39 protein-coding genes and 1 pseudogene (1 of these 40 running past the window's edge) are annotated in these 57,671 nt (G+C 59.1%); 32 read left to right on the forward strand and 8 right to left on the reverse strand.

The window, feature by feature from the left end:
- Positions 1-505: 505 nt before the first annotated feature.
- The 11 genes and pseudogenes from ACMNAY_RS05740 (at position 506) to ACMNAY_RS05790 (ending at position 12,366) form a co-directional block, all read left to right on the forward strand.
- Positions 506-1,669, forward strand: coding sequence for a glycosyltransferase family 4 protein (locus tag ACMNAY_RS05740; RefSeq protein ID WP_418718776.1), 1,164 nt, complete (start codon positions 506-508; stop codon positions 1,667-1,669).
- Positions 1,666-2,868, forward strand: a complete 1,203-nt coding sequence (locus ACMNAY_RS05745; protein WP_418718734.1) for a glycosyltransferase — start codon at positions 1,666-1,668, stop codon at positions 2,866-2,868. The genes ACMNAY_RS05740 and ACMNAY_RS05745 overlap by 4 nt, the downstream gene beginning before the upstream one ends.
- A 2-nt stretch (positions 2,869-2,870) precedes the next feature.
- Complete coding sequence (locus ACMNAY_RS05750) at positions 2,871-3,851, forward strand: glycosyltransferase (RefSeq protein ID WP_418718735.1); 981 nt, start codon at positions 2,871-2,873, stop codon at positions 3,849-3,851.
- Positions 3,852-3,966: 115 nt separating this feature from the next.
- Positions 3,967-5,148, forward strand: a complete 1,182-nt coding sequence (locus tag ACMNAY_RS05755; RefSeq protein WP_418718736.1) for a radical SAM/SPASM domain-containing protein — start codon at positions 3,967-3,969, stop codon at positions 5,146-5,148.
- A 60-nt stretch (positions 5,149-5,208) separates the two neighbouring features.
- Positions 5,209-6,243 carry a glycosyltransferase family 2 protein gene (locus ACMNAY_RS05760; RefSeq protein WP_418718737.1) on the forward strand — a complete coding sequence of 345 codons (1,035 nt, stop codon included), beginning with the start codon at positions 5,209-5,211 and terminating at the stop codon, positions 6,241-6,243.
- A gap of 67 nt (positions 6,244-6,310) precedes the next feature.
- Entirely contained in the window at positions 6,311-7,594 is a 1,284-nt protein-coding gene (locus ACMNAY_RS05765) for a hypothetical protein (protein ID WP_418718738.1), read from the forward strand.
- 36 nt (positions 7,595-7,630) lie between these two features.
- Complete coding sequence (locus ACMNAY_RS05770; protein ID WP_418718739.1) at positions 7,631-8,443, forward strand: glycosyltransferase family 32 protein; 813 nt, start codon at positions 7,631-7,633, stop codon at positions 8,441-8,443.
- Between the two features lie 87 nt (positions 8,444-8,530).
- Entirely contained in the window at positions 8,531-9,598 is a 1,068-nt protein-coding gene (locus tag ACMNAY_RS05775; RefSeq protein ID WP_418718740.1) for a polysaccharide pyruvyl transferase family protein, read from the forward strand.
- Positions 9,555-11,096, forward strand: coding sequence for a lipopolysaccharide biosynthesis protein (locus ACMNAY_RS05780; RefSeq protein WP_418718741.1), 1,542 nt, complete (start codon positions 9,555-9,557; stop codon positions 11,094-11,096). The genes ACMNAY_RS05775 and ACMNAY_RS05780 overlap by 44 nt, the downstream gene beginning before the upstream one ends.
- Before the next feature lie 165 nt (positions 11,097-11,261).
- Complete coding sequence (locus ACMNAY_RS05785) at positions 11,262-11,924, forward strand: glycosyltransferase family 2 protein (RefSeq protein ID WP_418718742.1); 663 nt, start codon at positions 11,262-11,264, stop codon at positions 11,922-11,924.
- Between the two features lie 82 nt (positions 11,925-12,006).
- Positions 12,007-12,366 (forward strand): annotated as a pseudogene (locus ACMNAY_RS05790) (transposase).
- Positions 12,367-12,701: 335 nt separating this feature from the next.
- Here ACMNAY_RS05790 and ACMNAY_RS05795 read toward each other — a convergent pair.
- A complete protein-coding gene (locus ACMNAY_RS05795; protein WP_418718743.1) occupies positions 12,702-13,898 on the reverse strand; it encodes a coenzyme F420-0:L-glutamate ligase in 1,197 nt (398 codons plus the stop codon).
- 274 nt (positions 13,899-14,172) lie between these two features.
- On the opposite strand from ACMNAY_RS05795, the gene ACMNAY_RS05800 reads away from it, so the two are divergent.
- Together ACMNAY_RS05800 and ACMNAY_RS05805 are read left to right on the forward strand one after the other, a co-directional pair.
- Positions 14,173-15,513 carry an MATE family efflux transporter gene (locus ACMNAY_RS05800; RefSeq protein WP_418718744.1) on the forward strand — a complete coding sequence of 447 codons (1,341 nt, stop codon included), beginning with the start codon at positions 14,173-14,175 and terminating at the stop codon, positions 15,511-15,513.
- 128 nt (positions 15,514-15,641) lie between these two features.
- Complete coding sequence (locus ACMNAY_RS05805) at positions 15,642-19,697, forward strand: right-handed parallel beta-helix repeat-containing protein (protein WP_418718745.1); 4,056 nt, start codon at positions 15,642-15,644, stop codon at positions 19,695-19,697.
- 62 nt (positions 19,698-19,759) lie between these two features.
- Here ACMNAY_RS05805 and ACMNAY_RS05810 read toward each other — a convergent pair whose 3' ends face one another.
- Positions 19,760-20,899, reverse strand: coding sequence for a DUF4317 domain-containing protein (locus ACMNAY_RS05810; protein WP_418718746.1), 1,140 nt, complete (start codon positions 20,897-20,899; stop codon positions 19,760-19,762).
- Between the two features lie 43 nt (positions 20,900-20,942).
- Positions 20,943-21,818, reverse strand: a complete 876-nt coding sequence (locus ACMNAY_RS05815; protein ID WP_418718747.1) for a LysR family transcriptional regulator — start codon at positions 21,816-21,818, stop codon at positions 20,943-20,945.
- Between the two features lie 169 nt (positions 21,819-21,987).
- On the opposite strand from ACMNAY_RS05815, the gene ACMNAY_RS05820 reads away from it, so the two are divergent.
- The 6 genes from ACMNAY_RS05820 (at position 21,988) to ACMNAY_RS05845 (ending at position 33,132) form a co-directional block, all read left to right on the forward strand.
- Complete coding sequence (locus ACMNAY_RS05820) at positions 21,988-22,431, forward strand: MarR family winged helix-turn-helix transcriptional regulator (RefSeq protein WP_394968181.1); 444 nt, start codon at positions 21,988-21,990, stop codon at positions 22,429-22,431.
- Between the two features lie 14 nt (positions 22,432-22,445).
- The gene (locus ACMNAY_RS05825; protein WP_418718748.1) at positions 22,446-24,185 is read left to right on the forward strand and encodes an ABC transporter ATP-binding protein; all 1,740 of its coding nucleotides are present in this window, start codon (positions 22,446-22,448) and stop codon (positions 24,183-24,185) included.
- A 17-nt stretch (positions 24,186-24,202) separates the two neighbouring features.
- A complete protein-coding gene (locus ACMNAY_RS05830; RefSeq protein ID WP_418718749.1) occupies positions 24,203-26,089 on the forward strand; it encodes an ABC transporter ATP-binding protein in 1,887 nt (628 codons plus the stop codon).
- 115 nt (positions 26,090-26,204) lie between these two features.
- On the forward strand, positions 26,205-26,576 hold the full coding sequence (locus ACMNAY_RS05835) for a BlaI/MecI/CopY family transcriptional regulator (protein ID WP_394976012.1): 372 nt from the start codon (positions 26,205-26,207) through the stop codon (positions 26,574-26,576).
- A gap of 22 nt (positions 26,577-26,598) precedes the next feature.
- A complete protein-coding gene (locus ACMNAY_RS05840) occupies positions 26,599-28,353 on the forward strand; it encodes a M56 family metallopeptidase (RefSeq protein WP_418718750.1) in 1,755 nt (584 codons plus the stop codon).
- Positions 28,354-28,506: 153 nt separating this feature from the next.
- The gene (locus ACMNAY_RS05845) at positions 28,507-33,132 is read left to right on the forward strand and encodes a hypothetical protein (RefSeq protein ID WP_418718751.1); all 4,626 of its coding nucleotides are present in this window, start codon (positions 28,507-28,509) and stop codon (positions 33,130-33,132) included.
- Positions 33,133-33,210: 78 nt separating this feature from the next.
- On the opposite strand, the gene ACMNAY_RS05850 is transcribed toward ACMNAY_RS05845, so the two are convergent.
- Positions 33,211-35,781, reverse strand: a complete 2,571-nt coding sequence (locus ACMNAY_RS05850) for a YhgE/Pip family protein (protein WP_418718752.1) — start codon at positions 35,779-35,781, stop codon at positions 33,211-33,213.
- Positions 35,782-36,010: 229 nt separating this feature from the next.
- Between ACMNAY_RS05850 and ACMNAY_RS05855 the strand changes: the two genes are divergently transcribed.
- Positions 36,011-36,601, forward strand: coding sequence for a TetR-like C-terminal domain-containing protein (locus ACMNAY_RS05855; RefSeq protein WP_418718753.1), 591 nt, complete (start codon positions 36,011-36,013; stop codon positions 36,599-36,601).
- A gap of 79 nt (positions 36,602-36,680) precedes the next feature.
- On the opposite strand, the gene ACMNAY_RS05860 is transcribed toward ACMNAY_RS05855, so the two are convergent.
- From ACMNAY_RS05860 to hypB, 4 genes are read right to left on the reverse strand one after another with little or no spacing between them, the layout of a single operon-like run.
- Positions 36,681-37,718, reverse strand: coding sequence for a DUF5692 family protein (locus ACMNAY_RS05860; RefSeq protein ID WP_418718754.1), 1,038 nt, complete (start codon positions 37,716-37,718; stop codon positions 36,681-36,683).
- 13 nt (positions 37,719-37,731) lie between these two features.
- Positions 37,732-38,103, reverse strand: a complete 372-nt coding sequence (locus ACMNAY_RS05865) for a hydrogenase maturation nickel metallochaperone HypA (RefSeq protein ID WP_418718755.1) — start codon at positions 38,101-38,103, stop codon at positions 37,732-37,734.
- A 5-nt stretch (positions 38,104-38,108) separates the two neighbouring features.
- Positions 38,109-40,865 carry an FAD-dependent oxidoreductase gene (locus tag ACMNAY_RS05870; RefSeq protein WP_418718756.1) on the reverse strand — a complete coding sequence of 919 codons (2,757 nt, stop codon included), beginning with the start codon at positions 40,863-40,865 and terminating at the stop codon, positions 38,109-38,111.
- The gene (gene hypB, locus ACMNAY_RS05875; protein WP_418718777.1) at positions 40,858-41,556 is read right to left on the reverse strand and encodes a hydrogenase nickel incorporation protein HypB; all 699 of its coding nucleotides are present in this window, start codon (positions 41,554-41,556) and stop codon (positions 40,858-40,860) included. Before hypB ends, ACMNAY_RS05870 begins: the two co-directional genes overlap by 8 nt.
- 213 nt (positions 41,557-41,769) lie before the next feature.
- Between hypB and ACMNAY_RS05880 the strand changes: the two genes are divergently transcribed.
- From ACMNAY_RS05880 to ACMNAY_RS05935, 12 genes are all read left to right on the forward strand, one after another.
- On the forward strand, positions 41,770-42,477 hold the full coding sequence (locus ACMNAY_RS05880; RefSeq protein ID WP_418718757.1) for a FadR/GntR family transcriptional regulator: 708 nt from the start codon (positions 41,770-41,772) through the stop codon (positions 42,475-42,477).
- Positions 42,478-42,505: 28 nt separating this feature from the next.
- On the forward strand, positions 42,506-43,027 hold the full coding sequence (locus ACMNAY_RS05885) for a nitroreductase (protein ID WP_418718758.1): 522 nt from the start codon (positions 42,506-42,508) through the stop codon (positions 43,025-43,027).
- A gap of 105 nt (positions 43,028-43,132) precedes the next feature.
- Positions 43,133-43,288, forward strand: coding sequence for a rubredoxin (rd, locus tag ACMNAY_RS05890; protein ID WP_330057992.1), 156 nt, complete (start codon positions 43,133-43,135; stop codon positions 43,286-43,288).
- A gap of 157 nt (positions 43,289-43,445) precedes the next feature.
- Positions 43,446-44,306, forward strand: a complete 861-nt coding sequence (locus ACMNAY_RS05895) for a helix-turn-helix transcriptional regulator (protein WP_394968157.1) — start codon at positions 43,446-43,448, stop codon at positions 44,304-44,306.
- A gap of 91 nt (positions 44,307-44,397) precedes the next feature.
- Entirely contained in the window at positions 44,398-45,357 is a 960-nt protein-coding gene (locus ACMNAY_RS05900) for a hypothetical protein (RefSeq protein ID WP_418718759.1), read from the forward strand.
- Positions 45,354-47,285, forward strand: coding sequence for a hypothetical protein (locus tag ACMNAY_RS05905; protein ID WP_418718760.1), 1,932 nt, complete (start codon positions 45,354-45,356; stop codon positions 47,283-47,285). The genes ACMNAY_RS05900 and ACMNAY_RS05905 overlap by 4 nt, the downstream gene beginning before the upstream one ends.
- Entirely contained in the window at positions 47,272-49,470 is a 2,199-nt protein-coding gene (locus ACMNAY_RS05910) for a glycoside hydrolase family 3 N-terminal domain-containing protein (protein ID WP_418718761.1), read from the forward strand. Before ACMNAY_RS05905 ends, ACMNAY_RS05910 begins: the two co-directional genes overlap by 14 nt.
- A 4-nt stretch (positions 49,471-49,474) precedes the next feature.
- Positions 49,475-51,769, forward strand: a complete 2,295-nt coding sequence (locus ACMNAY_RS05915) for a glycoside hydrolase family 3 C-terminal domain-containing protein (RefSeq protein WP_418718762.1) — start codon at positions 49,475-49,477, stop codon at positions 51,767-51,769.
- Positions 51,770-51,792: 23 nt separating this feature from the next.
- On the forward strand, positions 51,793-54,456 hold the full coding sequence (locus tag ACMNAY_RS05920) for an extracellular solute-binding protein (RefSeq protein WP_418718763.1): 2,664 nt from the start codon (positions 51,793-51,795) through the stop codon (positions 54,454-54,456).
- A gap of 14 nt (positions 54,457-54,470) precedes the next feature.
- Positions 54,471-55,397, forward strand: coding sequence for a carbohydrate ABC transporter permease (locus tag ACMNAY_RS05925; protein WP_418718764.1), 927 nt, complete (start codon positions 54,471-54,473; stop codon positions 55,395-55,397).
- Positions 55,398-55,410: 13 nt separating this feature from the next.
- Complete coding sequence (locus tag ACMNAY_RS05930) at positions 55,411-56,283, forward strand: carbohydrate ABC transporter permease (protein ID WP_394976697.1); 873 nt, start codon at positions 55,411-55,413, stop codon at positions 56,281-56,283.
- Positions 56,284-56,288: 5 nt separating this feature from the next.
- Positions 56,289-57,671 carry the 5' portion of a YIP1 family protein gene (locus tag ACMNAY_RS05935; protein WP_418718765.1) on the forward strand. 678 nt of this gene lie beyond the right edge of the window, so 1,383 of the gene's 2,061 nt are visible here — the first part of the coding sequence; its start codon is at positions 56,289-56,291; its stop codon lies off the right edge, out of view.

The following is a 57,671-nucleotide window of genomic DNA, read 5'->3' on the forward strand; positions in this document are numbered from 1 at the left end:
AGAGCATATAAAATAGTTTGCGGAATGAAGATAGAATGGTTGACAAACTCAGACATGGGTTTGGAAATGTAGCAAATGATCTGATGTAGAAATATTGAATTTAAAAATGCTTGGTTGTTTTTGTGCTTTCTGCCTTTCCATTGATAAAAAGAGGGGAAGAGTATTTTTTCTATTGTGTAGACGACGAGTTGAACGACAATTCTGAAGCAGTCTTTATTATATAATCGCGCACGAAGTCAATGAAAAATACAAGAATAATATGCAGCATGGTATTCCAATAAAAATTGGATTGCCAGCTCCTCAGGCTGGTAGAGACCTGTATCATTGAGCGCCGAATGGATGTTGTTTCGATATGAATACTAACGTGAGATGCTGTTGGTGAATATGTTTCGCCAAAGGAATGAAACAGTAAGGGAGATTAACGATTTTTGGTTGAACTGCCACATCTTATGAAATAGCTAGGGCATATTTGTGCAAACTGAAGCTAATTGTCGGTAGCAAAATGATGCTGGAAAGGACGGAAACGGCGTTGAAGACACAAAAGAGTTTGCGGATAGCATTGCTGGGCCATAAGAGAATACCTTCCCGTGAGGGAGGAGTGGAAATTGTTGTGGAAGAATTGTCTACCCGTATGGTGGCACAAGGCCATGCAGTGACTTGCTTCAACCGGGCTGGACACCATGTGAGTGGGAAAGCGTTTGATGGCGAAAAAATAAAGGATTATAAAGGGGTCAATTTGGTCACGGTTCCCACATTGGATAAGAAAGGGATGGCGGCCTTGACCTCCAGTTTTTTTGCGGCGTTATTTGCTGCCTTTGGAAAGTATGATGTAATCCATTTTCATGCTGAAGGCCCCTGTGCTATGCTATGGCTGCCGAAGCTGTTTGGAAAACGGTGTGTTGCAACCATTCATGGATTGGATTGGGAGCGGGAAAAATGGAAGAATGGATTTGGCTCTAAGTACATTCGGTTTGGTGAAAAAATTGCAGTTAAGTTTGCAGATGAAATCATCGTGTTGAGCAGAGGAGTTCAAGAGTATTTCAGACAGAGTTATGGACGGGAAACTCGGTTTATCCCCAATGGCGTGAGTCGCCCAGAAACCCGCAAAGCTGACTTGATTAAGAATAAATTTGGAATAGACAAAGATGAGTACATTTTATTCCTGGGACGGATTGTGCCTGAAAAGGGGCTTCGGTATTTAATCCAGGCATACCGAGAACTCCAGACAGATAAAAAGTTGGTTATTGCAGGAGGTTCCTCGGACACTGATGATTTCATGAAGGAAATTCAGGAATTGGCCAATGATGAAAGAGTAATCTTTACTGGTTTTGTGAGTGGACAGATGCTGGAAGAACTATACAGCAATGCGTATCTCTATGTACTGCCTTCTGATTTGGAGGGCATGCCCTTGAGTTTGCTGGAAGCTATGAGTTACGGAAACTGCTGTGTAGTATCAAACATTGCAGAATGTACCGAGGTGGTGGAGAACAAGGCAGTAATCTTTCAGAAAGGCAGTGTGTCAGACCTGAAGGAAAAGCTAAAGATGCTTTGTGATAATCCATCACTGGTTCAGAAATACGCAGTCGGTGCGGCAGATTTTGTCTGCAATAAGTACAACTGGGATGATATCGTCCAAGAAACACTTGCGTTATACGAGGAATACCGATGAACGTTTTAATAATCAATAAGTTCCTTTACCCAAATGGCGGCTCGGAAACATACATTTTCAAACTAGGACAAGCTTTACGGGAACATGGCCATGAAGTTCAATACTTTGGAATGGAGCATGAAGGACGTTGTGTTGGAAATCGTGTCAATGCGTATACTTCCAACATGGACTTCCATGGGGGAAGCAAGCGAAGCAAACTGACCTATCTCATCAAAACAATTTATAGTCGAGAAGCCCGGATCCAGCTTCGAAAAGTCTTGGATGACTTCAAGCCGGATGTATGCCATCTGAACAACTTCAATTATCAGTTGACGCCTTCCATTATTTTGGAGATTGTAAAATGGCGCCGGGATACCGGTAGGAAGTGTAAGATCGTTTTTACGGCACATGACTACCAGCTGGTTTGCCCCAACCATATGCTGAACAATCCCAATACCCGGGAAAATTGCGAAAAATGTCTGGGCGGTCATTTTCTTCACTGCATTAAAGGGAAATGCATTCATGGTTCTACCGCCAAGAGTATTGTGGGTGCTGCGGAGGCAATGTTTTGGAACTGGATGGGGACCTACAAATACATTGATGTGATTGTTTGTTGCTCGGAATTTATGAAACAAAAAATGGATACCAATTCGACGTTTGCAGCAAAGACGGTGGCAATGCATAACTTCATCGATACGGTGGAGTGGAAAGAAACGCCCAAGAAGGACTATGTGCTGTATTTCGGACGTTTCTCTGAGGAGAAGGGTATCCGTACGCTGATCCAGGTGTGCAAGGAACTGCCGGACGTACCTTTTGTTTTCGCTGGAACCGGACCGTTGGAAGATCTGATCCAGGGAGTAACAAATATCACCAATGTCGGATTTCAGAAGGGAGAAGCACTGGAGAAGCTTATCCGAGAGGCTAGATTCTCTGTCTGCCCATCTCGGTGCTATGAGAATTGCCCGTTTTCTGTGATGGAGTCTCAGATGTACGGCACTCCGGTCTTGGGGGCGGAAATCGGAGGGATTCCAGAGCTGATTCAGGAAGGAAAGACAGGGGAATTGTTTGAAAGCGGAAATGCAGATGAACTGCAGAAGAGAATCAGAAAACTGTGGGAAAACCCACAACTGACAGATTCCTACAAAGAAAACTGCCGATGGGTGGGATTTGATACCATCGAAGACTATTTCCAAAAACTGTACTTGCTGTACCAGGTTTGATTATGATTTATGTATTGTACGATAAACCCAAATCCATGGAGGACATGTCGTTTCTGACAGCTAAATTTGAAAGTCCCCATGAGGAAATATATCCCCCCTGTCGCTGCTTATCTATCAAACAAATGATTGCTGTTTGCTGGGATGTGGTGAATCGGACCGGCGAGGGTGACATGATCGTTTGTTGGTATGATTTCATGGGCGTGCTGTGTTGGTGGCTGGCAAAACTGAAGAACAAAAAGGGAAAAATTCTGGCTATCAATCTTCTTCTCAAGGACAAACGCACCCTGAAAAACCGGATTGCGAAATTTTTGTACCGAAGCCCCCTTCAATCCAGCTCCTTTGCGACAACTGTGACCGCAAGAGAGTACGGCCAATATATCAACGAAATCTTAAAAATTCAGGGGTCTTATTACCTGTTACCAGATGTGTATCATGCACAGTACAGACTGGATGAAAAAGTAGAGACGGAGGAGCAGTCCGTTTTTTGTGGGGGAAGAAACGGCAGGGACTGGGACATGCTGTTTCGGATTGCCCGGATGCTTCCGGAGGTGACTTTTCACTGTGTCATGCCGGGTTCGCTCCAGAAACAGTACGGCAGCGCATTGGAATCTAATATTTCCATATACACTGATCTCCCGGAAAAGGAGTTCCTGCGGCAACTTTGCAGGGCAAAGTTACTGGTAATGCCTTTGAACACCCAGGCACCTGCGGGATTGACTGTTTATTTTCAGGCGGCAGCGAACAATAAGATGGTTATAACTTCCTCCACAGTAACAACAAGAGAATATTTTGCCCAGGGACGAGGTGTGCTGTGCACTCAGGATCCTAACGAATGGAAAGAAAAAATTCAACACTATCTCTCTCATCCGCAGCAAGCAGACGCATATGCAACCGAATTCAAAGGATATCTTGAAAATGTGTGTTCAGAAGAGGCCTACGCCCAAACGCTTTGGGACATTGTAAAGGCAGAGGGCGCTATATAATATCAGGTGATTTGCCGCTGAAATACGGAACCAATATAGGAAATTTGGGCTCCTTTCGAACAGGAGAAATTGCCGCCATTGCGTAAACCAAATTCAATTTACAGGAGTTTTGATCATGACCAATACCAAAAAGCTGAATGGAACCGTCATTGTCACCTATCGGTGCAATGCTCGGTGTTCCATGTGCAACCGGTACAAAGCTCCCTCCAGGCCGGAGGAGGAACTTTCCTTGGCAACCATTCGGAAGCTGCCGCCCATGTATTTTACCAATATTACCGGTGGGGAACCTTTCATCCGTACTGATTTGAAAGAGATTGTCCGGGAATTGTATAAAAAGTCTGACCGTATTGTGATCTCCACTAACGGCTTTTTTACGGACCGGATTGTGGATCTGTGCAAGGAGTTTCCGCAAATCGGCATTCGCATTTCCATTGAAGGCTTGGAGCAGACCAACAATGAAATCCGGGGGCTGGAAAATGGTTACCAGCGCGGGTATGGAACCCTGAAAAAACTGCGGGAAATGGGAATGAAGGATGTGGGCTTTGGAATGACGGTTCAGGACAAAAATGCGCCTGATCTAGTCCCGCTTTACCAGATTTCGGATGAGATGGGCATGGAGTTTGCTACCGCTTCTCTCCACAATAGCTTTTATTTTGTTGAGGCCAAAAATATTATTCATGACCGTCCTATGGTGGCTAAAAATTTCGAGGAACTCGTAAATCAGCTGTTGCGAAGCAACAGCCCTAAAAAGTGGTTTCGGGCCTACTTCAATCACGGTCTTATCAATTATATTTACGGACAGAAGCGGCTTTTGCCTTGCGATATGAGTTTTGATACCTTTTTCATTGACCCGTACGGGGATGTTATGCCTTGCAATGGTACCAAGGACAAGGAAGTCATGGGCAATCTGAATTGCCAGACTTGGGATGAGCTGTGGAACAGCCCGGAGGCAGAGCAGGTGCGCAAGAAGGTTCGCTGTTGTGACCGGGATTGTTGGATGATTGGCTCGGTATCGCCTGCAATGCATAAGTATATCTGGAAACCGGCTGTATGGGTGGTTTGGCACAAATTCAAGGCACTATTCACCAAGCATCCATACAGTATGTACGAGCTGAAAGTCTGTCGGGACTACCGTGACGGCAAAGTGACCAAGGAAGAACTGGACCAGTGCAGTACTTGTGATATGGACTGTGTCATTAGCAATGGGCTTAGTAGAGCCAGCCAGGAACAGCTGAAACATAAGACTGGTGAGGATATTGTGGATGCGGATATTGCAAACCAGATGAAACAGGAATAAAGGGACCCATGTCCACTGACAAACGGGGCGATAAAAGGCTCTTTTGAAGGTGTTAAAATGATGAGAAAAGGTGTAGTCACCGTAGTTTTACCTGTTTATGGGGTTGAGAAATATTTGGACCGCTGCATTGAAAGCGTTGTAAACCAGACCCATAAACACTTGGAGATTATTCTGGTGGATGACTGCTCTCAGGATCGTTCTCCCCAAATTTGCGATGAGTGGGCAGAAAAAGATGAACGAATTAAGGTAATCCATAAACCTAAGAATGAAGGCTTGGGGTTTGCCAGAAACACCGGCATTGAAAATGCAACTGGGGAATATATCTGCTTTTTGGACAGTGATGATTATGTGGCGTTGGATTTGATAGAAAAGAGTTACCAGTGCGCATCCAAAAATCAGGCAGACCTGGTGCTGTATGGATTTTACAATGTGGATGTAGAGGGGAAGATTCAAAGAAAAACGATACCACATGTCCCAAAGCCCTTGTTTACAGACCAAGAAATCCTAAAGGATGTATTGCCCAATTTGGTTGCTCCCAGGACAGATGACATTGAGTGGTCCGGGTTATGGATGAGTGCCTGTGGGTGCCTGTTCTCGCTGGAGTTGATTGAACGTGCAAAGTGGAGGTTCGTCTCTGAGCGACAGATAATCTCAGAGGACGTGTATTCTCTTTTGCGCCTTTACAAAGATGTAAAAAGGGTAGCTGTGCTATCAGAAGCGTTTTACTTTTATTGCCAAAATCAGTTGTCACTTACGCATATCTATCGAACGGATCGCTATGAAAAGATAAAAGCGTTCTATGATGACTGTATTCGGATATGCGATGAATATGTGTATCCTGCTGAAATAAAAGAGAGGCTGGCAGGTCCATATCTTTCCTTCACTATAGCTACTCTGAAAATGATTGTGAGAGCCAATTCCACCGCAACAAAAAAGAAACAGTTGTTCCGCGACATCATCCAGGATCCCCATCTACAGCAAGTGGCATATATCTCTGCAGGAGTGTATGGATCCAAAGCACGGAAGGCGCTGCTGTGGGCCATAAAAGCCAAGTGGTGGAGACTGTGTTGGATACTAGTAAATGTGAAAGCATGAGGCTGATCGAAGGTCATCGTCTGCAGAGCAAAAAGATTCATCGGAAAAAGGAGTAAGAATATCGCAAATGAAAGTGGAACATTACTGCCGAGGAGCTCTGTATGCAATCGTTGGCATCAGCGTCTTTCAAGCGCTGATTGGAGAATATTTAGGGTTCCATCAGTGCAATTATCTTTGTGATGTGCTGTTGATTTTGCTGCTGATTGTGCGCATGTGGGAGTCTAAGGGAGCATTCATATATACCTTAAAACGCGTAGAGTATCTGCCCATAGCCGCTTTTGGGGTTGTGATCTTGCTCGGGTGGTTCATGAATGGAGTCCCAGTTCTCCACGCCTTGTGGGGAATGCGGAACTATGGAAGGTTTTTCCTTTTCTTTATTCTGGTGGTGGATTTTCTGGGCCCTCAGGATGCTATCAACCTGGAGGAGTTTTTTCTGAAATTGTTCCCGATACATATCACTCTAGTTGTGTTCCAGTATTTTGTGGGAGGGCACAAACAGGATGCCCTTAGTGGTTTGTTTGGAACAATAACGGGTGGCAATGGAGGGATGGCCATCTACTTCTGTATTCTGCTTTGTATTATGCTTTCCCGAATGGAATATGGAAAAATGCGATATCCGCAGTTCCTTTCATACCTAGCATTGATGGCAGTGAATACAGCGGCATCTGAACTGAAATTTTTCTTTGTAATAGCGGTCTGCATTGCCGGTTGGTATGTGGTGGTATCACAAAAGAAGAAACGGGCTGTGACATTGGCAGTAATAGTTTGCATAGCAATGTTTTTAGGGATGCAGCTAATGTATCAGATTTTTCCGTTTTGGACTGGCTACCTTGATCCGACTAATATTCCTGAAGTGATAACTTCTCAGACGGTTTATTCGACATCTACGGATATTGGACGAACGGCAGTGTTTTCCAAATTGACCCCAATGATTACCGAGTGGTCTGGAAAAGGCGCACTAGCCTGGGGAATCGGGCTGGGAAATGCAGATTACTCCGACAGCTTTTCTTTCCTGAACAGTGAGTTTTATACGGTCCACCAGGCCAGTCATTATACCTGGTTGTCTCTGGGGTATCTTTTCAGCGAGACTGGCTACCTGGGAACAATTTCCTATTTGGCCTTCTTTGGCGTTTTGGAATTGAGAGCGCTATGGAGATATTATCGGGAGCGAACCCGGCTTCAAATGTTGGGAACCTTTTTCCCTTTTGTGGCATTGGCTTTGATTGTGTACAATTCTACCATGCGTTCTAATTTTGCCTATATGATGTTTGTGATGCTTGCTTTTTCTATGCTGGAAAAGGACCCGCAAAGAAATACCACGTTTTGGGGAGAAAAGCACCTAGAGGAATAACGGAATTTCTGAGTAGTATATAAGGAGAAAATATACATGATCCCAAAAATCATTCACTATTGCTGGTTTGGAGGCACAGAAATTCCGGAGGCCGACCAAAAGTGTATGGCCAGCTGGCGCAAATACTGCCCGGACTACACCATTATGCGATGGGATGAATCCAATTACGATTACACAAAGAATCAATATATGAGGGAAGCGTATGAGGCAAAAAAATGGGGTTTTGTGCCGGATTTTGCCCGCTTGGACATCGTGTATACCTACGGTGGAATTTATCTTGATACCGATGTTGAAATTATCCGGAATATTGATGATTTGCTGGAGAATAGTGCCTATATGGGCTTTGAATCAGGTGGCGCTGCGGTCAATCCCGGCCTAGGCTTTGGTGCGGAGAAAGGATTCCCTCTGCTAAAAAGGATGATGGACGAGATTTACGGAAACCGAAGATTCAAATTGGGAGAAGGCGACTATGATACAACACCCAGCCCAATGTTGAATGTGGCGTTCTTGGAAAAGCATGGATTGCTCAAGAACAACCAGCAGCAGCTGATCGAGGGGATGACAGTTTATTCCTCGGACTGGCTTTGCCCCATCGATTATATAGACGCAGCATTCAAACCTACCGAAAATACTCACACGATTCACCATTTCCATGCCTCTTGGCTGACTCCGGAAGAAAAAAAAGCCTTGTTGCTGAGGCGAGACCTCGTGAAAAAATACGGTCAGACAAAAGGAGAAGCTATTGCCGACGTTTTTGAGAAAATCTATCGGATTAAAATGCATTTACGGACAAAAGGGCTTGTGGGTACGTTTTCGTTTGCGTTGCGAAAATTTACAAAAACCAGATGAACCGATTGCTTAACGCGAGATTATCGAAGCACTATTTAGATTCGAAAAAGGCGTCTCTGCAGCTTTTGGGAAAGAGGAACGGAGCAGATGAAAAGGAAATCCTTAAAAAATGCGATAAATAAACTGCTTTTTTGCGGTGAGATATTATTCTGCCCGGTGATGCCGTTGGATGAAAAAGCGCCGATCGTGGTTTTTGATACGTCTATCGGAACTGGAAATCTGGGCGATTTTATTATAAATGACTATTGCACTCGGATTTTTGAAGAGTTGGGAATAGAACCAGCAAGCCGGATTACAACACATGAAAAGCAGACTGAAGAAGAACTGAAAAAGTTGGAAGAGAATGGTTTGAAAATTGTGACAGGGACCAATATTCTGTCTTCTCGGCTGTTCAATCAATGGGTACGCCCCCTACATCTCGCGCAGCAGAACAACATTCTGTTGATGGGGGTCGGATGGTCTGACTATAATGATAAGGTGACCCCTATAACCGCAAGATATTACAGAAAAGTTCTGTCGCAAACGTACAAGCACTGCGTAAGAGACCGGTTCACCAAGTCGGCGCTAAGAAAAGCAGGAATAACGAATGTGCTGTACACCGGGTGTCCAACCATGTGGAATTTAACGCCCGCCTTGTGTAGTGAAATTCCTCAAAGCAAAGGGAAGAACGTGGTGTGTACAATAACGGACTATGACAGGGATCAGCAAGCGGACTTCGCAATGTTGGACATCTTGCTGCAACAATACGAAAAGGTGTTCTTTTGGCCTCAAGGCCGCCAGGATCTCGCTTATATTTCCGTTTATCCACGAGCGAGTGAGCTGTGTTTTTTGGAAAGGACACTGACGGCATTTGACAATTTGCTGCGCGATCAACGCTCTTTGGATTATGTGGGAACCCGCTTGCATGGAGGAATACGAGCACTGAACCACAAGGTTCGATCCATCGTGATTGCAATTGATAACAGGGCAATTGAGATTGCGCGCGACACAGGACTGAAGACGATCAAACGCGGCGCAGTAAACACGGAACTGAGCGATCTAATCCAGTCGGAGTTCCAAACAAAGCTGGAGTTGCCGTTTGACGCGATAAAAGAATGGAAGGATCAATTCAATGGAAAACTCCCAAAGCAGCAGAACAATCAGCTCCATTCGTAATGCTGCCTATGGACTGCTGAACCAGCTTGTGATTCTGGTCTTGGGATTTGTTTCACGAACTGTTTTTTTGCATTTTCTCAACGAAACCTATCTTGGCATAAACAGCCTGTTCTCTGAGATTCTCTCCATGTTATCGCTGGCGGACTTGGGTTTGGCAACGGTGATGGCCTATACCTTCTACAAACCACTAGCGGAGAATGACGGGGATAAAATAAATGCACTGCTCGCTTTTTACAAGAATGTCTATCGCTTGATAGCCGCTGTTGTTAGCGTTGTGGGGCTTTTACTGTTGCCTTTTTTGGGGCTGATTGTAAATACCGCCCAGCCAGTGGAAGGATTGCGTATCTACTATCTCTTGTTCCTTTCCAAAACGGTAATTTCCTACCTTTTTGTTTACAAGACAACCATTCTTACGGCCGATCAAAAGGGGTATCTTGTTTCCAACGTTTCCACCATCACTAAAATTGCAACGGTGGCATGTCAGATTACAGCCATAATCATTACTAAAAATTTTGTGGTGTATCTGCTTGTGGAAATTTTTTTCACTTGGTTTAATAACTACCTGTGTGCCAAAAGAGCAGATCGGCTGTATCACCCAAGTGTGCCTGCCATGGCGCTCGACGCCCGAGAGAAGAAGGAGATTTTCTTCAATATCAAAGCAGGATTTATATACAAGCTTTCATCCGTGCTGCTGAACAGCACAGACAACACACTGATTTCCGTGCTGCTAAGTACAGAACTGGTAGGGCTTTATTCCAACTATGGCATGGTATTTAGCCGATTGTCGATGTTTGTGAATATTTTCTTCAGTTCTTTAGCTGCAAGTGTCGGAAATCTGATTGTTCTGTCTGATAAAAAGAATACTTACAGGGTGTTCTCGACGATTCAGATAATAGGGTTTTCCATCAGCACTATAACAAGCGTTTGTTGCTTTGTTTTGATGAGTGACTTCGTGAAATTGTGGATTGGGGAAAAATATGTTTTTGGAATGGATGTCCTAATTGCTTGTGTGCTGAACTATTATTTTAGCATTGCGCTCCAGCCATTGTGGATCTACAGAGATGCCACGGGCCTTTACAAAAAAACGAAATACGTAATGCTCTGTACAGCGGCGGTAAATTTGGTCCTTTCCATAGCTCTGGGGCGAGTTACTGGTTTAGCAGGAATCATTTTCGCGTCGGTGATTGCACGGCTGGCGACGTATTTTTGGTATGAACCCTGTATTTTATTTAAATCGAGTTTTGATAAAAAGGCATATCACTTTTTTTTGCAGCATGCGTATAATTTTGGTGTTACTGCTGTGTTGTGCTTCGCTGGAACTGCCTTTTTCTCAAAGGCTGTAATCGTGGAGAATTTCTTGGATTTTATCGTCAAAGCGATGGCTGTGGTCGCCTTTTCTTTGCTGGGAGTCTTAGCTGCCAACGTGTGGCGCAAAGACTTTAGACAGGCGATGCGCTTTCTTGGAAGTAGATGTAAAATGGTTCTGCATAAGGGATAAAAGAGACTTGCCCGAACTTGAATACAGCTGCATTTAAAAGTAAGAAGTAGTTGAAAAAAGGGAGGGAAAATAGTTGGTTCTGATTGCTCGCCGTTAAAGAGTAAAAATAAATGCCTCTTAGAAAACGGGTGGCTTTTATTCGCTGAGGTCGAAAAGGAGATTAAAATGAAGGTTAGTATTCTTATGTTGACGCATAACGCGCCGCAATACGTTAAAGAATCCATTGAAACTGTCCGAAGTAAAACGGAAGGCATTTCATATGAGCTGATTGTTGTAGATAATGCATCTGGTTTAAGGACTAGAAATCTCCTCAAAAAGTTTTACAGAGAAGGAGCCATTGATAAGTTGCTGATGAGCAAACAAAATTTGTTGTTTGCAAAGGGAAACAATGTGGCGAGTGGTCTTTGCTCGGCGGATAGTGACTATATTCTCCTGCTCAACAGTGATGTCCGAATCAACAACCCGTATTGGCTGAGAAATCTTTTGTCGGTACATCCGAAAGAAGGCGGTATATCGGCGTATGGCCTCGTAACAAACGAGCCGATCAGAGCGGATGGGTTTTGCTTGCTGATTGACCGAAGCATCTATGATCGATACAAACTGGATGACAGCTATGCATGGTTTTGGGGGGTTACTAAGCTGGAAAGCATCGTTTTGCGACAAGGAATGAAAGTGATCTCCGTTAAGGATTATGAAAATATGCTGCACCACTATGGGGGAAAATCAGGTCGCGCATTTCGTCATGCCGCCGGCATGAATACAGATATCGAACAGATTAGGAATTGGTTTGGAGAGAATACAATTGATATTATCGACTCAATCAAATAGAAGTTGATTGGTTTGAAGATGCGTAAAGGGAACGAGTCCTAAGCTAAGGCACAATAAGTTTCGCAAATTGAAAAGTAGATAAATGGAGACATGGTTTGCAGACCTCGCATCCCGGAGCGAACGCAAAGAGAGGCGCCAGGGCTACCGCAGCGGTCACTATAGCCGTAACATCATCACCACTTCTGGTAATGTAACCCTCAAGGTGCCCAAGCCCCAAAGGAATCTCTTTTGAGACCGCCATCATTGAGCGATCTCCCGCCGGGAAATCAACGTGGAAGCGGCGCTTATTGAGATGTGCCTGGCGGACGTATGCGTCCGGTGTGGGGAGGAGATTACGGAGGCTCGGTGGGACAGCAAAGTTTCCTCCTTCGCCATCAGTAAGCCGAGCAAGAAGGTGTATGTCCACATTGAGGATTGGTGGAACCGTCCTCTGGAAGGTTGAAGGTATCCGTGCGCATACGTGAATGGGAGTCATCTGCACCTCGACTGGGGTGAGAAGCTTGACAATGTGTCTATTTTGGTGATTGCGCTACTCCTGTGCTGGTCAGTGCTCGGTTTCGCCACGTAGCCGGCACCCGGAGATGGTTCCTGAGGTCTCCTCGATTGCAGGCTAACTTCGTTTGTGCCGGTTCAAGTAAACTAATTTGCGCAAAACTGTTGGCACTGCCGTCAACTACCAATGCTGTGTGGGCGCTGCTGAAAAAGCGCAGTGGCGACTGAAACGATAAAAAAGAGAGGCGCGGCATTAGCCGCGCCTCTCTTTTTTGAAAAATCAGTTTACTTCGTCTCTTTCGCGAAGTTGTCGAAGTACCCCTGGATGAAGATGATGGGGGTGCCCTTGTCGCCGGAGCCGCTGGTCAAATCGCACAGGCTGCCGATCAGGTCGGTCAGGCGGCGGGGGGTGGTGCCCTGACTGGCCATCTGGCCCTTCAGGTCGGCGTCCTTGTGGGTGATGCTGTCCTTGATGGCGGCGGTGAGGGCCTCGCCGGACAGGTCGGCGAAGTCGTTGTCCGCCAGGTACTTCAGCTTCAGCTCGTTGGGCTGGCCCTCCAGGCCGGAGGTGTAGGCGGGGCTGACCACAGGGTCTGCCAGCTCCCAGATCTTGCCCACGGGATCCTTGAAGGCGCCGTCGCCGTAGACCATGGCCTCGATCTGCTTGCCGGTAGCCTTGCGCAGGCTGTCGGCCAGTTTGTCCACAAAAGCCTGGCAGTCGCGGGGGAACAGCTTCACGCTCTCCTCGGTGGCCTTGTTGGAGCCCAGCAGGCCGAACTGCTCGTTGCAGCCGCTGCCGTCCACCGGGGCGGTCATGATGTCGCTGAGCAGCAGCACCTTCTCGGCGCCCGCGGCCTCCAGACGGCGCTTGGAGCGGAAGCGGCTGTGAATGTCGCAGCACAGCACGTTCTTGGTGTAGGGCAGGATGGCCCGCACGTCGTTGGCAAAGACGAACTCCACCTCGCAGCCCTGGCTGCGGAACAGCTCGCCGTAGTACTCCACGTAGTCCACGCCGGTGAAGGGGTGCTTCACATAGCCGAACAGCTCGCGGTATTTCTCCTCGGTCAGCACGTCGCTCCAGGGATTGACACCCTTCTCGTCCAGCAGATCCTCATCGAACAGATGGTTGCCCACCTCATCGGAGGGGTAGCTCATCAGGATGTAGGCCTTCTTGAAGGCGCGGGCGATGCCCTTCAGGCAGATGGCGATGCGGTTGCGGCTGAGGATGGGGAAGGTCAGGCCGATGGTGTCGGTGCCGAACTTGGCGGCACAGTCTTTGGCGATGGCGTCCACGCTGGCGTAGTTGCCCTGACTGCGGGCCACCACGGCTTCGGTCACCGCCACGATGTCCTTATCCTGGAATTCGATGTTCTGCTCTTCGCCGCAGGCGAGGATGGCGTCGGTGACGATCTTTACAAGGTCGTCACCCTCACGGATGACGGGGCAGCGCACGCCGCGCGATGTTGTGCCGACAGTTCTCATGGCTGATTGCTCCTTTTTTTCTTCCCGGTTGACCGGTTGTAACAGTCGAATCGGCCCCCAAAAACAGGCCATTACTTATTATAATGGATTTATCGGGGGAAGTAAAGCATCCATCGACAAAGAGCGAAAAGGCGCGCCTTGGGTAAAATCTGTGTAAAATGCCACCCTTGCGAAGGGGGCGTTTTGTGCTATGATTAAAATGAAAAAGTATGACCGACAGATCGAAAGAGAGCCGGCCGGGAAAGAAGGAGAATCCTTGGCGAGACAATACGAAATGAATATGACAAGCGGGCCGCTGTTTGGCAAGATCGCGGCCTTTGCCTTTCCGCTGATGTGTTCCAGCGTTTTGCAGCTTTTGTTCAACGCGGCGGACATCATCGTGGTGGGACGCTACGCCGGCAACACGGCACTGGCGGCGGTGGGTTCCACTTCAGCGCTTATCAACCTGATCGTCAACCTGTTCGTGGGGCTGTCGGTGGGGGCCAACGTGCTCATCGCCCGCAGTTACGGCGCGGGGGACCTGAAGGCGGTGCACAAGGGCGTACACACTGCCATGCTTACCGCACTGGTGGGCGGCATCGGCCTGATTTTTGTGGGTGTGGCGCTGTCCCGTCCGATGCTGGCGTGGATGGGCACGCCGGAGGACGTGATCGATCAGGCCACGGTGTATCTGCGCATCTACTTTGTGGGCGCACCCAGCCTTTTGATCTACAACTTCGGCGCGGCCATCCTGCGGGCTGTGGGCGACACCCGGCGGCCTCTTTATTTTCTGACTTTGGCGGGCGTCATCAACGTGGTGCTGAACCTGATCTTCGTCATCGTGTTTTCTCTGGGCGTGGCGGGCGTTGCGCTGGCCACCATTATCTCCCAGACGGTGTCGGCGTATCTGATTGTGGTCTGTCTGATGCACAACGCTGGGGCTTTCCGGCTTGTGCTGAAGGAACTTCGCATTGACCGGGAGCAGTTCGCCGAGATCCTGCGCATCGGCGTGCCCGCGGGTGTGCAGGGCATGGTGTTCAGCTTCTCCAACGTGCTCATCCAGTCCTCGGTGAACAGCTTCGGCTCCGCGGTAATGGCGGGCAACACTGCCGCCTCCAACATTGAGGGCTTTGTGTATTCCTGCATGAGCGCGGTGTCCCAGACCTCCATGAGCTTTGTGAGCCAGAACATGGGCGCGGGCCAGTACGACCGCATTGACCGGGTGGTGTTCCAGTGCATGCTGTTTACCGCCGCGGTGGGCATTACCATGGGCGGAAGCGCCTATCTGTTCGGCAGCCAGCTGCTGCACATTTATACGCCCGACCCGCAGGTGGTCACCTACGGGCTGTACCGCATGAGCGTGGTCTGCACCAGCTACTTCCTGTGCGGCTGGATGGACTGCCTTGCCTGTAGCGTCCGGGGCCTGGGAGCATCGATCCTGCCCATGGTGGTATCCATCATAGGCGCCTGCCTGCTGCGGATCGTTTGGGTGATGACCATCTTCCAGTGGGAGCGCACCCAGCTGTGCCTGTATCTGTCTTATCCGGTGTCCTGGGCGCTCACGGCGTCGGTGCATCTGATCTGCTTTTTGGTGATGCGCAAAAAACTCCGCAGCCGCCGGCCTGCGGCAGCATGATCGCTTGACACGCTGTGGGGGATATGTGAAAATGTAAAGTAAGCAGGTGTTTGAGAGAAAAGACGGCATTTTGGCCGCGATGCTCGAAACAGGGAGGACCTGCCCGGAATGTTAAAGGAGGATTCGCAGTGAAAAAGTGGAACGTACTTGGCTGGCTGGCAGCGGCGGTAATGGTGCTGACGCTGCTTCCCATGACCGCGCTGGCAGAGGAACCGGCGGCAAATGAGATGGACTTCGGCGAGTTCCTCGCAGCCGTTGAAGCGAGCGGCTACAATTACGACGGCCAGGGCGTGACCGTGCGCTGGAGCCCCAGCTCTGCCTGCACCAACAACGTGCAGGGGCATACTTGCCTGTTTGGCGATCCTGCTGCCGCCCCGAAGGCGGACGGCAACAACGCCCAGCGCATCCAGAAGCCCAACGCCCAGTATCAGATCTTTGCCGGGCAGGGGAATGTGAGCATTTCCAACGTGAACTTCGTGTTCGAGCCGGCGGATTTCACCCTGTGCATGAACAGCACATGGGGCGGCATCGCCACGGCGGCCGAAGTACCCAACGCCGAACTGCAGCTGCTGAACACCGGCGATGTGACCTTCACCGGCTGCACCTTCGACCGGGTGATCGTGAGCCCCTTCAGCAGCGCGACCACCACTTCCGTCAGAGGCTGTTCTTTCGCCAACGTTTATGACGCGTATGCGCTGAAGGACATCCACAGCGCCAACGCGACGGTCACCGGCTGCACCTTTACCAACTGCGGCGGCGGCGTGTACTTTGAGGGCGATGCGGCCAGAGGCACCATCACCATCACCGGCAACACCTTCACCAACGTGGACGAGAACGCGGCGGAGAACAAAAAGTTTACCCGCGGCCTGATCCAGTTCTCAAATAAGGGCGATTATTCCAATGCGGCCATTGAGATCAGCGGCAACAGCTCCACCAACAGCGGCGAGCAGAAAGCCGCGGCCGTGCGGCAGCTGAACCCCACCATCACCGAAAAAGTCCTGCCGCTGGACGCCCTCGAGGCGAACAACACCTTTGCCGGCGGGACGTTCACCGACTCGTCCTTCGGCACCAACACCGTGTATTACAACGGCCAGTACTACGCCACGCTGATGGACGCGCTGACCGCGGTGTATATGAGCAGCCCGACCGAGACCGCCAAGGTGTACTGCAAGGCGGGCGCGGATGTGGGCCCGATGACCCACGGCCATGTGGCGGATGACCTTGTGATCTACGGCAACGGCGCGAGAGTGAGCGGCGGCGAGAAAGACCTGGAGATCGACACCAATAAATTCGACCGCACCACCGGCAAGCAGAGTGAGAGCGGCACCTTCCTGGACAAGGACATCACCGTCAGTGTCTATGACCTGGACGGCATCGCGGCCTGGGGCGAGCGGCACACCGCCTACACCGTGAACCTGAACTTCACCAACTGCAGCAACATGCAGCGGGTGTACTTCACCAACAACGCCAACCAGGAAGGCAAGCTGAACATCACGCTGGAGAACTGCTCCTTTACTGCGGCGGGCGGCAGCAATGTGAACACCGCCGTTTACACCAACGCACCCGGCGAGATCGCCATCCGCAAAACTACCTTCACCGAAATCGCGGTGGGCCTGAACATCAACCACAAGTCCGCCGGCGTGCAGAATATCCTGCTGGAGGACTGCACCTTCAACGACTGCGCGCTGAGCGACGGCCCGCAAGCAGAAAACACCAAGACCTACGGCGCGCCGGTGCGCATCGTGGCCAAGGAAGGCGCCACCACCAATCTGACCGTGCGCAACGTTACCTTTAATTACAGCGACGGCAAGACCAACTGCGGCAACGGGGACATCCTGCTGTGCGACGGCCGTGCTGACGCTCCCGCCAAGCAGGGCGTCGTGACCCTTGCCATGACCGGCACTGCGGCCCAGGTGATGGTGCAGCAGCCCGGCTATTATGCCGCTGACGGTACCGTGGCCGACGCGGCCAAGGCGAAGGTCACCCCGGTGACCGCCAGCGATGAGCTGATCGCGGACGCCGACAGCCACTTCATTCTGAAGCAGGAGCCCGTTGTGACTCCCGAACCCAAGCCGGAAGAGCCCTGGACTCCCGGCCCCACCGCCACCCCGGCCCCTGTGCTGGACTCCACTCCCAAGACCGGCGACGTGGAGACCGTGGTGTATCTCAATGTCAATGAAGGCGACGACGTCAACGACGGCATGAGCGCCGACACGGCGGTGAAGACCTTTGCCAAGGCCATGGAACTGGTGCCGGAGGGCGGCGTGATCGAGCTGACCGGCGACCCCGTCCATTCCATCCGCAACATCACCAAATCGGTGACCATCCGCGGCGCGGGCAGCGAGCCGGTGCAGGTGTCCGGCGGGATCGTGCTGCCCCAGAACGTGGCCTCGCTGAAGCTGGAAAACCTCCGCTTCACCGGCACCAGCGTGATCGGCACCTACGGCGACGGCGAGGAATATGCCGGGCTGTCGCTTACCATTGACAAGTGTGTGTTTGAAAACGCCTCCGGCAACTGCGTGTACATCAGCCCCAAGATCAGTTCTCTGACGGTGACCGGCTGCACCTTCAACGCGCCGGATACCGACCAGTATCAGAAGGCGTATATGATCTGGCCCTACAAGGCCAAGAACATCGTCATCACCGGCAACACCTTCAACGGCCGGGGCATCACCCGTGCGCCCATCCATCTGGGCGACGGCCATCCGGAAGGCACCACCGCCCTGGTGGAAGGCAACACCATCAGCGGCTTTGAGCGGGGCGTGCAGCTGGCCATGATCAACGAAGGCGCCGCCAACCAGGTGACCGTGCGCGGCAATACCTTCGAGAACATCGCCCTGTCGGGCGTGACCATCTCCGCTCCCGGCGAGGTGGGCACTGTCTACATCCACGAGACCCAGAAAAACAACACGACGGTGAGCTACACCGGCAACACCTTCTCCGGCTCCACCCAGCGCGCGATCTGCTCGGAGAACACCGGCGTGGCAACGGCGGACCTGGTGAAGGAGTTCAGCGGCAACACCCTGAACGGCACGGATCTGGGCACGCTGGAGCAGAACAGCTTCACCACCTTCACGGTGCAGATCGGCAACGTGGGTTACACCACGCTGGACGAGGCAATGGAAGCCGCCAAGACCATGAGCGGCGACGTGACGGTGACCATCCTGCAGGACCTGCAGGTCAAGGACAGCACCTATGACCTGTCCGGCACGGCGCTGACTTCCCTCACCCTGCAGGGCAAGACCGGCGCGGAAAAACTCATCAGCGGCGTGGACGGCAACGGCATCGACGGCCCCACCTACTGCCCGGTGATCCGCGTCAAGCTGCCCCAGAACGCGGGTCTTACGGTGACCGGCCTGGTCTTCCCCAACGACCTGCTCTTTGACTCGGCGGGCGGCAGCGTGCTGGTGAAGGGCTGCACCTTCAACGGCGCCCAGTCCGGTTATCCCCAGGCGGCGGCCATCCGCTACGAGGGGAACCTGTTCGAGTTCAAGGGCACTGCGGCCAACTTCTTTTCCAGCAATGCCTACCCCGTCTGGTACAAGGTGGACAAGTCCCTGGATTTTGACTTTGTGGGCAACACCGTCATCGGTTATCGCGGCGTGCACATCGAGACCCGTGGCGATGACACAGTCGTGGCCGATATCCAGGTGGACCGCAACACCTTCCGCCTGAGCGACGCGGCCAATCATCTGAAGCCCATTGCCCTGCAGCTGGTGAACAACATCCGCGGCAACGTTTCCTTTGTGGACAACAATGTGAGCGGTTACATGGGCGTGTGCTTCTTCAACGGCGTGAAGATCGGCGAGAATGCCAAGATCACCATCGACAACAACTACCTGGCGGAGGGCACCAAGCTCTACGGCGTTTCGGAGTGGAACGTCCCCGACGTGGCAGCGGCCGAGGAAGCGCTGAAGGCAAGCCTCGAGGGCAAATCCACCATCGACGCCACCCACACCCACACTTACCAGAACGGCGTGTGCACGGTGTGCGGCGCCCAGGAGCCCAAGCCCGAACCCAAGCCGGAAGAGCCCTGGACCCCCAGCCCCACGGCTACGCCTGCGCCCGCGGCGGTGCTGGACTCCACCCCCAAGACCGGGGACGTGAGCCTGCTGCTGCCTGCGGCGGGTGTGGCGCTGACCGTTCTCGGCGCTTTTGCCGGGAGCCGGAAGGACCCGGAATAAGCATCAACTGAAAAATCCCCCGGAGCGGCTGCTCCGGGGGATTTTTTTCGTTCAAGGGGGAATTACTCGTCGATGCGCACGTCTACGCCGTTCACCTGCACGCCTTCCTCGGCGCGGATGAGGATGTAGCGCACCCCGTCGATGATGCGGGTGGCCACCAGGTCGCCCCGCTCGGGGTTCACCTGAATGGTCACGTCGGGGCAGCGCAGTTCCAGGTGCTTGGTGTCCACCAGATTCTTGGGGGGCAGGGCCGCCTCGGGGCCGAAGTCCTCCTCAAAGCGCTGCTCGAAGGCTTCCACCCGGGCGTCGTCCACGCCGCACTCCTCCAGCACCCGGGCGGCGGCGTGCTTGTCCAGCAGCAGGGGCTGGGGCTCACCGCTCTCCTTGTGCTCGGCGATCATGCTGCACAGCTGCTCCTGCACCGACTGCACCACCTGGCAGCTGCACTCTTCGCCCAGCGCCTCGGTGAGGATGGTGTCGAAGGTCTCCTTCTGGGCCTCGGCGGGCATGGGCAGCGGGGCGGCAAAGATGCGGTCGGTAAAGGCGGTGTGGCTGTGGGAGGTGTCCTTGGTATAATAAAGCGCGCCGTAGAGGTTGGTGGAGCGGTCGTCGAAAGCGGGGAAGAGGAAGCCCATCTCCGGGGCGCTCACCAGCCAGTCGATGTCCCGGCTGCGGAACAGGTTCTCATAGACAAAATAGCTCAGCGCGGGCTTAGTCATCTTCACCGGGCAGACGCTGCACAGAATGCCGGTGTACATCTCCTCGCTGCCGTCCTCGGTGCGCTGGCCGTCCTTGGAAAAGCCGGGCACGTCGTAGGCGTCGCAGGTGAGCAGGATGAGGTAGTTGCCCTCCAGGTCGATGGTCTCGATGGCCCGGGCAAAGAACTCCTCCCGGGCGGCTTCGTCCTGCAGGCGGGAGTCCCGCAGGGCCATCAGCAGGGCGTGCTCGTCGCCCGCATTGCCCGCCACCTGGGCGGTGGTGAAGGTGATGTCCAGCAGATTGCGGCCCAGCGTGCCCGAGAGGGTGCGGCGCAGGATGGCCAGAAACTTGTCCGCTTCCTCCTGGCCGGAGAGGGTGAGAGACTGGTCGAACCGGGCCACGATCTGGCGCTCCTCGTTCACATAGCAGCCAACCACATGGGAGATGTTCGACTTGCCCTGGCGGTAGCGGCGGCGAATTTCGGCAATTTCTTTTTCATTCATGAGGGTGTGTTCCTTTCTTTGGATAGGGGCGCGGAGCCCGAAGTCAACGGGGAGATTCCAGCAGCGTCAGCAGCCGCTTGAGAGGCGGTGTGAGGGCGCCGGTGCGGTAGAGCGCCCCGAAGGAGAGGGGCTGGAACTGGGGCATTGGAATGTAGCGAAGGCCCGGCAGGCGCGTCCCCGGCAGGTCCGGCAGCAGGGTGAAGGCATAGCCCGACTCCACCAGGGTGCAGGCAATCTCCAGGCTGTCGCAGAAGAGGATGCGGTCCGGCCCGCGGCCGGCCATCGCGTAGCTGAACACCTCCAGAAAGGGCGGGGAATACAAGGGCGGCGGGCAGCTGGCGATGCGCCCGCCCACGGCGTTCAGCTGCTCCACGGTCAGCTGCTCATACCCCGCCAGCGGGTGGTCGGGCGCACAGACGCAGACCACGGGGCAGTCCGCCAGATGGCGGCGGCTGATTTTGGGGCCGGCATCCCGCTGCATGGTGAAGATGGCCTGCACGTCCTCCTCTTCCAGAAGGTTGTCCAGCGAGGCGGAGGGCACCTGCCGCAGCACCGGCAAAAGCTGGGGCGTTTCCTGCCGCAGCACCGTCAGCGCCGGCTGCAGCGCCCGCAGCACCAGAAAGTTGCGGCACCCCAGGCCCAGTCGTTGGGGCAGCTCCTCCCGCCACTGACGCATCCGTGCCCGGGAGATGCCCGTCAGCTTCAGTATCTCGCGGGCATACTGGCCGAACTGGTGACCCGCCTGGGTCAGCCGCACGTTCTTGCTGGTGCGATGAAACAGCTTGACCTCCAGCTCCGCCTCCAGGGTGTTGATCTGGTGGCTCACCGCCGGTTGGGTGATGTGCAGCTCCTGCGCCGCCCGGGAAAAGTTCAGATGATTGGCCACCGCAAGGAAACATTCCAGCTGCGTCGTATTCAACAAAAACCCCTCCCCGGTTTTGCGGATTTTTTATTGTATGCGTAAACACAATAAAAGTTCTTTATAGATAATAACACATTTGAATTTCCCTTGCAAGAACGGCTGTGCTATAAAATGATAAGGCAGTGAACAGTTTTCACCCTAACGATTTGAAAAAGAGGCGAGGAGCATGGAAGTGGACCGCAGGGCTCTGGCGCTGCAGAACCGCCAGATCAGCATCCGCATGGAGCAGCTCACCGACCGGATGGTGGAGCGCACGGGGCTGTCCACCGCGCAGGCGCACCTTTTGATGCGCATTCTGCGCTACGGGCCGGAGGGCACCACCCTCACCCAGCTGCACCGGCAGTGCGGTTACTCCATGGCGGCGCTGAGCAACATCCTCAAGCGGCTGCGCAAGGGCGGCTATGTTCGGGCCGAGACCACCGAGGCCGACAACCGCTGCAAGCGGCTGTATGCCACCGAACAGGCCGAGCAGGCCCGCGCGGCGCTGGACCGGGCGCTGCAAAGCAGCTGCGAAACGGCGTTCCGGGGATTCACCGAGGGGGAACTGTGCCAGCTTGAGGCGATGCAAACGCGCCTTTTGCAAAACCTGGCAGACCCAGGCAATGTTTGAAAGGAGTGGATACGATGAAGCAAGTGCTCAGTCAATTGAAGCAATACAAAAAACCCACCTTCCAGTGCATCCTGATGGCGGCGCTGGAAGTGATCATGGAGATCCTGCTGCCGTTCGTTACCGCCCGCATCGTGGACGAGGGGCTGGAAGCCGCCAACATCAGTGCGGTCTACCGCTACGGCGCCATCATGGTGGTGCTGGCCTTTTTGGGCCTGGCCTTTGGCGCGGCGGCGGGCAAATTTGCCTCCACGGCGGCGGCCGGCCTGTCGGCCAACCTGCGCCAGGGCCTGTATGACAACATCCAGACGTTCTCTTTCTCCAACATCGACAAGTTCAGCGTGCCCGGCCTTGTGACCCGCATGACCACCGATGTGACCAACATCCAGAACGCCTTCATGATGATCATCCGCATTGCGGTGCGCGCTCCGCTGATGTTTATTTTCAGCTTTGCCATGTGCATCTACATCAGCCCCAAACTTTCCGCCACCTTCCTCATCGCGGTGGTGTTCCTGGTGGTGGTGCTGGGCAGCATCATGGTGGTCACCCTGCGCATCTTCGACAAGGTGTTCCACAAGTACGATGAACTGAACGCCAGCGTACAGGAGAACGTCTCCGCTATCCGGGTGGTCAAGGCCTTCGTGCGGGAGGACTACGAGAACGAGAAGTTCGCCCGCGCTTCCGAGAACATCCGCAAAATGTTCGTCAAGGCCGAGGGCCTGCTGGCCTTCAACAACCCTGCCATGATGACCGCCGTCTACTTCTGCATCATCATGGTGAGCTGGCTGGGCGCGCAGTTCATCGTGGCGGGCGATCTGTCCACCGGCGATCTGACCAGCCTGTTCAGCTACATCATGAGCCTGCTGATGAGCCTGATGATGCTCTCCATGGTGGTGGTGATGATCTCCATCTCTTTGGCCAGCATCCACCGTGTGGGCGAAGTGCTGCGGGAGACCCCCGACCTGGCCGAGCCCAAGGACCCCGTTACCGTTATCCCCGACGGCAGCATCGACTTTGACCATGTGAACTTCTCCTACAAGCACGGCAGCGGCAAGAACGCCCTGTCCGACATCGACCTGCACATCCGTTCCGGCGAGACCATCGGCGTCATCGGCGGCACCGGCAGCGGCAAGAGCAGCCTGGTGAACCTCATCTGCCGGCTGTACGACGTGGACGAGGGCTGCGTCAAGGTGGGCGGCCTGGACGTGCGCCGCTACGACATGGAAGCCCTGCGTGACCAGGTGGCCGTGGTGCTGCAGAAGAACACCCTGTTTTCCGGCACCATTCTGGAGAACCTGCGCTGGGGCGACCCGAATGCCACCGAGGCCGAGTGCGTGGAGGCCTGCAAGGCCGCCTGCGCCGACGAGTTCATCGACCGCATGCCCGACGGCTACAACACCCGCATCGAGCGGGGCGGCAACAACGTCTCCGGCGGCCAGAAACAGCGCCTTTGCATCGCCCGCGCGCTGCTGAAAAAGCCCAAAGTGCTGATCCTGGACGACTCCACCAGCGCGGTGGACACCGCCACCGACGCGAAGATCCGCGCCGCCTTTGAAAAGAAGATCCCCGGCACCACCAAGATCATCATTGCCCAGCGTATCTCCAGCGTGGAGCACGCCGACCGCATCCTGGTGCTGGACAACGGCCGCATCAACGGCTTCGACACCCACGAAAATCTGCTGAAGTCCAACGCCATCTACCAGGAAATTTATGAGTCCCAGGTCAAGGGCGGCGGCGACTTCGACCAGCCCGCGTGAAAGGAGGGGAAGAGAGTATGAATCCGAAAATGTCGCGTCCCGCGGACCCCACCGCGGTACTGAAGCGGGTCATCCGCTATATGCTGCACTACTACAAGTTGCCCTTCGCGCTGGTGGTGCTGTGCATCCTCATCAACGCCGGCGCCAGCGTGCTGGCGGCCACCTTCCCCCAGACCCTGGTGGACGACTACATCATGCCCATGATCGCCAGCGGCTCCACCGACTTCAGCGGCCTGGCCGCCCAGATCCTGCGCTTGGTGGTCATCATGGCTCTGGGCGTGGTAGCGGCTTTTGCGTATAACCGCATCATGGTCAGCATCAGCCAGGGGACCATGTGCCGGCTGCGCAACGAGCTGTTCCATAACATGGAAGCTCTGCCCATCAAATACTTCGACACCCACGCCCACGGCGACATCATGTCCGTTTACACAAACGACATCGATACCCTGCGCCAGATGCTGGGTCAGTCCACGCCCCAGATCATCAACTCGGTCATCACCATGGCGGCCACGCTGGTGACGATGATCTTTATCAATCCGGTGCTCACCGTGATCTCTGTCCTCACCGCCGTGGTCATGTTCACCGTGACCAAAAACTTCTCCCGCGTTTCCGGCAAATACTATATGCGCCAGCAGCGGGACCTGGGCGCGGTGGACGGCTTCATCGAAGAGATGCTGGACGGCCAGAAGGTGGTCAAGGTGTTCTGCCACGAAGAGGCTGCCAAGGCGGACTTTGCCAAGGTGAACGAAGCCCTGCGGGAAAGCGCGGACCTGGCCAACCGCTACGCCAACCTGCTGATGCCCATCAACAACAACATCGGCTGGCTGAGCTATGCGCTGGTGGCCATCGTTGGCTCCGTCCTCGGCTTCAACGGCCTGGCGGGCGTTACTCTGGGCACTGTTATCACCTTTGTGGGCCTGAACAAAAGCTTCACCCAGCCCATCACTCAGGTGAGCCAGCAGGTGAACTTCGTGGTCACCGCCGCCGCCGGCGCCCAGCGTGTGTTCGACCTGATGGACCAGAAGCACGAGACCGACGAGGGCTATGTGGAACTGGTGAACGCGAAAGAAAACGCCGACGGCCAGCTGGAAGAGGTGGCCGAGCGCACCAACGTCTGGGCCTGGAAGCATCCCCATCACGATGGCACCACCACCTACACCCGCCTGGAGGGCAGCGTGGTGTTTGAGGATGTGGACTTTGGCTACGACGAGAACAAGCTGGTGCTCCACGACGTGAGCCTGTGGGCAAAACCCGGCCAGAAGATCGCCTTCGTGGGCGCCACCGGCGCGGGCAAGACCACCATCACCAACCTCATCAACCGCTTCTACGACATTGCCGACGGCAAAATTCGTTATGACGGCATCAACATCGGCAAGATCAAAAAGCCGGACCTGCGCCGTTCCTTGGGCATCGTGCTGCAGGACACCCACCTCTTCACCGGCACCGTGATGGACAACATCCGCTACGGCCGGCTGGACGCCAGCGATGAGGAGTGCATGGCCGCCGCCAAACTGGCCAACGCCGACGGCTTCATCAACCGCCTGCCGGACGGCTACAACACCATGCTCACCGGCGACGGCGCGAACCTTTCTCAGGGCCAGCGCCAGCTGCTGGCCATCGCCCGGGCGGCGGTGGCGGACCCGCCGGTGCTGATCCTGGATGAGGCCACCTCCTCCATCGACACCCGCACCGAGGCGCTGGTGCAGAGCGGCATGGATGCGCTGATGTACGGGCGCACCACCTTCGTCATCGCCCACCGGCTGTCTACTGTGCGCAACGCCGACTGCATCATGGTTCTGGAACAGGGCCGCATCATCGAGCGGGGCACCCACGACGAACTGATCGAAAAGAAGGGCAAGTACTACCAGCTCTACACCGGCAACTTTGCCGAAGAGCCGGCCTAATGCCTGAGACCGCGCCTTTGCCGAAAGCCCTTCGGCTGGGGCGCGGTCTTGACATTCGGGACCGGTGCGGTTAAACTGGATATAAATTTACAATGATAAAACGGGAGGGAAAAAGATGGGCGAGATCAAGATCTTCGATTCGGAACTGCTGGTGATGGAATACCTGTGGGAGCACGGGCCCTGCATCGCCGCGGATCTGGCCGAGGAATTTTTGAAGAAGTACAACTGGAAAAAAAGCACCACCTACATCGTCCTCAAGCGCCTGGAAGGCAAAGGCGCCGTCTCCCGGGAATACCCCAAGTATCTGGTCACGGCCATCGTTTCCCGCCAGCAGGTGCAGAGCGCCGAGACCAACACTCTGGTGGACCGGATGTTCGGCGGCAGCTTTGCCAGCCTGTTCGCCAATTTCCTGAACTCGGATCAGCTCTCGGAAAATACTCTGGATGAGCTGCAGGCCATGATCGACGAAAAACGAAACAAAGACTGAAAGGCGGAGCGTCAGAACAGCCATGGACCTTTTCGTTTCCATCCTGAATATGAGCATCGCCTCGAGCTTTCTGCTTTTGCTCGTGCTGCTTGGGCGCAGGCTTCTGCGCGGCCTTGGCAGCGCGAGTTTTTTGTATCTGCTCTGGCTGCCGCTCCTGTTCCGCATGCTGGTGCCTTACTCGCTGCCCAGCCCCGCCAGCCTGTTCAACCTCTTCGACGAAAACCTTGCCACCCCCGGCGGGATGCTGGTCTCGGTGGAATATTTCGACCCCTATCAGCCGGTGCTGCAAAGCGTGGCCGGCGGTGAGCAGATGCTCACAAAGCAGCTGCTGTCGGTGCTGGCGGCGGTGTGGGGCGCGGGCGTGCTGGCCCAGGCGATCTGGGTGCTGGCACGCTATTTTGTGCTGCGCAAAAAACTGGCCCGGGGCCGCAGCGCCGACCTGACCGCTTTTGAAACGGTGTTCCGCCAAGCGGCGGGCGGCAGGCGGGTGCCGGTGATCTATACTTCCGCTGTGGCTTCGCCGCTGGTGTTCGGTTTTTTCCATCCGAAGGTGGCTCTGCCCTCCGGGATGCTGGAGCGGCAGGAGGGGACCGAGTATATCCTGCTCCACGAATTGACCCACGTGCGCCGCAAAGACCACATGGTGCTGCAGCTGTTCACCGCAGCGGCGGTGCTCCACTGGTTCAACCCGCTGGCCTGGCTGGCGCGGCGGCTGATGATCCAGGACATGGAGGCCGCCTGCGATGAGCGGGTGCTGGAACTGCTGGAGCCTGGCCGCCGGGTGGAGTATGCCCAGACGCTGCTGAACTGGGCGGACGCCCGCCGCCACTCGCTGCAATACGCAAGTTTTGGCCAGAGCGACACGAAACGGCGCATCCTGCGGGCGCTGAACTGGAAGCAGCTGCCCCGCTGGGTCCAGACGGTGCTGGCCATCGGCGTATGCACGGTGTTTGCCTGCACCCTCACCAACCCCGTTCTGGCGGAAGGGCACTACATGCCGGTTTCGTCGCCCTTTGTGGGGGACGAGCAGCGGGAGCGGTTCCGCGCCGCCGCCGCCGAACTGGTGGGAGCGCTGGAGGCCAGTGACCCGGCGCAGCTGGCACAGCTGGCCAGCATGGACCCGAACTACTATGAACCGGTGTACGCCCCCTTCGGCCGGGTGCGGCTGGAGGTGAAGGACGCCCAGCTCTACTGCAACAGCAACCGCACGGCGGAAGTGTATCTGACGGTGGAAGTGCTGGAGGGCGGCGGCGTTTACAGCGAGGGCGCCGGCACGCTGGTGGCGCGCCTTTCCCAGACCGGCTATCGGGACGAGCCGTTTGTCTCCTGTCTGATGCCCCAGAAAAAGTACGAGGACATCCGTTTGCTGGAAGGGGAGAACGAGGCGGTGCGGCTGGCAGTGCGCCTGGCCCGCAACCTCAGCGACAACACGGCGGGCTTTGAAGTCGGCGACCTCTCGCCCGTCACCGTGGCGAAGGTGTGCATGGAGAGCGCAGTGGAGGACAAGAAGGAAACGCCGCCCTTCACCGAAGAGCGCATGGCGCAGCTGGCGGAGGAATATTTCGGCATTCAGGGCTTTTCCTGCAGTGACCCGGCGGTCTACGACGCGGCCGGCAGCGTCTATGTGTACGCCGCGCCGCAGGAGGGGGAGTATTATCCTGTATCCTTCACCGAGACCGCCGACGGGCACACCACCGTCCTGGTGGAAAGCTACCGGGACCCCATGAGCGCCTTCCCGGAAAAGCGGCTGGAATGCCGCCTTACCCGGGTCGCCTGACCTTCTGCGCGCGGAACAAAAAAACCTGTTGATTTTTTCTTCAAAACGATGTATCCTTTTAGAGACGGATAATTTATTGCGATAAAATATTTTATCCGGAGCGACCAACGGGGCCCGATCGTCATCGGGCGATCGGGGAAAGGAAGGAACATGATGAAAGAGAAAAAGCAGAGCATCGTCCGTCGGCTTGTGGCTGCGGGGCTGTGCCTCGCGCTGGCGGTGAGCACCTTCTCGCCGTTGGTGTTCGCCCAGGGCGGCGTAACGGTGGAGACCGTGCCCGCCGCCAGCCAGGAGCAGCCGGCGGAAAGCACCGTCGCCCCTGCGGCTGAAATGGCCGCTGTACAGGCAGAAAAGGGGACCCTGTGCGTAAAGGTGGGCGATGAGTATGTGGGAGATGGCGCAACGCTGCCGGAAAGACAGACGGTGTTTGCGCTGTATGTGGACAATGGAGAAAAGGTGCCCGTGGACGACCAGTTCTCCGTAACGACCAGATGCCTCACCATGGAGGGCGAAGAGATCCCCCGCGAGGTACTGAGCGTTTCCGTCATGAACATGGATTTCGACGGCGAATCTATCCCGGCGCTCATTTTCATTTATATGGATGGCGAACAGGCAGAAAATTTCTGGAACAGTCAGAAAGACGACATGAGGTTCCAGGTGGAGATCAGCAGCACTGAGGCGAGCGGGACCATCACCGTGACCAAAAATGTGTATCAGTCTAAAGGCGTGCTGGAAGACTCCATCCCCGGAGAAGACGCCCCTGCAATGATCACTGCCGGCGAATATGGCCTTTATAATTTCACTGCCCCGGCCTGGGATGCCCCGGAGCTTGCGCTTGTTCCGGAAAAAAGTGTTTTGCCCTTGGCGGAGGATGTTCGCCTTGAGGGGGACATTACCCAGTATTTCTCTCTGGTGGGAGGGGATTGGAAAAATCCTGCCGGGCAGTGTGTGGAACTGGTCGATAACTCAAAGGTGTATGAGCTGGAGGATGGCCAGACGGTGACCGGCACCGTAGTCTTTACCGATGCTTTCACCGGGATCGAGCACACCGCCCACATCGCTTTCACCTATAAGGAAACGCGGCCGGTGGCTGCCTGGTATCTGGTGGACGGGGACAAGCTGGTGGAGGCGGATTCCGCCACCGTGCGTGTCAATACCTCCGGCAAACTCTATCTGCGACTGGCCGCGCCCGGCCAGGGAGAGCTGTCTGCCGATGCCGAGACTTATGACGTCTTCAATGGCGATGTTTCCTACGGTGTTTATTGGCTGACGAACAACGTGTTGTCCGACAACAAGACGGTCGAGGTAAGCTATAACACCAAGAACATTACGGCGGGGCAATCGCAGCAGATCCGGTTTATCGGAACCCGCTATGCCTTTGAAAAGGACAACCCCGACAAAGCCTTCACCGTGAATATCGGCGAAAACAACGACTACAAACTGGCCATCCACAGCACTGTGGACGGCACTCCTGCCTTCGCGGGTTGCTATCAGGTGATCCCCCGTATCCCCGGCGGCGGATATGCTGCCAGCGAGCAGCAGTTGAAGGAAAGCGGTATCACCGTTACCTATGACGAGGCGGACATGTTCAGCATCGTCGCGCCGGTGAAATGTTTTGAGGGCGGCCAGACGCTGGATGTCTGGGCCTATGTGATGTTCCCCCTGCGGGACAGTGACTCCGACGGCGCGGACCCCATCACCTTTGACGTGCTGCGTAACGGCGAGCTGCTGGACGAGATCGCCGTTGACGCGACCACCAGCTGGGCCGGCTATAATGACATGATCCAGAAGGGCCGCATCATCGACCGCGCTGTGGAGCAGCAGGTGGATTTTGAAGAAGTGCGTAGCTTTGAGCTGGTGGGCGAAGACAGGGATAACCCCTGGATCGACCCCACTGCCCCGGTGGTCGCCGGCGAGCCGGTGGTGACCGGCGCCGCGAAAGATAACTTCAAGATCCTTTGGGCCGAGGGCAAGTCCACCTTCGGTATCGTGTATCTGGCCGAGCAGGTGGAGGGCCAGGCAGTGGTCACCATTCCCACCCGCCTGAAAGATGGCGGCGGCGAGTCCTCGGTGAAGCTGATCATCAATTTCGCCAAGTATGCCGGCGCCGACCGTTACGAGTCTCTTATGGAGAAGCGGAGCGTAGACTTTAAGCTGGTGGAATCGCTGGAAGTGGCGCTTGAAAACGGCAACCTCAACTTCGAGCAGGTCAGCGTTGCCCGTGACCGCATGGTAGAGAATGGCCCCTTTGAGCTGTTCTTCTACGGCCTGCGGGAGGACGGAGCATGCACCTTCGGCAGCGATCTCATCGAAGAGATCACCTTTGCAAGCTCCGACGAAAACGTTCTGAAGATCACCGCCAACCTTGACAAGGCGGATGTGAGCGATACGATCAACCATTCCGACGAAGCTTATGGCATCCAGCTCACCCCGGTGGGCACCGGCACCTGCGACGTGACTGCCACCATTAAGCTGAACCGGGATCCGTATTGCAATACCGACAAGACCCCGGAGACCGTGACCATCGGCTACACCTTCCGGGTGCACAGCAACGAGAGCCTTCCCACCGAGAGCGCCCAAAACGCCCAGGAGCTGCAGGCGATCCTGGACCGGCTGGAGACCACCGCCGTGCCCACCATCATTGAGCTGGAGGGCGGCGAGTACGCCATGGACCTGGAGGTGGAGGGCCTGAACGTCATCCTGCGCAGTAAAGACCCCTCTGACCCGGCCATCTTTACCGGCGACCCGAGCTATGAACCCTCCGACTCTGAGGAGCTGGAGGGCCCGTATCTCCCCTGGCAGGCGTTCATCGTGCGGGTGAACCCGGCCAACGCGGGCCTCTCGCTGGAGAGCATCGTCATTGACGGCGGCAACGAGCGTGGCGGTGTGCTCCACACCTTTACCTCCATTACCGCGGGTCAGCTTCCCACGCCCTTCACCCTGCGCAACTGCACCATCAAAAACTGCATCACCGGCGTGATGGGCGCTAACAGCAACGCGAACAGCATCGTCCTGCGGGGCTGCACCGTAGAAAAGTGCCAGACTGGCGTGATGACCGCCACCAGCTTCAACACGCTTTTCAGCGCCAACACCGTGGCCTATCATAACCCGGGCGTGCCGCGCTTCTGCGACTTTATCGACAACCAGTACGATGTCATGGGCATTGACGATGAGCGGGGCGGCGTGTACATCGAGAAGTCGATGCCGCAGAACTATTGGGGCACCGATGATTCCGGCAAGGTGAAGACCGGCCCCGTCGTGGGCGTTGTGGCCAACGACGGAGAGGAGAACAACATCATCGAGGGACGGACCGCCGAGGTCTTCTCCTCCCCCTACTATCTGGACCAGACCCACAGCAAATTGAACGTGGACCTGGCCACCACCCAGGTGGAGGACGGCACCGCCGTTCTGCCTCTGCAGCAGCCGGAAAGCGGCGAGAGCGACTCTCTGGTGCTCACCGCCGACGCCTTTGCCGCCCTGAAAGAAGAGGGCCTTGCGGTCAGCGCTCCCATCAAGAACAGCGAGGGCAAGGACTTTGCGTCCTGGGCCTTCGGTGAGATCACCAACGACACCATCGAGACCAACCTGAACATCTCCGATAAGCTGTCCGGCCAGGCCCAGGGCACTGTGGACAAGCTGCCCGAGACCGATCAGGCCAAGATCCTGCAGGAAGTGAACCTCAGCCACAACGGCACCCTGCCCGGCCGGGCCACCATCCGCATCAAGGCCAGCGAAGTGCCCGACGGCGACGTGAGCAAGCTGTTCCTCTACTGGGTCAAGGAAGACGGCACCATCGTGCCCGCCGAAGTGGTGGATGTGCAGTACGATGCCGAGACCAATGAGTTCATCATCACGGTGGATCACTGCTCGGAGTACGTCATCACCAGCGGTGAGCTGACGGACGTGCCCGCACCCACTCCTACCACGGACCCGAAGCCCACCCCGACCACGGACCCGAAACCCACCCCGACGGCTGATCCGCAGCCCACCGCTGCGCCCGGCGCAACGGCCACTCCTGCGCCCACCGGCACTCCCGTGCCCGGCGGCCAGCCCCGGCCCACCGCGACCCCGGACCAGCCCACCAGCGGCAACACCCAGGAGAAGCTGTTCAGCGCCCAGCAGGTGATGGACGCCTTCGACGCCCAGCCGGGGGATGTGACCCTGCGGCTGAACGACCAGCCCATCGTCAGCCAGATGGCCTTTGTGCTGCTGATGGAGCGCAATGAAGGCGTGCTGCGTCTGGAGGGCAACGGCTATGCCTGGTCCTTTGACCGCGCGGATCTGACCAGCACCGAGCTGCCCGGCGGTGTGTTCGACACCTCCGTGAACCTGCAGCCGGATGAGTCCATTCTGGAGCGCATCCGCAGCTACACCGGCGACGCGGCCATGACCGCGCTGGACACCGCCTTCTCCGGCGCGCTGCCCGGCAAGGCCGTTCTGGAGCTCACGGTGGACCCCGCCGTCTTCGGCAACACCCGCTGCGGCCTGTTCTACCTGCCCGATGCGGGCGACCCGGAGCGTGTGGCCACCGTTGAGGTGGACGAAAACGGTCTGGTAAAGCTGCCTCTGGAGCACTGCTCCGTCTACTATCTGGTGGTGGAGGAAACTCTGCCCGAAGCGCCCGACAGCCAGCCGGCCGAGTCCGTGCCTGAGCAGCCGGATGAGACCGCACCCGCCCAGGGCGGCGTTTCCCCGGCCATTCCCGTTGCGGTGGCCGCTGCGGTGATCCTTGTGGTCGCCGTTGTGGTGTACATCATCGCCCGCCGCCGCGAGGAGTAAGCGCTTCAAAGAAAAACAACAAGCCCCGCCTCTGCCCGGCGCAATGCCGGGCGGGGGCGGGGCTTTTCTATGTTTGCGTTACGCCAGCCGATGGCGTTCCAGCCAGGGGGTGAGGGTGGGTCTGCCGGCACGGATGTGCTTTGCCCGCACCGTGAACACCACCAGGGTGAGCAGGGTGAACACCAGGGCCCACACCGCCAGATACACGGCGCAGCCGCTCACGTCCTGCCCTGCGCAGATGGCGCTGCGGAAGGCCTTGACGGTGTAGGTGAAGGGCACCCAGTCATGGAGATACTTCACAAAGGAACCGGAAATTTCCAGCGGGTAGGTGCCCACCGAACCGGCCAGCTGCACCACCATGAACACCAGCATCAAGAAGCTGCCGATGCGGCCCAGCAGGCTGGTGAAGAAGTACATCACCGACATGAAGGTCACCGACGCAAGGCAGGCGATGAGCAGAGTCTGGCCCATCCGCGCGGGGGCAAAACCGTCCAGCGCGTGGAGCGCGCCCACCATCACCACCGCCTGCAGCAGCGCCACAGGGTAGAGCACAGAGGCTTTGCTCAGCCACCAGGCCGCGCCGCTCTTCATCTCGCCATGATACTCGGTGAGGGGGTACATCAGGCTGAAGGCGATGCACCCTACCCACAGCGCCACCGACATCATGTAGGGGGCCATGGCGTGGCCGTTGTCCGGCACTTCGGTGAGTTTGGCCTCCTCGGCATTCACCGGGGCGGCGATCATATCGGCCACCTCTTTGCCGGTGTTGGTCTCGGCAATTTGCTGCGCGCCGTCCGCAAGGGAAGCGCCCAGCGTGGCGGAGCCGTCTTTCATCTTGTCAAGACCGTCGGTCAGTTCGCCGCTGCCCTCATAGAGCTTGGAAGCGCCGTCGCCGATCTGGCTCGCGCCGCTGGCCAGAGCCGCCGCGCCGCTGTTCAGCGCCGCGCTGTTCTTTTGCAGCTCGCCGGTGCCGTCCGCCAGCTGGCCGGCGCCCTTTTCCAGTTCGCCCACGCCGGTCTGCAGCCGGGTGAGCCCGTCGGTGAGGGCGGGCAGCTTGGCGGAAAGGTCGCCCAGCCCGGTCTGCAGCGCCGCGCTGCCTCCGGCCAGTTGGGCAAGGCCGCCGCTCAAATCCTGCGCGCCCTGGCGCACCACGCTGGTGCCCTCCTGCTGCAATTTCTGGCCGCCCTGCGCCGCCAGGTCGATGCCCTGCACCAGCTGGGGAGCCTGCTGGGCGAGGGTGGCGGTGCCCTGCTGAAGCGTGGTGAGGCCGCCGGTGAGCTCAGCGGACTTGCCCGCCATCTGGCTAAGGCCGTCCGCAAGGGCGGGCAGGCCGGTGCTCGCGTCGTTCAGCGCCGCGGCTCCGGCGGCTGCCGTGTCCACCCCGGCGGTGTAAGCGCTGAGGTTCTGTTGAAGACCGGCCGCTCCCTGCTGCAGTTGGGTCAGAGCTGCGGCCAGCTCCGGGGGAAGGGGCTGGGCGGCCAGCGCGTCGATGCCCTGTGCCAGCGCCGCGGCCCCTTCGTTGAGGGCAGCGGAATTGCCCGACAGCGTTTGCAGCCCGCCGTTCAGCTGAGCCGCGCCCTCCCGGGCGGCAGCAGCTCCGGCAGAGGCGCTCTCCAGCCCGGTTTGCAGAGCCGCCGCGCCCGACTGGGCCAGCTGGGCGCCCGCGTCCAGCGCCGCAGCGCTGTCCGGCAGTGCGGCGGTCTGGGATTGCAGCTGGGCAAGGCCATTGTTCAGCTCGGTGAGTTTGTCGTCCACCTGGGCGGCCCCGGCGGCAAGGGTGTCGCCGCCGGTCTTGGCGCTGTCCACGCCCGCCGCCAGATCCTTGGCACCCTGGCCCAGCTTGCCCGCGCCGTCCACCAGCGCGGGGGCCGCGTCGCCTAACTGGCCCACGCCCTGCGCCAACTGCCCGGCGCCCTCTTTCAGTTTGGCCGCGCCCTGGGCCGCCGCGTCCACGCCGGCGGTGTACTTGGCAAGGCCCTCGGTGAGCTGGGTGCTGCCATTGCGGAAGGTGAGGGTGCTGTCCGCCAGGAGCTTGAGGTTATCCCGGATGGTCCGGCCGCCCTCGGCCAGATCGGCCGCGCCTTGTTCCAGTTCCGCCGCGCCGTCGGCCCCTTCCTGCAGCCCGTCGCCGATGTCCGCCAGCTGTTCCAGCATGGTCTCGGCGTAGGTCTGGGTCACGCTCTCACGCACCTCGGCCTCAATTTTGGCCATGGCGCTCTCGCCCAGCTTGGAGGCGATGTAGTTGGTGCCGGGGTTCGTCTCGTAGCCCAGCTCCATGGCCTTGGGCGACGGTTCGGTGACGGTGGCCGCGTTGGCGGAAAAGTCCTTGGGGATGGTGATGACCATGTAATAGGTGCCGTCCGCAAGGCCCTTTTGGGCGTCGTCCGCGTCCACAAAATGAAAATCGAGGGAGCCGTCCTCCCGCAGGTTGTCGGCCAGCTCGCTGCCGATGGACAGCGTCTCGCCGTTGTATTCCACCGGCTGGTCCTCGTTCACCACAGCCACCGGCAGACGGTCCACGCTGCCGTAGGGGTCCCACATGGACCCGAGAAACAGCGTGGTGTAGATGGTGGGAATGGCCACAACGGCCACCATCACCACCAGCATGATCCAGTTGCTCCGCAGAGCTTTCCATTCGTTTTTCAGCATGACCTGAAATTTCGCACCCTTTCCTCCTGTGCAATCTTGCGAAAAGCAACACAGTGTTGATTTTTCGTCGCGGTATTGCTTTTTCCGTGAGGAGAATTATACTGAAAGGGAGAAAAACACTCAACCGTTGATTTTTCACCGAAATGATGTTTAATCGACACGATGATGAGGAACTGTTGAACATTCAAAAAAGATTTACAATTTGCCCTGCAGGCAAAAAGGAGAGGCCATGGACGAAACGAAGGACCGGCGCATCCGGCGCACCCGCCGGCAGATACGGCGGGCGCTGGCGCAGCTGATGCAGCAAAAGAGCGCCAGCGAGATAACGGTGAAGGAGCTGGTGGACCTGGCGGACATCAACCGCTCCACCTTCTATCTGCACTACAGCGATATCTTCGATCTGCTGGCGGCGGTGGAACAGGAGCTGTTCGACGAGATATACGCGGCGGTGCACACCCACCCGATGAGCTCCTTTGAGCAGGAGGGCCTTGCCTTCATTGAAGAAGTGTTTTCCATCCTCTACGACAACCGGGAGATCTGTGCCGCCCTGGTGGGTCCCAACGGGGACATGGCCTTTCTGCACCGCATCGAGCGGATGATGGAGGAGAACGTGCTGCAAAAGCTGCGGGAGGACTTTCCCGAGCGGCGCAGCAGCATCGATTATGGCTTTGCCTTCTGCACCACCGGCGCGGTGGGTCTCATCAAGCACTGGCTTGCGGGCGGCTGCGCCGAGCCGCCCCGGGAGATGGCGCGGCTGACCCACCGGATGATACGCAACATGATGACCCACGGCCTTGCCCAGCCTGTGCCGGAGGAATGAACCCGAACAAGGAAAACGCCCCGCGAAGCCGCCAAAGACGGCCCCGTGGGGCGTTTTCCCTTAATGGGGGAGAAGAATATCACTCCGCGCGCGCCATTGCCTGGCGGAAATCGCGGGTGTCGGAGAAGATCTCGTTTTTGTAGGGGTTCTTTTTCTGCTGCACGGCGCGCTTGATGATGATGGCCAGCACGATGACGTTAGCGGCCAGCGCCAGAATGGCGATCACGCCCTGCATGGTGGGGTCGGCGGCGGTGGGCCGCACGGTGGGATCCATCACGCCGTCGGCGTAGAGCACCGGCAGGGTGCTGAACACGCTGGCGTCCTGGAACAGGGGGAACACCTGGGCGAACATGCACCACAGGGCCAGAGTGTTGGCACGGTTCTGGATCCAGCCGCCCTTGTTCCACAGCGCGTTGGCGAAGGTGGGGGCCAGCAGCAGGGCCAGGCCGCAGTACCAGGCGTGGGTGGGCAGGTTGTTGTAGGTGTACTCAAAGTTCCACAAATCGTAGGCGATGATGTAGAGGATGGTCATGTCCGGCCAGAGCATGTCCTCGCCCTTTTTGGAGGTGTAGATGCCCCACCAGCCGGTCATGCACAGGATGTTCAGGATGCCGGCGATGCCGTTCACCCAGTTCCACCAGCCGCCGTAGAGCCAGACGTTCTCGCTGGACAGCCACCAACGCTCGCCGGTGGCGGCCAGGGCCATGGCGCCCCGGATGCCGGACTCAAAGTCGCTGCCCACGGCGATGAGGATGTTGATGGCCACGATGACAAAGGGGAAGGCCTTGAACCAGTGGGCCTTGCCCACGCCCCACTTGTATTTCAGCATCATGAAGCCGATGCATCCGGCGGTGGCGGCGTAGAGCTTGGCGTAGTGGAACCAGCTGTTCATGTGGGTGTAGGTGGGATTGTTCAGCGCCCACTCGGCCCCCATGGCCGCGCCCACATAGATGGAGATGAAATAGGCGGTCAGCCCGGCGGGCAGAATGAGAAAGCAGAAGATGCCGCCCTGGGGCGTGCGGCGGGCCACCTCATTGGCCAGCACCAGCCCCGCGAACACCAGCAGCCAGCCCAGCAGCTGCCAGCCGGCGTTTTCGCCGTAGATTTGAAACAACATGATGAATCCTCCTCTATTTTGATGCAGTGTTTTGCGGCTCGTCCGGGACCGCAATGTCCCGGATGAGCATTTCGTTGCCTTGAATAAGATGGGTGCGGCCGCTGCCGCAGGCGGGGCAGGTGCGCCCGTGGGCCAGTGTTTCATACACTTCGCCGCAGGCTTCGCACAGGGTGCGGGCGGGAATGGTTTCCACCCGCAGTTCTGCCCCGTCCAGCATCTCCGAGCGGGCGGCGGCCCACTTCCAGCAGTCCTGGAGGTAGTCGCCCATCACGCCGGACACTTCGCCCAGCTCCAGCGTCACGGCCTTCACCCGCTTGATGCCGTTTTCCCGCCCGGCGGTCTCCACCGTTTTGATGATGTGGAATACGATGCCCAGTTCGTGCATGGCGCTCAGCCTTTCTTGCCGAATTTCAGCCGCAGGCCCCGCTTGACCATGTAGGGCAGGATGGCCTTGAACTTGTCCTCGGTGCGCACCATGGTGCTGCACTCGGGCAGATCGCGGGAAAGATGGATGGCGTCAAACTCGCACTTGGTGGTGCAGATGCCGCAGCCGATGCACTTGTTCGGGTCCACCACCGACGCGCCGCAGCCAAGGCAGCGGGCGGTCTCGGTCTTGACCTGTTCCTCGGTGAGGGTGCCGTGGGTGTCCCGGAAGGAGAGGCCCGGCGCGGGGGCCGCGGCCTCCTGGCGGGCGGCGCTGTCGTAACCGGTGAGGAAGAGGTTGTCTTTATCCAGCTGGATGAAGTCCCGCCGGTTGCGGCCGATGGTGAGGCTGGTGTCCGGCTGGACGAAGCGATGGATGGACACCGCGCCCTCCTTGCCGGCGGCAATGGCCTCGATGGCAAAGCCGGGACCGGTGTACACGTCGCCGCCCACGAACACGTCGGGCTGGGCGGTCTGGTAGGTGAGGGCGTCCGCCGCGGCGCGCCCGCCGCCGGCCAGCTCCACCTTGCTGCCCTCCAGCAAATTGCCCCAGAGGATGCTCTGGCCGATGCTCAGGATGACCTGCTCGCAGGCCACGGTCATGGTGTCGGCATCGTTGTAAACGGGGGCGAAGCGGCCCTCGGCGTTCAGCACCGAAACGCACCGCTTGAACACCACGCCGGTGACCTTGCCGTTCTCGGTGAGAATTTCCTTGGGGCCCCAGCCGCAGTGCAGCTGCACCTGCTCGGCCTGGGCCTCCGCCACTTCCTCTGGGTCGGCGGGCATGGCGTCTTTGGCCTCCAGGCAGAACATGGAAACTTCCTCCGCGCCGCAGCGGCGGGCGCTGCGGGCCGCGTCGATGGCCACGTTGCCGCCGCCGATGACCACGGTGCGCTTGGCCGCCGGGGTGTGCTCGTTCTCTGCCACCGCGTGAAGGAAATCCACCGCGGTGAACACGCCCTCGGCGTCCTCGCCGGGCACGCCGGCCTTGCGGCCGCCCTGGCAGCCGATGGCGATGTAGAAGGCCTTGTAGCCTTCGGCACGCAGCTGGTCCAGGGTCGCGTCTTTGCCCACTTCCACGCCGCAGCGGATGTCCACGCCCATGGCGCGGATGACGTCGATCTCGGCGTCCACCACGTCTTTTTCCAGCTTGTAGGAGGGGATGCCGTACACCAGCATGCCGCCGGGCCGGGCGTTCTTCTCGAACACGGTGGGCTTGTAGCCCTTTTCCGCCAGGTAGAAGGCACAGGAAAGGCCCGCGGGGCCCGCGCCGATGATGGCGATTTTCTCGCTGAAGCCCTCGCCGGTGCTGGCGGGCACGATGGGCGGGATGTAGCGGGTGGCGGCGTCCAGGTCCTTCTGGGCGATGAACTTTTTCACCGCGTCGATGGCCACCGCGGAGTCCACGTTGCCGCGGGTGCAGGCGTCCTCACAGCGGCGGTTGCACACCCGGCCGCAGACGGCGGGGAAGGGGTTCTCCTTCTTGATGAGGGCCAGCGCCTCGGTGTAGCGCCCCTGGGCCGCCATCTTCAGATAGCCCTGCACCGCGATGTGGGCGGGGCAGGCGGTCTTGCAGGGGGCGGTGCCGGTGTCGTGGCAGTTGACCCGGTTCTTGTCCCGGTAGTCCACCGTCCACTTCTCCGGGCCCCAGGGGGTCACGGCAGGGTCCTCCATCCGGGGGTACTCCACCGGGCCGTCCTTGGTGCACAGCTTCTGGCCCAGCTTCACCGCGCCCGCGGGGCAGAACTCCACGCAGCGGCCGCAGGCCACGCAGTTCTCGGTGGTCACATGGGCCACATAGGCCGAGCGGCCCAGGTTGGGGGTGTTGAACATCTGGCTCAGCCGCAAAGCGTTGCAGACGTTCACGTTGCAGTTGCAGATGGCGAAAATTTTGTTCTCGCCGTCGATGTTGGTGATCTGGTGCACAAAGCCGTTGTCCTCGGCCCGCTTCAGAATGCGCAGCACCTCGTCGTAGTCCACATAGTGGCCCTTGTGGGTCTCCACCAGGTAGTCCGCCATGTCGCCCACGCCGATGCACCAGTCCTCCGGGTCGTCGCCGCAGCCCTCGCCCAGCTTTGCCCGGCTCATGCGGCAGCTGCAGGGGCTGGCGGCGTACTTGCCGTCGTACTTTTTCAGCCAGTGGCTGATGTGCTCGATGTCCACCGACTGGTTCTCGGTCTCGATGGCCTTCTCCACCGGGATGACGTGCATGCCGATGCCCGCGCCTCCCGGCGGCACCATGGCGGGGATGTGCTCCAGGGGCAGGAAGGTCATCCGCTCAAAGAAGGCGGTCACCTCCGGGTGCTCATCAATTTGATGCTTCTGCATGTTGAAGAACTCGGCGCTTCCCGGCACGAACATGGGCAGAACGTACTGCTTTTCGTGCCGCTCGTTCTCCCAGTTGTATTCCAAAAGGCCGATGTAGCTCATCTGATAGAGCAGCGGCTCCAGTTCCTCGGCGCTCTTGCCGGTGGCCTTCACCAGCTGGGGCAGGGTCATGGGCTTGCGGACCTCCATCTTGAGGGCCACGTCGGCCATCTCGTCGGTCACAAGGCCCGCCAGGCCCCAGTATTCCGGGTCGTCGCCGGTCACGCCCTTCAATTTGGCGGGGATGCGGTCGGTGATTTTCCGCCCAAGTTTCAGTATCTTCTCCCGGGGCTGCTCATCCCGGGGAATTTCAAAGGACAGCTTGCTTTCGTCCAGGGGAAAATGGGTCTCACTCATGGCCGTTCTCCTTTTCCGTTTCTTCGCCCCGCCAGGCGCGCACTTCCCGGCGCAGCCAGTCGTACCAGGCGTCCATCCCTTCGCCGGTGGCGGCGCAGATGGGGATGACCTGCGCCTTGGGATTGCGCATCTTCACATACTCGGTGCATTTTTCCAGGTCAAAATTGAAGTAGGGCAGAACGTCCATCTTGTTCACCAGCACCACGTCGCACACCTGGAACATCAGCGGGTATTTGAGGGGCTTGTCGTGTCCTTCGGGCACGGACAAAATCATGGCGTTCTTCACAGCGCCGGTGTCGAACTCGGCAGGGCAGACCAGATTGCCCACATTCTCCAGAATGGCCAGTTCCACGTCCCCGGTGCCCAGACCCTCCAGGCCCTGGCGGGTCATGCCCGCGTCCAGATGGCACATGCCGCCGGTGTGCAGCTGGATGGCCTTTGCCCCCGCCGCCGAGATGGTGCGGGCGTCCACGTCCGAGTCGATGTCCGCCTCCATCACGCCGATTTTCATCTCGTCTTTCAGCGCCTCGATGGTGCGGGTCAGGGTGGTGGTTTTGCCCGAGCCGGGGCTGGACATCAGGTTCAGAAGGAACACGCCCTTCTCCTTCAGTTCCGCCCGCAGTTTCGCCGCCTCTTCGTCGTTGGAGGCAAACACGCTCTGGCGAATCTCAAGAATTTTAAAGGATTCCAATTCTCTCACACTCCATGGTCGTATCAGTGGTCGGGCCAGAAATAAATATCGGCCCCAGCCGAACGTTAAAAGAATAACATTACCCTGCGGAAAAGGTCAATAGATGCCGATTTTTTCGGAATACTGTGCAAAAAAGGCTCTTGGCGTTCAGCCATTTGCATGGTAAAATAAGGGCGTGGTATGTGGTATGACCAATACGAGGAGGAAGGCGCTGTGGAATTTGAGAAACTGTCGGCCCCCAGTCTGAAAGATTTGTTCGTCAAGCAGATACAGGGAATGATCCTTTCGGGGGAACTGCCCGAGGGCACGGCGCTGCCGCCGGAGCGGGAACTTGCGCAACAAATGCAGGTAAGCCGGGCGGTGGTGAACGGCGGTCTGGCGGAACTGGCGGCCCAGGGATTTGTGGAGGTGCGCCCGCGGCAGGGCACCTTTGTGGCGGACTACCGGCGCAACGGAAACCTGAGCACCCTCATCGCCATCATGGAGTACAACGGCGGCACCCTGGGCCGGGAGGAGATACGCTCCATTCTGGAGGTGCGCCGGGCGCTGGAGCATATGGCGGTGGGATTGATTTTGCGCAACGCCACCGACGAAGACATCGACCGCCTGGGCGACCTTGTGGCCCGCATCGCGGGAGCGCAGACACCCCTGCAGGCGGCGGAGCGGGCCTTCGAGTTTCAGCATGAGCTGGCCCTCATCACCGGCAACAGCATTCTGCCCTTGTTCTATTACTCCTTCCGCGCGCCGGTCATCGTGCTGTGGGTGCGCTTTTGCCGCCGCTACGGCATCGAGGCTCTCTGCCGCAACACGGAACTGCTCTATACTCACCTGAAAAACCGGGACGAGCAGCAGCTGCGCCGCTGGATCGACACCTATCTGGGGGAGGCCATCGAGGGCGGCCAGCAGATTTACAATGAGTGATATAATAAAAAGAAAAGGGGGAGATACGATGAACGAAGTTCTCAATGCCATTCTGACCCGCCGCAGTGTGCGCAGCTACAAACCGGACCCCGTGCCCCAGGACGCGCTGGAGCGCATCCTCACCGCCGGGCAGTACGCCGCCACCGGCATGAACCGCCAGAGCCCCATCATCCTGGCCATCACCAACAAGGCCATGCGGGATAAGCTCTCGGCCATGAACGCCGAGATCATGGGCTCCTCCGGCGACCCCTTCTACGGCGCGCCGGTGGTGCTGGTGGTGCTGGCGAACAAAGCCGCCCCCACCTACGTCTACGACGGCAGCCTGGTGATGGGCAACCTGATGCTGGCCGCTCACGCCGAGGGTCTTGCCAGCTGCTGGATCCACCGGGCCAAGGAGGAGTTCGAGAGCGAAGAGGGCAAGGCCATCCTGAAGGAACTGGGCATCGAAGGCGACTGGGAGGGCATCGGCCACTGCATCCTGGGCTATGCCGATGGGGAACCGAAGCCCGCCGCGCCCCGCAAGCCGGATTATGTGCACTACATCCGCTGATTTTCAAAATGTTGCCCCGGCAACGGAAGAATGACGCTTCTTTACATACAATAAGGGCATGAGCCCGCCCGGCGGGCCGTGAAACCCAAAAAGGAGCGATGCGCTATGAAGTATGTTTGCACTGTCTGCGGCTTTATCTACGACGAGGCGGCCGGCGACCCGGACAACGGCGTGGCACCCGGCACCGCCTGGGCCGATGTGCCCGAGGACTATGTCTGCCCCCTGTGCGGTGTGGGCAAGGACATGTTCGAGCAGCAGTAAAATATTTTCACAGACCGCAAAGGCGGACGCAGCCCCATAAAAAGGGGGCGCGTCCGCCTTTTTCCTGCTTTTGTGCGCCGGGGCGGCGGTTGCATGCGCCGGGCGCGGGTGATAAAATATTCACAGAGAAATCAAAAAGAGAGGGGGAGAATGCATCGTGAGCACCGCTTTTTTGCTCAACCAGACCGAAAAGACCATTCCCTATGTCCTGTTTTACGACCGGGAGGGCGCATTGGTCCCCAACCACTGGCACAAGGAGACGGAACTGGTCTTTGTGCGCACCGGCAGCGTGAAGATGGTCATCAACGATGTGCTCTATACCCTCGGCCCGGGGGACATGGCGGTCATCCTCGGGGGCGACACCCACTCCTACTTCCAGACCTACGATCACGAGCGGGTGGTGGTGATGTTCGCCCCGGAACTGTTTGAGGACGGCGAAGAGCTGCGCCTCATCCAGAAAAAGATGAAGGGCATCAGCCGGGTGAGCACCCAGTGGAACGAGCGCCATCAGCAGGAGGTGCAGAGCATCTTTCTGCGGCTCATCGAACTCAACGACACCACCCAGCTGGGGCGAAACCTCAGCGTGCGTGCGCGGCTGTACGATCTGGTGGTGCTGCTGGCGAACGGCTTTGAGCAGGACGCCCAGCAGCGGGACACCCAGGAAAAAAGCGCCCAGGCGGCCATGCTGGCCAATCTGGAAAAGGCCTTTTTGTATGTGGAGCGCAATTTCTCCCAGCACATCGACCTGCAGGACGCCGCCGACGAGCTGGGCTTCACCACCAGCTACTTCGCCCGCTTTTTCAAGCGGTTCACCGGTACCACCTTTATGGAGTACCTCACCGCCTACCGTGTGGGACGGGTGCAGCGGCTTCTGGCTGAGCGGCGGATGAACGTGACCCAGATCGCCGAGGCCACCGGTTTTTCCAGTGTGAAGACCTTCAACCGGGTGTTCAAGGCCCACACGGGCATGTCGCCGCGGGAATATCAAAAGTCAATATTTGAGGACAAGCAAGCATAAATCGGGATAGATTGGAAATGTGAATGTCACTATAATTGACTTTGGAACAAAGGCAATTATAGCAAAAACGCCGGAATACGGAGGCGCTGACATGAACTGCAAATCCCCGAGAAACCCCTGTGAGATGAAACTCGGCGCGACCCTCGCGCTGGACGAGAATGCCTCGAAGCAGGCCGATCTGTGCGGCCTGCTGGAGCAGATGAAGCGGGACGGCTTCAACACCGTGAATTTTTACGGGCTGGAGCATGTGCGCGCGAGCTGGGAAATCCTGTTCGCCACGCTGGACCGCTTGCAGATGCAGGCAGTCGTCCGGATCGAGGACTACGGCGCCGGGTTTTCTTTTTCTGCCCAGGAGGACGTGCCCGATGTGCTGAGCCGTTATCAGGCCCTGCTGGACTGGGTCTGTACGCCGGACCACCGCTCCCGTGTGGCCTATTTCGCCTTGAATATGCCGGTGGATGACGGCCGGGTCACCGAACCGCTGGGTGGGGTCAATTCTCCGGACTGCCGCCACCGCCAGGTGGAATACGCCGCGTCGCTGGTGAGCGCCATGCGCATGGAGACCCACCGCCGGGGTTTTTCCACCGCAAAGCTCTATTTGAGCGTGTTCTACGGCTGGGACAACACCTACGACGTGCCCAGCTACGCCGCTGCCGGCGCGGACGGCTACTTCCTCAACAACTACAGCTACCCCGCCCAGCACCTCCACGCGCCCACGCTGCCCTGCACCGATGAGGAGCTTATCAACCGCCGGCGGCTTTCGGTGGCGGTGGAAAAATACCGCAGCCAGTATCCGGGCATGCCGCTGATCGTGGAGTTCGGCTTCCACACACTGGAATACAACCACGGCCAGTGGCCCGGCCAGACGGCGGGCCTTGTGGGCGACCGGCCCTCGAAGGAGCAGGCCATCCGCGCCACGCTGGATTTTTACGAGACCGTGCCGGAGTTCCGGGGTTACCTGTACTTCGGATATAACCTTTATAAAGAGGAGGGCGAGCCGCCGGCAGTCATGGACTGGGCGCTGCGCTATCCCGAGGAGGATGCCGTATGAAACGAAAGATCATCTCCCTGGCATTGACCCTGCTCATGGCGGCCGGCGCGGCCACCGGCGTGATGGCGGCGGACGAAGGGGCCACCGGCGTGATGACCCCCTACGCCGAGAGTGCCGACCCCGAGACCTTCTGGAACGGCGCCACCTTTGAGCTGCAGCGCACCGAGAACACAAACGAGTGGATCACCCGTGAGCTGGAGCGGATGAGCGAGCGTTACCACATCAACACCGTGACCATCTACGGTTTGGAAAACTTCGATGACGCGGGCAGCGACGAGTACAAGACCCACCTGTTCAACGAACTCAAGCGGCTGGATATGCGCGCGGTGGTGCGTATCGAGTCCTACGACGCGGAGAACTTCGCCTTCACCAAAGAGGACGCGGCCAAGGTGATGGAGAGCCACCGGGCGCTGGTGCAGTTCGTCAGCAAGCCGGAAAACCGGGATCAGGTGGCCTACTTCGCTTTGAACATGCCGGTGGACGACGGCACGGTGCAGGCGAACCTGGGCGGGGTCAATTCCGAGACCTCCAAGAAAAACCAGGTCACCTACGCCGAGGAGATCGTGCGGCTGATGCGCGAGGAGACGGCGGCCTGCGGCTTTGAGGACGCCAAGATGTTCCTGAGCGTGTTCTACGGCTGGGACAACACCTACGACATCCCCAGCTACGCCTCCGCCGGCGCGGACGGCTACTTCATCAACAATTACAGCTATCCGGAAGGGAAGATCCCCACCGCGGAGGATGACGACGCCACCCTCATCAACGCGGACCGGCTGCGCATCTCCATGGAGACCTACCGCAGCCAGTACGGCGACGCGCCGGTGGTCATCGAGTGCGGCTTCCACACCATGGAGTACAACGGCGGCGAGGCCACCAACCAGACCGCGGGCCTTGTGGCCGACGTGGCCGCCAAGCGCAAGGCCATGCGGGCCATGGTGGAGTTCTATCAGCAGAACTACCCCGAGGTGCGGGGCATCCTGTACTTCGGCTACAACCTCTTTAAAGAGGAAGGCAATCCCCCCACGGTGATGGACTGGTCGCTGGAGTATCCCACCCGCGACACCATGCCCGCCGCCGAGGGCCTGCCGGAAAACGGAGCGAAATCGGTGGAGGACGCCTCTTCCCTGAACGGCTGGGTGGTGGAGCTGCCCGCCGCGGAAGACGGCCTCACCTTCACCGAGTGCCCGCCGGTGCAGCAGCTGGTCATCCGTTACCGCGCCGACAAGGACGCTGAGCTGGGCCTCTACTCCGGCGGCCAGCTGAAAAAGACTGTTACCCTGCCCGCCAGCAGCGACTACACCGAGCTGGGCGTGCTGCTGACGGTGGTGGAAGACTACGACCTCACCCTGCAGGCGGAGAACGCGGCAGGCCTGCGCATCGACCAGGTGCTGCTCTTGGAGGACATGCAGGCGGAATACGCCCGCCTCACCGGTACCGCCCAGGCGCAGGAGGATGAAGACGCCTCCCGGGGCGCTTGCGTCACCGGCCTTTCCGGCGGCGAAGTGGCCTACGATTCCAGCCGCGGCGGCGAGGTGATCTCCATCACCTACCGCTGCGATGAGGACAGTGTGCTCACCCTGCGCAGCGGCAGCCAGCAGTTCGCGCTGGACCTTGCCGCCAGCAAGGACTACACCACCCTGGAAGCCCAGATCGGCCTGGCCCCCGGCGCCAGCTTCTCGCTGAGCAGCGATCAGGAGAGCTTTGTGCTGGACGGCGTACAGCTCACCGGCGCGCCCGCCCCCGGCGGCGTGGGCGCGGAAAGCGAGGATGCCGAGGAACCCCAGCCCGAGACCCAGCCGGAGACGGCGGACGCCTCTGTGCTGCCCTATGTGGCCGTGGGCGTTGCGGCGTTGGCGCTGGTAGCGGCCATCGTGGCCTTTGCGCTGACCGGCCGCAAGAGAAAGGAGCAGCCCGATGGAGAAGAATAAACCCTGCCGCACCGCGCGGCGTCCCGGCCAGACCATCCCCGAAGCGGTGGAGGAACTGCTGGCAAAAATGACCACTGCCGAGAAGTTCGGCCAGATGTACCAGTCCATCGGGGCGGACATCACCACCGTGGGCACCACCCAGGTCAAAGAGCCAGTGGAGGAGTTGCTGCGGGCGGGCCAGATCGGCTCGATGATGCAGGTGGGCGAACCCCACGACCTGGCAAAGCGCATCCGCCATTTCCAGGACATCGCCGTGAACGAGAGCCGCCTGGGCATCCCGCTGCTCTTCTGCCTGGACGTCATCCACGGCTTCGAAACGATTTTCCCCATTCCGCTGGCCTGGTCCTGCTGCTTTGACGAGGAACTCATCCGTCAGGCGGCGGCCACCAGCGCCCGCGAGGCCGCCTGCTGCGGCATTGACTACATCTTCTCCCCCATGGTGGACATCCCCCATGACCCCCGCTGGGGCCGGGTGGCCGAGACCGCCGGCGAGGACCCCTGGTGGGGCAGCCGGGTGTCGGCGGCGCTGGTCAAGGGCATGCAGGAGGACGGCGGCGTGATGGCCTGCCTCAAGCACTACCTGGGCTACGCCGCGGCAGAAGCCGGGCGTGACTACAACACCGTGGAATTCAGCGACTCCGCGCTGCACAACACCTACCTGCCGCCCTTTGCGGCGGGCGTCAAAGCCGGCGTCAAGTCGGTGATGACCGCCTTCAACGTGGTCAACGGCGTGCCCGCCGTGGCCAACCGCCCGCTGGTGGAGGGCGTGCTACGGGGCGAGCTGGGCTTCGACGGAGTGGTGGTCTCCGACTACGCCGCCGTTATGGAGCTGATGGAGCACGGCGTGGCCGAGGACGAGGCGGACGCCGCCGAAAAGGCGCTGGCCGCCACCCTGGACATCGAGATGACCACCAACTACTTCCGCCGCCACGGCGAAGCGCTGCTCAAAGCGGGCCGCATCACCATGGAGCAGGTGGACGCCGCGGTGCGGCGCATCCTCACCGCCAAGTACGAGCTGGGCGTGATGGACGATCCCTACCGCTTCCTGCGGGAGGAGGAGATCGACTCCACCGTCTACACTCCGGAGCATCTGGCCCAGAGCCGCACCCTGGCGGCCCGTTCGGCGGTGCTTTTGAAAAACGACGGCGTGCTGCCGCTGGCAAAAGACAAGAAACTGGCCCTCATCGGCCCCTTTGCCGACAGCAGCGACCTCTTCGGCTGCTGGTGCTGTTCCACCCGCAAAGCGGAGGTGGCCACTCTGGCCACCGGCCTGCGGGAAAAGGGCTTTGATTTCACCGTGGAAGAGGGCAGCGGCGTGCAGCAGCCCATCGAGGGCGGCATTGAGCGGGCCGTGGCCGCGGCAAAGGCCGCCGACGTGGCGGTGCTTGCCCTGGGCGAGGACGACCAGATGAGCGGCGAGGCCTGCAGCCGGCTGAACATCACCATCCCGGATTGCCAGAAGGCGCTGGCCGAGGCGGTGGCCGCCACCGGCAAGCCCACCGTTCTGGTGCTCACCAACGGCCGGCCGCTGCTGCTGAACTGGTACGACGAGCATATGAACGCCATTCTGGAGGGCTGGGCCCCCGGCAGCGAGGGCGGCCGCGCACTGGCCGACCTGCTGGCAGGCGATGAAGTGCCCGGCGGCAAGCTGACCATGAGCTTCCCCTGGCACACCGGCCAGATCCCCGTCTACTACAACGAACTGCCCACCGGCCGCCCCTTTGTGGAAGGTTCGGACGAGCACTTCCAGTCCAAATATCTGGACGGCCCCAACGCCCCGCTCTATCCCTTCGGCTACGGCCTGACCTACGGCCGCTGCGTCTGCGGCCCGGTGAAGATGAGCGGAGAAAACCTGGCCCCCGGCGAGACCCTCACCGCCACGGTGACGGTGCGCAACGAGGGCAGCCTCCCCGCCCGGGAGACGGTGCAGCTTTACTTGCGGGACCGCTGTGCATCCCTCTCCCGCCCGGTGCAGGAGCTGCGGGGCGTCAAACAGGTGTGGCTGGAGCCCGGACAGCAGGCGGAGGTATCCTTTGCCATCGACGAACCCATGCTGCGTTTTTACACCGCCCGGGGCGTGTGGGCCTCGGAGGCGGGCGGCTTCGATGTGATGATCGGGCTGGACAGCCGCAGCGCAAAACAGAACAAGGCCGGCTTTACGCTCACCGCCGGCGTGCAGGAGTGAGAGGATGAACGAATACAGTGAAAAAGCGCAGCAGCTGGTGGCTCAGCTCACGCTGGACGAAAAGCTGTCGCTGCTGACCGGCAAAAACTTCTGGGTCACCCAGCCCTTCCCCCGCCTGGGGGTCAGCTCCATGGAGGTGGCGGACGGCCCCTACGGCCTGCGCAAGCAGGTGGGCATCTCCGACCACATGGGCTGGAACAAGAGCCAGCCCGCCGTGGCCTATGTGTCCGGCCCGGGCATGGCCTCTTCCTGGGATAAGGACCTCATCCGCGAGGCGGGCCGCCACCTGGGCGTGGAAGCCAAAGCCGCCGGGGTGGACATCCTGCTGGGGCCGGCCATCAACATCGTGCGCACCCCGCTGTGCGGGCGCAACTTCGAGTATTATTCCGAGGACCCCCGCCTGACCGGCGAGATGGCGGCGGCTTACATAAAGGGCGTGCAGAGCACCGGCGTGGGCACCTGCATCAAGCACTTCGCCGCCAACAACCAGGAAAAGGACCGGGAGTACATCGACGCGGTGATGGACGAGCGCACCCTGCGTGAAATCTACCTCGCCGCCTTCGAGCGCCCCATCAAGGAGGCAAAACCCTGGTCGGTGATGACCGCCCTGAACAAGGTCAACGGCGACTACTGCTCCGAAAACAGCACCCTTCTGCAGGACATTCTGCGGGACGAGTGGGGCTACGAGGGCTTCGTGATGTCCGACTGGAACGGCGTCAACGACCGGGCCAAGGCTCTGGCCGCGGGCCTGGATTTGGAGATGCCCTGCAGCCACGGCGTGGGCGAGGAGCGCATCCGTCAGGGCCTTGCCGACGGCACCGTCACCGAGGAAGAGGTGGACGAGTCCTGCCGCCGCATCCTCTGCGCCGTGCTGCAAAGCGAGGCCAACCGTGACCCGAACGCCACCTGGAACGAGCCGGCCCACCACGACTTTGTGCGGCAGCTGGCCGAGCAGTGCGTCATCCTTCTGAAGAACGAGGGCAATATTCTGCCCCTTTCCGCCGGCACAAAAATCGCTGTGCTGGGCGAGTTTGCCACCGAGCCCCGCTTCCAGATGGACGGCAGCGCTCTGGTGAACCCCACCCGCCACGATGTGCCGCTGGAGAAGATCCAGGAAAAGGCCGAGGGCCAGGTGCTCTACGGCAAGGGCTGCAGCCGCGACCCCGAAGAGCAGGCGGCCCTGCTGGCCGAAGCCGAGCGGCTGGCTGCCGAGGCGGACGTGGCGCTGGTGTTTGCCGGCCTGCCCGCCGGCGTGGAGGCCGAGGGCAAGGACCGCAAGGACATGAAGATCCCCGCCTACCACGACGAACTCATCCGGCGGGTGCTGGCGGCCCAGAAGAACACCGTGGTGGTGCTGTGCAACGGCTCCCCGGTGGAGATGCCCTGGGAGAAGGACGCCGCCGCCATCGTGGAGTGTTTCCTGGGCGGTCAGGCCCTGGGCGGCGCGCTGGCGAACATCCTCTACGGCGAGGTCAACCCCAGCGGCAAGCTGCCGGTGACCTTCCCGAAGGCCCTGGAGAACAATCCCTCCTACTTGAATTACCCCGGCCAGGGCGGCCGCGTGGAGTATCAGGAGGGCGTGTTCGTGGGCTACCGCTACTACGACGTCAAACACATCGACCCGCTGTTCTGCTTCGGCCACGGCCTGTCCTACACCACCTTTGGGTATGGTGAAATGACCCTGAGCGCCGAACACATGGGCGATGACGACACCCTCACCGCCCGCGTTACCGTGACCAACACCGGCAGCCGTGCCGGCGCCGAGGTGGTGCAGCTCTATGTGGCCGCCCCGAAGGGCGCGGTGCTGCGCCCGGAAAAGGAACTGCGGGGCTTTGAAAAAGTCTTTTTGCAGCCGGGCGAAAGCAAAACGGTGGAGTTCACCCTCACCCGGCGGGATTTTGCCTACTACGACATGGAGCTGGGCGAGTGGTACGCGCCGGAAGGCGAGTACAAGGTGCTGGCCGCTTCTTCCAGCCGGGACGTGCGGTGCGAAGCTCCGGTGCAGTATCATCCGGCGCGCATCAAGCGGCGGGAGATCACCGGCTGGTCCACCATCGGCGAGCTGCGGGCCTGCCAGGCCGGCCAGGAGATGTACGGCGAGATCCGCAGCATCCTCAAGGCCAGCGGCAACCCCCGTGTGCTGGAACTGCCCCTCTTCGACGAGAGCGAGCAGGCGAAAGAGCGGGTGAACGACCTGCCCCTGCGGATGGTCACCCTTCTCAGTGACAACATCCTCAACAACGACATCATGGACCGCCTCATCGCGGAGTGCAACCAGAAAGCGCTGCAGACCGTTTGAGGCTTTTCAAAGGGAGGACCGGTATGAAGATCTGTGGCAGAAAGGCGCTGCTGGCCGCGGCGCTGGCGCTGGCGATGAGCCTGTGCCCCCTGGCGGCCCACGCCGAGGAACCGGCGCAGACGGCGCTGCCGGTGCAGTGGACGGAATACGGCTCGAGCCAGACCTTCACGCTGACGGCGCCCAAAGCGGGCAGCTACGCGCTGGTGATGGAATACCGGGCCTTTGAATCCCGCAGCGATTTCATCGAGTTGGACGTGCAGGTGCAAAACGGCCAGAACGCCCTTTCTCTGGAGGGCGCCACTCTGGAGCGTCCCCTGGAAGTGCTGCCCATCCGGCAGGACTCGGAGGGCAACGACCTGCGGGGCGGCACCGAACTGGCGGACGTCACGGTGCGCCGGGCGCTGAGCGCCCCCGCCTCGCCGGATCAGCCCTGGCAGATGGAGCTGGCGGAAGGCGAAGTCACCGTGACCGTCACCGCCAAGCGCGCCGACTTCGAGCTGCTGGACCTGGCGCTGGAACCGGTGAGCGAGAGCGAAGCCTACGCCGGCCCCGCCGAAGGATATGCCCCGGCGGGCGAGGCCGTGGTGGTGCAGGCCGAGGCGGTGAGCACCGTTTCCACCAGCACTCTGGGCGCCCAGTATGACCGGGGCGGCCCCTCGGTGCAGCCCTCCGACCCGGGGCGCCTTGTGCTGAACATCGCCGGCGGCGAAAACTGGAACCAGGCAGGGCAGTGGATGGAATGGCAGGTGGAAGTGCCCGAAACGGGGCTCTACGCTGTGCGCTTCAAGGCCCGCCAGAACATCAAGAGCGGCCTTGCCTCCAACCGGCGGCTGCTGGTGGACGGCGCGGTGCCCTGCGCCGAGGCCGAGGATATCGTCTTTCCCTATTCTGCCGACTGGCAGATGGTGACCCTTTCCACTGCGGAAGGGGAGGAGGTGCTGCTGCCTCTGGAGGCCGGCACCCACACCCTGCGGCTGGAAGTCGTCTCCGGCCCCACCGCCTCCGCGGTGACCGGCCTGCGCACGGCCCTGAACGATCTGAACGGCGTCTACCGCCAGATCGTGATGGTCACCGGCGTCAACCCGGACAAAAACCGTGACTACTCTCTGGGCAAACTCATCCCCACCCTGGCCGACGACCTGGCGGCGGGCAAGGCGGCGCTGGAGGAACAGATGGCCGCCCTGGAAGCCCTGGCCGGCCAGGAGCAGGGCGACGAGATGACCACCCTGAACACCCTCATCGTGCAGCTGGGCTCCTTCGTGGAGGACACCGAGAGCATTCCGCTGCGCCTTGCGAACTTCAAGTCCAATCTGGACAATCTGGCCACCTGGCTGAACACCCTGTCCCAGCAGCCGCTGGAACTGGACTATCTGGTGCTGGATGTGCCGGGCAGCGGCCGGGAGGCCGAGAAGGCCGGCTTCTGGGAGAACCTGGTCTTTTCGGTCAAGGGGCTGTGGGCCTCCTTCTTCCACAACTACGACACCACCGGCTCCAATGAGAACGCCCAGCTGGAAGTGTGGGTGGGTGCGGGCCGCGATCAGATGCAGATCTTGCAGGAGATGATCGACGAGACCTTCACCCCCGCCACCGGCATCACCGTGCAGCTGAGCATGGTGCAGCAGGGCGTGGCCGAGGCGGTGCTGGCGGGCGAAGGCCCGGACGCCGTGTTCTTTGCCGGCAACACCGAGCCTGCGAACCTGGCCATGCGCGGCGCGCTGGAGCCTCTGGACGATTACCCCGGCTTTGAGGAACTGAAAGAGCAGTTCCAGAGCCAGTCCTTCGTGCCCTACGAGTACGACGGCCGCACCTACGGCGTGCCCTTCACCCAGCAGTTCTCCATGCTCTTCTACCGCACCGACATCTTCGAGGAGCTGGGCCTGGAAGTGCCCCAGACCTGGGAAGACCTGTTCGGCATCATCCCGGTGCTGCAGCGCAAGAACATGCAGGTGGGCGTGCCCTCCTCCGACCAGACCTTCGCCACCCTGCTCTTCCAGCAGGGCGGGCAGTACTACAACGAGGACGCCACCGCCACCGCCCTGGGCGACAACACGGCAGTGGAAGTGTTCCGGCAGTACACCCGGCTCTTCTCCGACTACGACCTGCCCCTCTCCTACGACTTCTTCAACCGTTTCTGCAGCGGTGAGATGCCGCTGGCCATCGCGGACTACACCGAGTACAACCGGCTGACGGTGGCCGCGCCCCAGATCAGCGGCCTGTGGGAGATGGCCCTTCTGCCCGGCACCGAGCAGGAGGACGGCTCCATCGACCGCTCCACCCTCGCCGGCGCGGGCCAGGGCGGCTACATTCTGGCCACCAGCGAGCACAAGGACGAGGCATGGCAGCTGCTGCAGTGGTTCGCCTCCGCCGAGGCCCAGGCCGAGTTCGGCAAGCGCAGCGAGGCGGTGCTGGGCTCCGCCGGCCGCTACGCCGCGGCCAATCAGGAGGCCTTCCGCCAGCTGCCCTGGCTGGCCGATGAGCAGGAACTGCTCATGACCCAGTGGGAGGCCGTGCGGGAGAACCCCCAGCCGCCGGGATGCTACTACATGCAGCGCAACCTGACCAATGCCTTCCGTCAGGTGGTTCTGGACGGCCAGAATCCCCGGGAGATGCTGGACCGCTACATGGATGAAGTGGACCGGGAGCTGGAACGCAAACGCATGGAATACAGCGACATTTACCACGGATGAAAGGAGGCAGCGTGATGAAGAACCCTTCCCGTCAGGAGAGCCTTTGGACCCGCATCGTGCGCGGCAGGTGCTACTACGCCATGCTGGCTCCCTTCGCGGTGATGTTCACCGCCTTTGTGCTGGCGCCCATCGCCGCCTCGGTGGTGATGAGCTTCACCGATTTCAACCTGGTGCAGACGCCGGACTTTGTGGGCCTGCAAAACTACATCCGCATGTTCTTTGACGACAGCGTCTTTCTCATCGCCTTCAAGAACACCATGCTCTTTGCTCTGTTCACCGGCCCGGTGAGCTACGTCGTCTGCCTGTTCTTCGCGTGGCTGGTCAACGAGCTGCGCCCCGGGCTGCGCACCGTGTTCACCTTCCTGCTTTACATCCCCGCCATGTCCAGCGCGGTCTACACCGTGTGGGCCTTCATCTTCAGCGGTGACCAGTACGGCCTTGTGAACAGCGTGCTGATGAACCTGGGCCTTGCCAAGGAGCCCATCCAGTGGCTCTCCGACCCGGACCTGGTCATCTGGGTGGTCATCGGCGTGCAGCTGTGGATGAGCCTGAGCACCGCCTTCCTCTCCTTTCTGGCGGGCTTTCAGGGCATTGACCGCCAGCAGTACGAAGCGGCGGCCATCGACGGCGTGAGCAACCGTCTGCAGGAGTTCTGGCTCATCACCATCCCCAACATGGGGCCCCAGCTTTTGTTCGGCGCGGTGATGCAGATCGGCGCCTCCTTTGCCGCCGGCGAGGTGGGCACCGCCCTGCTCACGGCGGCGGGCAGCGGCACCGTTGCCACCGACTACGCGGCCACCACCCTGGTGACCCACATGCTGGAGATGGGCACCACCCGCAACGAAATGGGTTATGCCTTTGCCATCGCGGTGTTCCTGTTCTTGATGATGACGCTCTTCAACAGCGTCATCCGCCGCGTGCTGAAACACTTTACCGCGTGAGGAGGCCCGAAGAATGAAAAAAATCTTTTCTGCGGGCACCGGCCTGCACGCGAACCGCTCCGCCGCCGGTACGGCGGTGGTGTTCCTCATCCTGCTGTTCACCAGCCTGCTGATGATGATGCCCTTTGTGTATTCCATCGTCCAGTCGCTGAAACCCATGGAGGAGCTGTTTGCCTTCCCGCCCAAGTTCTTCGTGCAGAACCCCACCACCGAGAACTACCAGAAGCTCTTCCAGCTCACCGAGAACCTCTGGGTGCCCTTCAGCCGCTACGTCTTCAACAGCGTTTTCGTCTCGGTGGCGGGCACTGCCCTCTACATCCTGGTGGCCTCCATGGCCGCCTACTCCCTGGCCTTCGGCGATTTCCCCGGCGCGAAGCTCTTCAATGAGATCGTGGTGCAGGCGCTGCTGTTCAGCTCCTCGGTGCTGGCGGTGTCGCAGTACGTCATTCTGGCCAAAGGCCGCATGCTCAACACCTACTGGGCGGTGATTTTGCCGGCGCTGAGCGCCCCGCTGGGCCTTTTCCTCATGCGTCAGTTCATGGAACAGATGATCCCCAAAAGCATGCTGGAGGCCGCCCAGATCGACGGGGCGGGCACCTTCACTACCTTCTGGCGGGTGGTGATGCCGGTGGTCAAGCCCGCCTGGCTCACCCTCATCATCTTCACCTTCCAGTCGCTGTGGAGCGGTGCGGGCAACAAGTACATCTACCGGGAGGATTTGAAGGTCCTGCCCACCGTTCTCAGCCAGATCTCCGCCGGCGGCATGGCCCGCGCGGGGGTGGCCGCCGCGGCCGCGGTGGTGCTGATGATCCCGCCCATCCTGGTGTTCATGGCGGCCCAGCGCAACGTGCTGGAGACCATGGCCACGTCTGGCATTAAGGAGTGATGGGGATGAAACGAAAACTGCTTGCGCTTGCGCTCTCCTTCGCCCTGGCCTTTGCCACGGCGGTCTCGGTCAGCGCCGCCGAGGACCCCTATGTGAGCTACACCTACAACGCCGACGGCTCCGAGCGGGCGGCTCCCGCTCTCTATCTGCCCGAAAAGGCGGTGGACGGCAAACAGCTCACCGGTCAGGCGATGGTAAATCCCGGCGACCTCTTCCTCTGGCAGGATACCTTATATATACTGGACAGTGGCAACAGCCGCCTTGTCCTTTCCGACCTGGACCTTGACTGCACCGGCACCCTCACCTTCACCGACGAGGCGGGCGCTCCCATGCAGTTCACCGAGGCGGCGGGCCTGTTCGTGGGCGAGGAGGGCATCTACCTCTCCGACGCGGGCGCGCTCAAGGTCTACCGCTTCGACCACACAGGCCGTCTGGAACAGACCTACACCCAGCCGGACAGCCCCCTTTACGACAAATCCATCGCCTTCCGGGTCACCCGCCTTCTGGCGGACTCGGCGGGCAACCTTTACGCCCTGGTGGAAGGGCAGTTCTCCGGCGCGGTGATGTTCTCTGCCTCCGGCGAATTTCTGGGCTTCTACGGCCCCAACGAGGTGGAGATGACCCTGGACATGCTGCTGGACCAGAGCTGGCGGCAGGTGCTCAGCGAGGAACAGCAGAGCGCCATGGGCCGGTTCATCCCGGTGGCCTACACCAGTTTTGACATCGACGAAGAAAACTTCATCTACACCTGCTCCAAAAGCGCCCTCTCGGTGTCCAGCCGGGTGCGGCGGCTGAACCCCTCCGGCAAGGGCCTGTGGGACGGCAAGGAGCTGCAGTTCGGCGACGACATCCCCACAGAACAGTGGGTGTCGGGCCTGGGCAACACCACCCAGCTGGTGGACCTGGACATCGGCCCCGACGGCATGCTCAGCGTGCTGGACGCCGCCCGCGGGCGGGTGTTCCAGTACGACGAGAACGGCCAGCTTTTGGGGGCGTTCGGCGGCCGCGGCAGCCAGACAGGCACCTTCCAGGACCCCGCCGCCATCGAGAGCGCTCCCGGCCGGCTCTATGTTCTGGATAAAGCTACCGGCACGGTGACCCTCTTCAAGACCACTGCCTACGGCAGCGCGGTGCACAGCGCCGTGGATCTTTACAACCAGGGCGAGTATGAGGCTGCCATTCCCTATTGGCAGCAGGTCATCGCCATGGACGGCGGCAGCGAGCTGGCCTGCCTTGGCATGGGCAAAGCCTGCTACGCCCAGGGCGACGTGGCCGCGGCCATGGAGTACCTGCGGGCCTCCAACAACGTGGAGCAGTATTCCCAGGTGTTTGAAAACTACCGTCTGCAGCTGGTGCGCGGCGGGTTCACCGCCTTCGTCATCGTTCTG

The sequence above is a fragment of the Candidatus Allofournierella merdipullorum genome (assembly GCF_048426865.1).
In the GTDB taxonomy this organism is placed as follows: Bacteria; Bacillota; Clostridia; order Oscillospirales; family Ruminococcaceae; genus Allofournierella_A; species Allofournierella_A merdipullorum.

Bases quoted from the DNA above. Each gene is read 5' to 3' on its own strand.
- ACMNAY_RS05915 (WP_418718762.1), top strand. From the start codon at position 49,475: ATGAACGAATACAGTGAAAAAGCGCAGCAGCTGGTGGCTCAGCTCACG.
- ACMNAY_RS05920 (WP_418718763.1), top strand. From the start codon at position 51,793: ATGAAGATCTGTGGCAGAAAGGCGCTGCTGGCCGCGGCGCTGGCGCTG.
- ACMNAY_RS05765 (WP_418718738.1), top strand. From the start codon at position 6,311: ATGAAAGTGGAACATTACTGCCGAGGAGCTCTGTATGCAATCGTTGGC.
- ACMNAY_RS05740 (WP_418718776.1), top strand. From the start codon at position 506: ATGCTGGAAAGGACGGAAACGGCGTTGAAGACACAAAAGAGTTTGCGG.
- ACMNAY_RS05750 (WP_418718735.1), top strand. From the start codon at position 2,871: ATGATTTATGTATTGTACGATAAACCCAAATCCATGGAGGACATGTCG.
- ACMNAY_RS05825 (WP_418718748.1), top strand. From the start codon at position 22,446: ATGAAGCAAGTGCTCAGTCAATTGAAGCAATACAAAAAACCCACCTTC.
- ACMNAY_RS05780 (WP_418718741.1), top strand. From the start codon at position 9,555: ATGGAAAACTCCCAAAGCAGCAGAACAATCAGCTCCATTCGTAATGCT.
- ACMNAY_RS05760 (WP_418718737.1), top strand. From the start codon at position 5,209: ATGAGAAAAGGTGTAGTCACCGTAGTTTTACCTGTTTATGGGGTTGAG.
- ACMNAY_RS05770 (WP_418718739.1), top strand. From the start codon at position 7,631: ATGATCCCAAAAATCATTCACTATTGCTGGTTTGGAGGCACAGAAATT.
- ACMNAY_RS05810 (WP_418718746.1), bottom strand. From the start codon at position 20,899: ATGAATGAAAAAGAAATTGCCGAAATTCGCCGCCGCTACCGCCAGGGC.
- ACMNAY_RS05845 (WP_418718751.1), top strand. From the start codon at position 28,507: ATGAAAGAGAAAAAGCAGAGCATCGTCCGTCGGCTTGTGGCTGCGGGG.
- ACMNAY_RS05785 (WP_418718742.1), top strand. From the start codon at position 11,262: ATGAAGGTTAGTATTCTTATGTTGACGCATAACGCGCCGCAATACGTT.
- ACMNAY_RS05910 (WP_418718761.1), top strand. From the start codon at position 47,272: ATGGAGAAGAATAAACCCTGCCGCACCGCGCGGCGTCCCGGCCAGACC.
- ACMNAY_RS05885 (WP_418718758.1), top strand. From the start codon at position 42,506: ATGAACGAAGTTCTCAATGCCATTCTGACCCGCCGCAGTGTGCGCAGC.
- ACMNAY_RS05775 (WP_418718740.1), top strand. From the start codon at position 8,531: ATGAAAAGGAAATCCTTAAAAAATGCGATAAATAAACTGCTTTTTTGC.
- ACMNAY_RS05800 (WP_418718744.1), top strand. From the start codon at position 14,173: ATGAATATGACAAGCGGGCCGCTGTTTGGCAAGATCGCGGCCTTTGCC.
- ACMNAY_RS05855 (WP_418718753.1), top strand. From the start codon at position 36,011: ATGGACGAAACGAAGGACCGGCGCATCCGGCGCACCCGCCGGCAGATA.
- ACMNAY_RS05820 (WP_394968181.1), top strand. From the start codon at position 21,988: ATGGAAGTGGACCGCAGGGCTCTGGCGCTGCAGAACCGCCAGATCAGC.
- ACMNAY_RS05865 (WP_418718755.1), bottom strand. From the start codon at position 38,103: ATGCACGAACTGGGCATCGTATTCCACATCATCAAAACGGTGGAGACC.
- ACMNAY_RS05830 (WP_418718749.1), top strand. From the start codon at position 24,203: ATGAATCCGAAAATGTCGCGTCCCGCGGACCCCACCGCGGTACTGAAG.
- ACMNAY_RS05840 (WP_418718750.1), top strand. From the start codon at position 26,599: ATGGACCTTTTCGTTTCCATCCTGAATATGAGCATCGCCTCGAGCTTT.
- ACMNAY_RS05860 (WP_418718754.1), bottom strand. From the start codon at position 37,718: ATGTTGTTTCAAATCTACGGCGAAAACGCCGGCTGGCAGCTGCTGGGC.
- ACMNAY_RS05925 (WP_418718764.1), top strand. From the start codon at position 54,471: ATGAAGAACCCTTCCCGTCAGGAGAGCCTTTGGACCCGCATCGTGCGC.
- ACMNAY_RS05900 (WP_418718759.1), top strand. From the start codon at position 44,398: ATGAACTGCAAATCCCCGAGAAACCCCTGTGAGATGAAACTCGGCGCG.
- ACMNAY_RS05835 (WP_394976012.1), top strand. From the start codon at position 26,205: ATGGGCGAGATCAAGATCTTCGATTCGGAACTGCTGGTGATGGAATAC.
- ACMNAY_RS05870 (WP_418718756.1), bottom strand. From the start codon at position 40,865: ATGAGTGAGACCCATTTTCCCCTGGACGAAAGCAAGCTGTCCTTTGAA.
- ACMNAY_RS05850 (WP_418718752.1), bottom strand. From the start codon at position 35,781: ATGCTGAAAAACGAATGGAAAGCTCTGCGGAGCAACTGGATCATGCTG.
- ACMNAY_RS05795 (WP_418718743.1), bottom strand. From the start codon at position 13,898: ATGAGAACTGTCGGCACAACATCGCGCGGCGTGCGCTGCCCCGTCATC.
- ACMNAY_RS05905 (WP_418718760.1), top strand. From the start codon at position 45,354: ATGAAACGAAAGATCATCTCCCTGGCATTGACCCTGCTCATGGCGGCC.
- ACMNAY_RS05930 (WP_394976697.1), top strand. From the start codon at position 55,411: ATGAAAAAAATCTTTTCTGCGGGCACCGGCCTGCACGCGAACCGCTCC.
- ACMNAY_RS05755 (WP_418718736.1), top strand. From the start codon at position 3,967: ATGACCAATACCAAAAAGCTGAATGGAACCGTCATTGTCACCTATCGG.
- ACMNAY_RS05745 (WP_418718734.1), top strand. From the start codon at position 1,666: ATGAACGTTTTAATAATCAATAAGTTCCTTTACCCAAATGGCGGCTCG.
- rd (WP_330057992.1), top strand. From the start codon at position 43,133: ATGAAGTATGTTTGCACTGTCTGCGGCTTTATCTACGACGAGGCGGCC.